61 protein-coding genes (1 of these 61 only partly in view) are annotated in these 55,365 nt (G+C 57.4%); 21 read left to right on the top strand and 40 right to left on the bottom strand.

Going from position 1 to position 55,365, the window contains the following annotated elements; translation table 11 throughout:
* Positions 1–659, top strand: the 3' portion of a protein-coding gene (locus DFP90_RS17670; RefSeq protein WP_181905430.1) for a helix-turn-helix domain-containing protein. Its footprint begins 619 nt before the window's first position; only the last 659 of its 1,278 coding nucleotides appear in the window; its start codon lies off the left edge, out of view; its stop codon occupies positions 657–659.
* A gap of 39 nt (positions 660–698) precedes the next feature.
* Here the strand turns inward: DFP90_RS17670 and DFP90_RS17665 are convergent, their stop codons facing one another.
* Positions 699–2,084: a sensor histidine kinase gene (locus DFP90_RS17665; protein ID WP_115937851.1), complete on the bottom strand. Its 1,386-nt coding sequence runs from the start codon at positions 2,082–2,084 to the stop codon at positions 699–701.
* A complete protein-coding gene (locus DFP90_RS17660; protein WP_115937850.1) occupies positions 2,065–2,724 on the bottom strand; it encodes a response regulator transcription factor in 660 nt (219 codons plus the stop codon). Before DFP90_RS17660 ends, DFP90_RS17665 begins: the two co-directional genes overlap by 20 nt.
* Positions 2,725–2,882: 158 nt before the next feature.
* On the opposite strand from DFP90_RS17660, the gene DFP90_RS17655 reads away from it, so the two are divergent.
* The 3 genes from DFP90_RS17655 (at position 2,883) to DFP90_RS17645 (ending at position 6,714) form a co-directional block, all read left to right on the top strand.
* Positions 2,883–3,698, top strand: coding sequence for a MipA/OmpV family protein (locus DFP90_RS17655; protein WP_115937849.1), 816 nt, complete (start codon positions 2,883–2,885; stop codon positions 3,696–3,698).
* Positions 3,699–3,710: 12 nt separating this feature from the next.
* Positions 3,711–4,964: an alpha/beta fold hydrolase gene (locus DFP90_RS17650; protein ID WP_115937848.1), complete on the top strand. Its 1,254-nt coding sequence runs from the start codon at positions 3,711–3,713 to the stop codon at positions 4,962–4,964.
* Positions 4,965–5,061: 97 nt separating this feature from the next.
* Positions 5,062–6,714: a U32 family peptidase gene (locus tag DFP90_RS17645; protein ID WP_115937847.1), complete on the top strand. Its 1,653-nt coding sequence runs from the start codon at positions 5,062–5,064 to the stop codon at positions 6,712–6,714.
* Between the two features lie 60 nt (positions 6,715–6,774).
* Here DFP90_RS17645 and DFP90_RS17640 read toward each other — a convergent pair whose 3' ends face one another.
* The 5 genes from DFP90_RS17640 to ald all read right to left on the bottom strand — a co-directional run bounded on the left by DFP90_RS17640 (position 6,775) and on the right by ald (position 11,223).
* A complete protein-coding gene (locus DFP90_RS17640) occupies positions 6,775–7,578 on the bottom strand; it encodes a helix-turn-helix transcriptional regulator (RefSeq protein WP_115937846.1) in 804 nt (267 codons plus the stop codon).
* 30 nt (positions 7,579–7,608) lie between these two features.
* Entirely contained in the window at positions 7,609–8,223 is a 615-nt protein-coding gene (locus tag DFP90_RS17635; protein WP_147301050.1) for a LysE family translocator, read from the bottom strand.
* Between the two features lie 96 nt (positions 8,224–8,319).
* Positions 8,320–9,102, bottom strand: coding sequence for a substrate-binding periplasmic protein (locus DFP90_RS17630; RefSeq protein WP_245957114.1), 783 nt, complete (start codon positions 9,100–9,102; stop codon positions 8,320–8,322).
* Between the two features lie 96 nt (positions 9,103–9,198).
* The gene (locus DFP90_RS17625) at positions 9,199–9,939 is read right to left on the bottom strand and encodes a DUF6969 family protein (RefSeq protein ID WP_245957111.1); all 741 of its coding nucleotides are present in this window, start codon (positions 9,937–9,939) and stop codon (positions 9,199–9,201) included.
* 168 nt (positions 9,940–10,107) lie between these two features.
* Positions 10,108–11,223, bottom strand: coding sequence for an alanine dehydrogenase (gene ald / locus DFP90_RS17620; protein WP_115937843.1), 1,116 nt, complete (start codon positions 11,221–11,223; stop codon positions 10,108–10,110).
* Between the two features lie 171 nt (positions 11,224–11,394).
* Between ald and DFP90_RS17615 the strand changes: the two genes are divergently transcribed.
* The 4 genes from DFP90_RS17615 (at position 11,395) to DFP90_RS17600 (ending at position 13,871) form a co-directional block, all read left to right on the top strand.
* Positions 11,395–11,859: an Lrp/AsnC family transcriptional regulator gene (locus DFP90_RS17615; RefSeq protein ID WP_115937842.1), complete on the top strand. Its 465-nt coding sequence runs from the start codon at positions 11,395–11,397 to the stop codon at positions 11,857–11,859.
* A gap of 12 nt (positions 11,860–11,871) precedes the next feature.
* Entirely contained in the window at positions 11,872–12,333 is a 462-nt protein-coding gene (locus DFP90_RS17610) for a hypothetical protein (RefSeq protein ID WP_115937841.1), read from the top strand.
* 107 nt (positions 12,334–12,440) lie between these two features.
* The gene (locus DFP90_RS17605) at positions 12,441–13,649 is read left to right on the top strand and encodes a multidrug effflux MFS transporter (protein WP_115937840.1); all 1,209 of its coding nucleotides are present in this window, start codon (positions 12,441–12,443) and stop codon (positions 13,647–13,649) included.
* Positions 13,650–13,652: 3 nt separating this feature from the next.
* Positions 13,653–13,871, top strand: a complete 219-nt coding sequence (locus DFP90_RS17600) for a DUF6500 family protein (protein WP_115937839.1) — start codon at positions 13,653–13,655, stop codon at positions 13,869–13,871.
* Positions 13,872–13,874: 3 nt separating this feature from the next.
* Here the strand turns inward: DFP90_RS17600 and DFP90_RS17595 are convergent, their stop codons facing one another.
* The 9 genes from DFP90_RS17595 to DFP90_RS17550 all read right to left on the bottom strand — a co-directional run bounded on the left by DFP90_RS17595 (position 13,875) and on the right by DFP90_RS17550 (position 23,143).
* Positions 13,875–15,068: an E22 family MetX-like putative esterase gene (locus DFP90_RS17595; protein ID WP_115937838.1), complete on the bottom strand. Its 1,194-nt coding sequence runs from the start codon at positions 15,066–15,068 to the stop codon at positions 13,875–13,877.
* A gap of 470 nt (positions 15,069–15,538) precedes the next feature.
* A complete protein-coding gene (cobM, locus tag DFP90_RS17585) occupies positions 15,539–16,312 on the bottom strand; it encodes a precorrin-4 C(11)-methyltransferase (protein WP_115937836.1) in 774 nt (257 codons plus the stop codon).
* 12 nt (positions 16,313–16,324) lie between these two features.
* Positions 16,325–18,115, bottom strand: coding sequence for a precorrin-3B C(17)-methyltransferase (gene cobJ, locus DFP90_RS17580; protein WP_115937835.1), 1,791 nt, complete (start codon positions 18,113–18,115; stop codon positions 16,325–16,327).
* Positions 18,112–18,846: a precorrin-2 C(20)-methyltransferase gene (cobI, locus tag DFP90_RS17575; RefSeq protein ID WP_115937834.1), complete on the bottom strand. Its 735-nt coding sequence runs from the start codon at positions 18,844–18,846 to the stop codon at positions 18,112–18,114. The genes cobJ and cobI overlap by 4 nt, the downstream gene beginning before the upstream one ends.
* A 6-nt stretch (positions 18,847–18,852) precedes the next feature.
* Positions 18,853–19,212 carry a hypothetical protein gene (locus tag DFP90_RS17570; protein WP_115937833.1) on the bottom strand — a complete coding sequence of 120 codons (360 nt, stop codon included), beginning with the start codon at positions 19,210–19,212 and terminating at the stop codon, positions 18,853–18,855.
* Between the two features lie 4 nt (positions 19,213–19,216).
* Positions 19,217–20,425, bottom strand: coding sequence for a precorrin-6y C5,15-methyltransferase (decarboxylating) subunit CbiE (cbiE, locus tag DFP90_RS17565; RefSeq protein WP_115937832.1), 1,209 nt, complete (start codon positions 20,423–20,425; stop codon positions 19,217–19,219).
* A complete protein-coding gene (locus DFP90_RS17560; RefSeq protein ID WP_115937831.1) occupies positions 20,422–21,066 on the bottom strand; it encodes a precorrin-8X methylmutase in 645 nt (214 codons plus the stop codon). The genes cbiE and DFP90_RS17560 overlap by 4 nt, the downstream gene beginning before the upstream one ends.
* Positions 21,063–21,962, bottom strand: coding sequence for a cobalamin biosynthesis protein CbiG (locus tag DFP90_RS17555; RefSeq protein ID WP_115937830.1), 900 nt, complete (start codon positions 21,960–21,962; stop codon positions 21,063–21,065). The genes DFP90_RS17560 and DFP90_RS17555 overlap by 4 nt, the downstream gene beginning before the upstream one ends.
* 11 nt (positions 21,963–21,973) lie before the next feature.
* Complete coding sequence (locus DFP90_RS17550; protein ID WP_115937979.1) at positions 21,974–23,143, bottom strand: sirohydrochlorin chelatase; 1,170 nt, start codon at positions 23,141–23,143, stop codon at positions 21,974–21,976.
* Positions 23,144–23,444: 301 nt separating this feature from the next.
* On the opposite strand from DFP90_RS17550, the gene DFP90_RS17545 reads away from it, so the two are divergent.
* Positions 23,445–23,957 carry a PAS domain-containing protein gene (locus DFP90_RS17545; protein WP_115937829.1) on the top strand — a complete coding sequence of 171 codons (513 nt, stop codon included), beginning with the start codon at positions 23,445–23,447 and terminating at the stop codon, positions 23,955–23,957.
* 7 nt (positions 23,958–23,964) lie between these two features.
* On the opposite strand, the gene DFP90_RS17540 is transcribed toward DFP90_RS17545, so the two are convergent.
* From DFP90_RS17540 to cobS, 8 genes are all read right to left on the bottom strand, one after another.
* On the bottom strand, positions 23,965–24,609 hold the full coding sequence (locus tag DFP90_RS17540) for a glutathione S-transferase family protein (RefSeq protein WP_115937828.1): 645 nt from the start codon (positions 24,607–24,609) through the stop codon (positions 23,965–23,967).
* 5 nt (positions 24,610–24,614) lie between these two features.
* Positions 24,615–25,205 carry an ActR/PrrA/RegA family redox response regulator transcription factor gene (locus tag DFP90_RS17535; protein WP_425452185.1) on the bottom strand — a complete coding sequence of 197 codons (591 nt, stop codon included), beginning with the start codon at positions 25,203–25,205 and terminating at the stop codon, positions 24,615–24,617.
* An 18-nt stretch (positions 25,206–25,223) separates the two neighbouring features.
* Entirely contained in the window at positions 25,224–26,492 is a 1,269-nt protein-coding gene (locus DFP90_RS17530) for an ActS/PrrB/RegB family redox-sensitive histidine kinase (RefSeq protein WP_115937975.1), read from the bottom strand.
* 123 nt (positions 26,493–26,615) lie between these two features.
* Positions 26,616–27,677, bottom strand: coding sequence for a cobalamin biosynthesis protein CobW (gene cobW / locus DFP90_RS17525; protein WP_115937827.1), 1,062 nt, complete (start codon positions 27,675–27,677; stop codon positions 26,616–26,618).
* Positions 27,678–27,690: 13 nt separating this feature from the next.
* Positions 27,691–28,230, bottom strand: coding sequence for a bifunctional adenosylcobinamide kinase/adenosylcobinamide-phosphate guanylyltransferase (gene cobU / locus DFP90_RS17520; protein ID WP_115937826.1), 540 nt, complete (start codon positions 28,228–28,230; stop codon positions 27,691–27,693).
* Positions 28,227–28,787, bottom strand: coding sequence for a hypothetical protein (locus DFP90_RS17515; protein WP_115937825.1), 561 nt, complete (start codon positions 28,785–28,787; stop codon positions 28,227–28,229). The genes cobU and DFP90_RS17515 overlap by 4 nt, the downstream gene beginning before the upstream one ends.
* On the bottom strand, positions 28,784–29,419 hold the full coding sequence (locus DFP90_RS17510) for a histidine phosphatase family protein (RefSeq protein ID WP_115937824.1): 636 nt from the start codon (positions 29,417–29,419) through the stop codon (positions 28,784–28,786). Before DFP90_RS17510 ends, DFP90_RS17515 begins: the two co-directional genes overlap by 4 nt.
* Positions 29,416–30,279 carry an adenosylcobinamide-GDP ribazoletransferase gene (gene cobS / locus DFP90_RS17505; RefSeq protein WP_115937823.1) on the bottom strand — a complete coding sequence of 288 codons (864 nt, stop codon included), beginning with the start codon at positions 30,277–30,279 and terminating at the stop codon, positions 29,416–29,418. The genes DFP90_RS17510 and cobS overlap by 4 nt, the downstream gene beginning before the upstream one ends.
* Positions 30,280–30,334: 55 nt before the next feature.
* On the opposite strand from cobS, the gene cobT reads away from it, so the two are divergent.
* The 4 genes from cobT to DFP90_RS17485 all read left to right on the top strand — a co-directional run bounded on the left by cobT (position 30,335) and on the right by DFP90_RS17485 (position 33,813).
* A complete protein-coding gene (cobT, locus tag DFP90_RS17500) occupies positions 30,335–31,357 on the top strand; it encodes a nicotinate-nucleotide--dimethylbenzimidazole phosphoribosyltransferase (RefSeq protein WP_115937822.1) in 1,023 nt (340 codons plus the stop codon).
* Positions 31,358–31,458: 101 nt separating this feature from the next.
* Positions 31,459–32,064: a hypothetical protein gene (locus tag DFP90_RS17495; RefSeq protein WP_115937821.1), complete on the top strand. Its 606-nt coding sequence runs from the start codon at positions 31,459–31,461 to the stop codon at positions 32,062–32,064.
* A gap of 30 nt (positions 32,065–32,094) precedes the next feature.
* The gene (locus DFP90_RS17490; RefSeq protein ID WP_115937820.1) at positions 32,095–32,526 is read left to right on the top strand and encodes a YqaA family protein; all 432 of its coding nucleotides are present in this window, start codon (positions 32,095–32,097) and stop codon (positions 32,524–32,526) included.
* Between the two features lie 138 nt (positions 32,527–32,664).
* Complete coding sequence (locus DFP90_RS17485) at positions 32,665–33,813, top strand: HD domain-containing phosphohydrolase (protein WP_115937819.1); 1,149 nt, start codon at positions 32,665–32,667, stop codon at positions 33,811–33,813.
* Between the two features lie 75 nt (positions 33,814–33,888).
* Here the strand turns inward: DFP90_RS17485 and DFP90_RS17480 are convergent, their stop codons facing one another.
* From DFP90_RS17480 to DFP90_RS17455, 6 genes are all read right to left on the bottom strand, one after another.
* Positions 33,889–35,487 (bottom strand): phosphoenolpyruvate carboxykinase, encoded by a 1,599-nt coding sequence (locus tag DFP90_RS17480; RefSeq protein WP_115937818.1) that lies wholly within the window; start codon positions 35,485–35,487, stop codon positions 33,889–33,891.
* Between the two features lie 371 nt (positions 35,488–35,858).
* Positions 35,859–36,578, bottom strand: coding sequence for a HugZ family pyridoxamine 5'-phosphate oxidase (locus tag DFP90_RS17475; RefSeq protein WP_115937817.1), 720 nt, complete (start codon positions 36,576–36,578; stop codon positions 35,859–35,861).
* A 97-nt stretch (positions 36,579–36,675) separates the two neighbouring features.
* Positions 36,676–37,059: a VOC family protein gene (locus DFP90_RS17470; protein WP_115937816.1), complete on the bottom strand. Its 384-nt coding sequence runs from the start codon at positions 37,057–37,059 to the stop codon at positions 36,676–36,678.
* Between the two features lie 69 nt (positions 37,060–37,128).
* Positions 37,129–38,022 (bottom strand): sigma-70 family RNA polymerase sigma factor, encoded by an 894-nt coding sequence (locus tag DFP90_RS17465; RefSeq protein WP_115937815.1) that lies wholly within the window; start codon positions 38,020–38,022, stop codon positions 37,129–37,131.
* An 8-nt stretch (positions 38,023–38,030) separates the two neighbouring features.
* Positions 38,031–38,474: a carboxymuconolactone decarboxylase family protein gene (locus DFP90_RS17460; protein WP_115937814.1), complete on the bottom strand. Its 444-nt coding sequence runs from the start codon at positions 38,472–38,474 to the stop codon at positions 38,031–38,033.
* Between the two features lie 89 nt (positions 38,475–38,563).
* Positions 38,564–38,983 (bottom strand): DUF1178 family protein, encoded by a 420-nt coding sequence (locus tag DFP90_RS17455; protein WP_115937813.1) that lies wholly within the window; start codon positions 38,981–38,983, stop codon positions 38,564–38,566.
* 137 nt (positions 38,984–39,120) lie between these two features.
* Between DFP90_RS17455 and DFP90_RS23080 the strand changes: the two genes are divergently transcribed.
* On the top strand, positions 39,121–40,113 hold the full coding sequence (locus DFP90_RS23080; protein WP_218044716.1) for a GNAT family N-acetyltransferase: 993 nt from the start codon (positions 39,121–39,123) through the stop codon (positions 40,111–40,113).
* A 19-nt stretch (positions 40,114–40,132) separates the two neighbouring features.
* Here DFP90_RS23080 and DFP90_RS17440 read toward each other — a convergent pair whose 3' ends face one another.
* The 3 genes from DFP90_RS17440 to DFP90_RS17430 form a co-directional block, all read right to left on the bottom strand.
* Entirely contained in the window at positions 40,133–40,969 is an 837-nt protein-coding gene (locus DFP90_RS17440) for a carbon-nitrogen hydrolase family protein (protein WP_115937812.1), read from the bottom strand.
* The gene (grxC, locus tag DFP90_RS17435; protein ID WP_342767810.1) at positions 40,966–41,232 is read right to left on the bottom strand and encodes a glutaredoxin 3; all 267 of its coding nucleotides are present in this window, start codon (positions 41,230–41,232) and stop codon (positions 40,966–40,968) included. The genes DFP90_RS17440 and grxC overlap by 4 nt, the downstream gene beginning before the upstream one ends.
* 133 nt (positions 41,233–41,365) lie before the next feature.
* On the bottom strand, positions 41,366–42,133 hold the full coding sequence (locus DFP90_RS17430; protein WP_115937811.1) for a ComF family protein: 768 nt from the start codon (positions 42,131–42,133) through the stop codon (positions 41,366–41,368).
* A 94-nt stretch (positions 42,134–42,227) separates the two neighbouring features.
* Between DFP90_RS17430 and DFP90_RS17425 the strand changes: the two genes are divergently transcribed.
* Positions 42,228–43,154 carry a methyltransferase domain-containing protein gene (locus tag DFP90_RS17425; RefSeq protein ID WP_115937810.1) on the top strand — a complete coding sequence of 309 codons (927 nt, stop codon included), beginning with the start codon at positions 42,228–42,230 and terminating at the stop codon, positions 43,152–43,154.
* A 9-nt stretch (positions 43,155–43,163) separates the two neighbouring features.
* Complete coding sequence (locus tag DFP90_RS17420; RefSeq protein WP_115937809.1) at positions 43,164–43,967, top strand: hypothetical protein; 804 nt, start codon at positions 43,164–43,166, stop codon at positions 43,965–43,967.
* A gap of 8 nt (positions 43,968–43,975) precedes the next feature.
* Here DFP90_RS17420 and mutT read toward each other — a convergent pair whose 3' ends face one another.
* The 5 genes from mutT to DFP90_RS17390 form a co-directional block, all read right to left on the bottom strand.
* Positions 43,976–44,443 carry an 8-oxo-dGTP diphosphatase MutT gene (mutT, locus tag DFP90_RS17415; RefSeq protein ID WP_181905429.1) on the bottom strand — a complete coding sequence of 156 codons (468 nt, stop codon included), beginning with the start codon at positions 44,441–44,443 and terminating at the stop codon, positions 43,976–43,978.
* Positions 44,444–44,449: 6 nt separating this feature from the next.
* On the bottom strand, positions 44,450–45,679 hold the full coding sequence (gene argJ / locus DFP90_RS17410) for a bifunctional glutamate N-acetyltransferase/amino-acid acetyltransferase ArgJ (protein ID WP_115937808.1): 1,230 nt from the start codon (positions 45,677–45,679) through the stop codon (positions 44,450–44,452).
* Between the two features lie 41 nt (positions 45,680–45,720).
* Positions 45,721–46,602, bottom strand: coding sequence for a peptidylprolyl isomerase (locus DFP90_RS17405; RefSeq protein ID WP_147301047.1), 882 nt, complete (start codon positions 46,600–46,602; stop codon positions 45,721–45,723).
* A 122-nt stretch (positions 46,603–46,724) separates the two neighbouring features.
* Positions 46,725–47,615, bottom strand: a complete 891-nt coding sequence (locus DFP90_RS17395; RefSeq protein WP_115937805.1) for a LysR family transcriptional regulator — start codon at positions 47,613–47,615, stop codon at positions 46,725–46,727.
* 69 nt (positions 47,616–47,684) lie between these two features.
* Complete coding sequence (locus DFP90_RS17390; protein ID WP_245957110.1) at positions 47,685–48,689, bottom strand: mitochondrial fission ELM1 family protein; 1,005 nt, start codon at positions 48,687–48,689, stop codon at positions 47,685–47,687.
* Between the two features lie 212 nt (positions 48,690–48,901).
* Here DFP90_RS17390 and DFP90_RS17385 point away from each other — a divergent pair, with 212 nt between their 5' ends.
* Positions 48,902–49,420 (top strand): Lrp/AsnC family transcriptional regulator, encoded by a 519-nt coding sequence (locus DFP90_RS17385; protein WP_115937804.1) that lies wholly within the window; start codon positions 48,902–48,904, stop codon positions 49,418–49,420.
* A gap of 74 nt (positions 49,421–49,494) precedes the next feature.
* Here the strand turns inward: DFP90_RS17385 and DFP90_RS17380 are convergent, their stop codons facing one another.
* Entirely contained in the window at positions 49,495–50,208 is a 714-nt protein-coding gene (locus DFP90_RS17380) for a substrate-binding periplasmic protein (RefSeq protein ID WP_181905428.1), read from the bottom strand.
* Positions 50,209–50,406: 198 nt separating this feature from the next.
* Positions 50,407–50,946 (bottom strand): cysteine hydrolase family protein, encoded by a 540-nt coding sequence (locus DFP90_RS17375; protein ID WP_115937802.1) that lies wholly within the window; start codon positions 50,944–50,946, stop codon positions 50,407–50,409.
* Between the two features lie 106 nt (positions 50,947–51,052).
* Between DFP90_RS17375 and DFP90_RS17370 the strand changes: the two genes are divergently transcribed.
* The 4 genes from DFP90_RS17370 (at position 51,053) to DFP90_RS17355 (ending at position 55,042) form a co-directional block, all read left to right on the top strand.
* Positions 51,053–52,126 (top strand): patatin-like phospholipase family protein, encoded by a 1,074-nt coding sequence (locus DFP90_RS17370; protein WP_115937801.1) that lies wholly within the window; start codon positions 51,053–51,055, stop codon positions 52,124–52,126.
* Positions 52,127–52,197: 71 nt separating this feature from the next.
* A complete protein-coding gene (locus tag DFP90_RS17365; RefSeq protein ID WP_115937800.1) occupies positions 52,198–53,154 on the top strand; it encodes a tetratricopeptide repeat protein in 957 nt (318 codons plus the stop codon).
* Positions 53,155–53,198: 44 nt separating this feature from the next.
* Positions 53,199–54,131 (top strand): hypothetical protein, encoded by a 933-nt coding sequence (locus DFP90_RS22950; protein ID WP_181905427.1) that lies wholly within the window; start codon positions 53,199–53,201, stop codon positions 54,129–54,131.
* A 236-nt stretch (positions 54,132–54,367) separates the two neighbouring features.
* On the top strand, positions 54,368–55,042 hold the full coding sequence (locus DFP90_RS17355) for a PEP-CTERM sorting domain-containing protein (RefSeq protein ID WP_115937799.1): 675 nt from the start codon (positions 54,368–54,370) through the stop codon (positions 55,040–55,042).
* The last annotated feature ends 323 nt before the right edge of the window (positions 55,043–55,365 follow it).

Here is a 55,365-nt window from a genome sequence, read left to right as displayed (position 1 = left end):
CGGTACTGGATCTGGTGGAATGCTATATTGCCAATAAGAATGGTGAATACCGTGTCGAGCATTATCAACGCCTGGTCTTGCGTGCGCAGGATCCGAAAGGCCCCTTGATCACGGTCATGGTGGATGGGATTAAATTTCCGGCCCAGCGGCCACCCAGCCATACAAGGATTATTCACCATAATATGGCTGAGATGGAGGAGGTGGATCGGAGCGGATTATTCGCCCGGGCCCTGGCTGCATGGCGGAAAAGCCCTATCCTCTCCCGGGAGGGGCTCGATGCCTTCATGGATTATGGCATGGTCCTGCGTCCCCTGATGCCGACGGAGAGTTTGGTCATGGCCCATATCGGTGCCCGCCATGCCAGTGTTTCTATCTTTGGAGACCCATGGCGCAGGGCCAAAATCGGTGCGGTCTTTGTGCCGGGAGGGATTGGTTCGGACTATAACCGGGTCACCTTCGGTCCGTTCAAAGAGGTATTGGAATTCGGCGAGCCAAAGCTGTATCAGGTTGAAACGAGGCGCAGGGATTTGGAAGGGCGGGATCAAATCTTTCAATATGCGGCCCTGCTGCTCCGGGTCTATTTCGAGGATGGGGCACCCGCACTCTTGCAGGTGGCTTTGGATTATGCTGGCCCGGAACAGCGGATGGGAGCCGCCTGACCTTACCGGAGGGAACGTGGCGGGCGGTTCCCACCTTGATCAATGAGGACCGGGTATGTCCAGTTCAAGGGATAGTCCGCCTAAAGTGGGTTTTGAAATGCGGGTCAAAGTGAAACCTAATTTCTCGCAAAGTTCAAAGACGATGGCCAGACCCAGACCGGCCCCCTGACGGTCGGTGCGGCCCAGCCGTTGAAACCGGTCGCCGGCCCGTTCAAACTCCTCCGGGGTTAATCCTGGCCCATTGTCGTGAACGTCAATTTTCAGCCTGCCATTGTCAGCCTGTCTCACACTGACAGCGACCAGGCCTTGTTCGGAGGAATATTTGATGGCGTTTTCCAGCAGATTCCGGAGTATCACCCGCAAAAGATCCTGTTGGCAGCGCGTGAACAGATTGTCCGGTGCATCCAGGGAAAGCTCGACTTGGCGCTTTTCCGCAATCGGCACCAAATCAGCCATCAATTCCTGCAGATGAACCGCAAGGTCGAACCGGGTCTCCGGCATATGGCCGAGATTGGCGCTTTGCGAGCGGGAAAGGTCCAAAAGTTGATGGACCAGCCTGTCTGCACGATCAATGGCGATCATGACATTGCCGATGGCCTGGCTTTCGGTCGGGTGTTCCGGATCAGGATCAATCTGTTCGACCTGGGCACGGATCGCGGTCAACGGCGTTCGCAATTCATGGGCTGCGTTGGAAATAAACTCACGCTCCTGGTCCATAACCTGCTTGAGGCGGCCCATGAAACCGTTCAGTGCCATCGCGATGGGTTTCATCTCAATGGGGGTGGCTTCCGTCCCGAGCGGGGTCAGGTCGCGGCCATCCCGCTGTTCGACATTTTTTGCAAAGGAATCCAGCGGTTCAAGGCCGGATCGAATCCCCATTCGAACGGCGCTCAGGACAAAAAACATGGCGATGGTCAATAGCCCGATTGCGAGGCCGGCGATTTCCACAGAAGCAAAAAATGCTTCTGCCTTGCTGACACCGACGATGACTTCTGTCCGGGTGGCCCGGTCCTCTAAGCCAAATAGGTCATACGTTTCCGAACCGATTCGGGCAGTGCCGTCCAAGGGCAGGGTTATGTCCAGACGCAATCCCCCGGCCAGGGAAGAATAGATTGGATGGCCGTCACGTCTGATCACGATCAGAAATTCTTCCAGTTCCAATTTATCGGACAGAACGTCATCCAGAGTCGGCTGCTGGACCACACGGTCCGGCATGACGGAGGCAAAAGCCAGAACCATCTGGGCGGTCCTGACCGCGCGCCGGTCCAAAGATTCCTGATATTCAACCGGTGCGAATATGAGGATAAGCATGGCGGTGATAAGCCAGATGGCAGCCATCGACCAGGCAAGCTTTTTAAAGAGATGCGCTTTTATGGACGGTGGGGGATCACCAGCGTTGGTGGCTTCATTCCTTGGGAAGAACATAGCCGACACCCCGGATGGTTTGGATCAGATCAGCACCAAGCTTGCGTCGGATCTGGGAGATAAAAACCTCAAGCGTGTTGCTCTCCGCTTCGCCGTCCCAGCCGTAAAGATGATCTTCCAAAGTGCGCCGGGTGAGAACCCGCCCCTGGTTTTCCAGCAAAAGCCGCAGCAGACCGAAAACCTTGGGCGTCAGCGGGATGTCACGGTCGCTCTTGGATACGGTGAGCGCCGCCGGATCGATGACCAGGTCGCGATAGGTCAACCGGTGACTTTGTTTGGTTTCGCGGCGCCGGGCCAGGGCCCTGCAGCGCGCCATCAATTCTTCCATGGCAAAAGGTTTGACCAGATAATCGTCGGCCCCGAGATCCAGGCCGCGCACGCGGTTATCCATCTCATAGCGGGCGGTCAGGATCAGGATGGGCAGAAAATGGCCACGGCCCCGGATTTCTTGAAGAATATCCATACCGTCTTTTCCGGGCAGTCCCAGATCCAGGATCATCATGTCAAAACCATCGATTTCCGGCAGTTCCGAAGCATCGGCCCCGTCGGTGATCCAGTCAACGGTATCTCCGGCTCGGGAAAAACTGCCCCGGATGGCGTCGCCAATCAGGGGGTCATCTTCAACTAGTAATATTCGCATAACATCCGCTTCACTTATTTCCTGGCATCATTCAGAGGGAACGAACCTGAATAAAACCTGAATCGAGCCCTTCAACCGGTTCAGGTTTTATTCAGGCAGGCCGCTTAAAACCGTCTCCGACAAACGTGAATTTCAAAACACAATAAGGTTTGAAGACAATGAAGAAAACCAATCTGTTCTCACCGTTGATCATTGCCGGGATGGCCACTGCTGCAGCGGCAGCTTTCGTTCCTCATTCGGCCATTGCGGAGGATCAAGGCACAGAGGAATGGTCCTTTGAAACCGGATTGGCGGCTATGTATGCACCGGACTATGAAGGATCCGATGATTACGAAATCGCCCCGGTGCCTTTGTTGGAAATCTCCTGGAATGACCGGATCACACTGACGACCTATGGCGGTCCGGGGCTGTATGCAAAGGCCTATGGCACGGAGGATTTCCGGGTGGATCTCGGCATCCGCTATGAAGGTGGGCGCGAGGCAAGCGACAATGATGCCTTGGGCGGTCTTGGTAACATGGATGTCGGGGCGGTCGCCGTGGGGGCTGTCAGCTATGAAATGGGGCCGATGGAGATTGGCCTGGAACTTGCGCATGACCTGGGTGGAGATCGCAAAGGCACGGCTGCGACCCTGGAAGCGGAATATGCCATGCCGGTATTCAACGGCCAGGCCCGATTGACCATCGCACCACATCTGACCTGGGTCAACGAAGACTACATGGACAATTCCTTCGGCATCACCGCCAGCCAGGCGGCGAGCTCCACCCTGGGGCTGGCCCAATATGATCCGGCGGCGGGTTTGCGTGATGTCGGGCTCACGCTGGGTGTGGGGTATCCGGTGACTGATAACGTTCTGGCTCTGGCCCGGGTGGATTATAGCCGGTTGATGAGTGAGGCTGCCGACAGCCCGCTGGTCAAAGATCAGGGATCCGCCAATCAGATGAGTGCGATTTTCGGCCTGGTTTACAAGTGGTGACGGGAGAACAAGATGCTGAATTCAAAGACAACAGCGCTCCGAACCGGGGCGGCGTTTCTATGCATGTTGGTGATTACCGCCTGTATGGTCATTGAGGGCGACAGGCACCATTTTGAAACGGAAGAAGAAGAAAACGAAAACTGGTATCACAATATTTCACGGGACAGCTGGGCCTGGCAGGGCGCGGACCCGGAAGTGATAGAACGGGTGCTGGCCAGGATTGCCAGTTCCAAAAATGCCCGGCGCGATCCGAACCTGTTGGACAGTGTGAAGGATTATGGTCCCGGTCATTGGGTCTTTGAATGGGAAACGGCCGGTGATCAGGTCCTGGATTTTGCAAGGAAGGCAGAACAGACGGGCGAAACGGCACGTGCGCGGAAGCTCTTTTTCGAAGCGTCAAGCTATTACACGACCGCTTCCTATCCGCATTTGAAAAATGATGCGTTGGCGATGAGGGCGCTCAACAAGGCCAGGCTGTCTTATCAGGCCGGAGGGCGCTTGCTTGAGGTGCCGCTGCAAACGGTTCGGATCCGCCATGGACAGCATGCTTTCAATGCCTATCTGCATCTGCCGAAGGGGCCGGGGCCGCATCCGCTGGTCGTGCAATCCATGGGATCGGATGTTGTCAAGGAACAGGCCTTGGGTGTTTTCAGCCGCCATCTGGCACCGCGCGGCATTGCCATGCTATCCATTGATATGCCAGGCATTGGTGAAAGCGGTGCCTTCCCGTTGACGGCCAGCAGCGACATTCTCCATGTGGCGGCGGTCAGGGCGATGCGCCGTCACCCGTCCGTGGATGGCGATCGTATCGCCGTTATGGGGGCGAGTTTTGGCGGCCATCCGGCGGCAAGAATTCTATTCCGCAAAGAATTGTCACTGGCTGGCAGCGTTTCAATTTGCGGACCCCTGGACAGCGCTTTCCTGATGGAAGAGGACGATTACGCGAAACTACCGGAAATGACCCTGGATGCGGTTAAGGATCGGTTGGGATTTTCCAAAGAAGTGGCCTGGGAGCAATTCAGTGAGCGGTTCAGATCTTTTTCCCTGGCACAACAGGGGATATATGGTCAGTCGGCGGAGACGCCCCTGCTGGTTGTGACCACCCATGCGGACCCGGTTGCGCCGTTGAGTGATCTGAAACCATTGGTCCAGGCCGCCCGCAACAGCCATACGGTTATTTTGTATGAGCAGGGCCATTGTCCGGACAAGGATGTGCGCTACGCGGTCGCGGCAGACTGGCTGACCGATCTGTTTTCCAGGCTATAGGTTTTCCAGAGGGTATGGAAATGGCGGAATACTTGTATTTCTGCGGTTTTCGCCTTATGTAAGGCGCGCTTTTCCCAGATGAGGTATAATCAGGGCCATGACCGTGCCAACCCGACGTTCCGAATTACTGATGCCTGCAGGCTCTCTGCAGAAACTCAAGGTCGCCATCCTTTATGGCGCCGATGCGGTCTATATGGGCACACCGGACATGTCCCTTCGCACCAAATCCGATCTGACATTGGAAGATGTGGTTGAGGGAATTGAATTTGCCCATGCCCATGGCAAGCGGGTTTATCTTACCCTCAATCTCTTTTCCCATAACAAGGATATCGACAAGCTGCCGCAATATGTCGAGACCGTGCGCAAGGTCAAACCCGACGGTTTGATCGTGGCCGATCCCGGTGTCTTCATGTTTGTCAAGGAACATGCCCCGGAATTGGAACTGCATGTTTCCACACAGGCCAATGTCTGTTCCTGGCAGTCGGTTAAATTTTGGCAGGATCTGGGGGCGAAACTGGTGGTGCTGGCCCGTGAGGTCTCTTTTGCCGAGCTGGCTGAAATCCGGGAAAAATGCCCGGATATCAAATTGGAGGCCTTTGTGCATGGCTCCATGTGCATGACCTATTCCGGGCGGTGCATGCTCTCAAACTTCATGGTTGAGCGCGGCGCGAACCAGGGGGCCTGCGCCAACAGCTGCCGCTGGAAATACAAGGTCCATATCAAGCTGAAAGATGGCACCGTCAAAGAACTGAACCTGACGGAAGAGAATATGGACCTGTTTGAGTTTTTCCTGGAGGAAGAGCATCGCGGTGGCGAGCTGATGCCGATCCAGGAGGATGACCGCGGCACCTATATCCTCAATTCCAAGGATTTGTGCATCATGCCGAAACTGGAGGATTATCTCTCCATCGGTGTCGACAGCCTGAAGGTTGAGGGGCGCGGCAAAAGCCCGTTTTATGCCGGCATTGTAGCCCGTGCCTATCGCATGGCGATTGATGATTGGTACAAAGACCCGGAAAACTGGGATCCTCAGGATTATATGGATGAATTGGCCAAAGTGCCGAACCGGGGCTATACCTTTGCGTTCCACGAAGGGCGCCTGACCAATCATGCCCACAATTTCGACGAAGGCGGCAATGTGGCGGAATATGAGTTCGCTGGCATTGTTGAAGAGGCGGATGACGCGGGTTTCACCGTTGATGTGAAAGCAAAACTGGAAGCGGGCGACGTTCTGGAAATTGTCTCTCCCCACAGGCGTGAACCGATCCTGATCCGGCTCTATGATTTTGACGAGGTTGGTGTGGATGAACCGGTCACCGTGGTTCAGCCGGGCAAAAAGCCGAAGATCCGTATCGCCTGGTCTTTGTTTGACCAGGAAGAGCTGGCAAGCCTCAGGAATGAAATTCCGCCCTATACCATCCTGCGCAAAGAAAAGCCGCTGACCGAAGTGCAGCGCAACCGCATGAAGCTGGACAAGGAAGCCCAGCGGATCGAACTGGGGAAAGGGTCTGATCTTTCTTACGACAAAAAGACCAAGGCACTGCAGGGGGCATTGGCGGACAATAATGCGGACCGCACATTCCGCACGCCGCGTGTCGGCACCGAAGGTTGCTGTGGCAAAGGCTGCAATGGTTGCCTGATGTTCTGGAATGATCCGATTTATGAAAAAGCCCGCAGCCTGCTGGCCAGCAAGAAGCAGGGACAGCTATTGCAAAAGACCGAAGTGAAAGAGGTTACGGCGGCGGAGTGATCAAGGCCTCTCCGGGTGGATGCCCGGATCACGCCCGGGGTGGCGGGGTTATTTGCGGTTTTACCTGAAGAACCCCTGATACTGTCGGGGGGTTACCGCCAGTCTCTGCTTGAAAGAACGCTGGAAATGCGCCTGGTCGGCAAAGCCCAGCCCATGTGCGGTTTCGGCCAGTCGCGCTCCCCGGACCAGCATCTTTTTTGCCTGTTTGATCCTAAGGTCCAGCTGATAGCCATGCGGGGTGAGCCCGTAATGTTTCTTGAACGCCCGCACCAGGTGATAGCGGCTGAGGCCCGTGGCGATGGCCAGATCGTCCAATGACACATTCTCTTCCAGCCGATCCTGCAACAGTTCGGCGGCAAGGGACAGTTTGGCAGCAGCAGAACGCCACCGGGGCTCCTCCGGCTGGTCTTTCATCAAGGAACCGAAAACCGTGTCCAGTTTTTCCAACAGCAGACATTCTGCGGCAAAAGCGTCTGTCTCATAGGCCAGTCCGTCAAAAAGATGCTGGAAATCCCGACTGATGCCGGGCAATTGGCTGGCGCTTTCCCGGAAGGGGAGGTAATCCAGGCCGTGCATGTCAAACCGGCTGTCCTGCCATTCCCCAATCCATTGGGCATCGATGAACAGCATCCGATAGGACCAATGGTCGCCGATCGGGTTGCAGGAATGGGCGTCACCCGGATTGATCGTCACCAATGTGCCGTCGCCGATTGTTTGGCTTTCGCCCATATTCTGATAGAGGGCGCGGCCTTTCAGCATGCCGAAGGAAAATTCGTCATGGCTGTGGGGTTGGAAACAGGCATGGGATTCCTTGGCTTCCCGCAATTCCACAAAGGGAAGCGCCGGGCATTTCCAGAAATTCATAGTGCCGGTTACTGCCAAAATGATTGGGCCTCATCCCTGAAAAAACATCATAATCACACAGGCTGCAAGAAGGCCCGCCATAATAAGGTTGAAGAATTTAGCCCGTTTGGGCCGGGCAAGGAAAGCCTGTAATAGACTGCCCAGACCAGCCCAGGTGCCGATTGACCCGACACAGATGGTAAATGCCAGCCCGCAATATAGCATAAGAGAAAGAAAGGGCTGCGGGCTGCCCGCCAGAAACAGACCAGCCCCGGAAAGGGCAGCCAGCCAAGCCTTGGGATTTAGACCCTGGGCCAGAAACCCGTTGAGGAAACCCTGTGTTAGCTCTGGCGGTGTCGGCTTGTCGTCCGACGGCAAAGCCTCTACCGGCGCACTGGCAATGCGCCAGGCCAGATAAAGCAGAAAGGCCCCACCGGCCAGTTGCATGGCCTGGGCGATCTTTGGATTGCCGGATAGAAAACCGCTTAATCCCGTTCCGGCCAACAGGCAGATTAGGCAATAGGAAGCGGAAGCCCCGAAAACATGTGGCAGGGCGCGCCGAAAACCATGTGCGGCCCCGGTGCTGGTGGCGATGATATTGACCGGTCCCGGTGTGATGGCGGCGACCAGCAAAAAAGCGGACATGGGTAGGATGACTGATAGCAACGGCGCTCTCCTGGTAAAACAGGGGCGACTGTAGGGCGATTGCACCGTGAAATATTGAATGAAATTGCTCTTTTGCCCGTTTAAGGCCAAAGATCATCAGCGGATGATATATTTCTGTTCCAGCTTGGCGATTGTGCCATCCTTCATCATACGGCCGATCTCTTTGTTGAAGTCCTCCACCAGGCCCGCGCATTCCGTATGGCCACTGAACAGGAAATGCACGCCGTTTGAGGTGACTGCCCAGGGCAGGTCGACAATTTCGCCCTGATAACCGCTGCTTTGGATATCTTCCAATCCGTCAAACCGGCCAAGAACCGCATAATCGGCGACATCGGAGGCGAGCATGCGCATGATCTTGTTCCGGTCCCGGGAAGGCACATGTTTGAAGAGCAGGTTTTCCTTGGCGAATGAATCGAAACTCTCGCCATAAGAGCCGCCCTGTGGCCGCAGGCCGACTCGGCCCACCAAGTCCTCCAGGCGCTGTAGGGGAAACTCGCGCCCTTTGCGGACAAAAATTGCAACCTCATCTTGCAGCACGGGTTTGGAATAGAGGAAGCGGTTGGCCCGGTCCTGGGTCCAATAGACCCCCATGATGACGTCCAGCTCGCCTTGTTCCATCTGCAGGAACAGGCTTTTCCAGCTGACTTGTGGTTGGGGTATGATCTGAATATCAAGTTGGCTGCCGATCTCGACGGCCAGGTCGGGCAGGATGCCGGACAGGTTGTTGGTGTTTTCCTCCCGTATCATGACCGGAAACCAGTCATTGGTGCCATTCACCCGCAATTCTCGGCATTCAGCAAGCGCTGTCCCCGTGATCAAAAGGGGCGCGAACACGCCCAAAAGCGTTGGCAGTAAGCATAGAGAATATTTGTTCAACACCAACTCACCGTTTCTCCCAGTTTCCCGAAGAACACTATAAAACGCATCTCTTAACAGCGGATTAAACCGTGAGGTCACAATCGATTGTGACAGCCGTCATGCCAAGGCGGCGCGGACCAGCCGGATCTGCTCCTCAACCGAGATCGGCTGCTCGGAGGTAACCTCCAACGCCCGGTCCTCGAACACATCCCGGTCGGGATGGTCGCGGGTCCAGATGGCAATGGTCTGATCGCGCATCCGGATCAGGTTTTCGATCTGAGGCCGGAACAGGCGGACCATGTCGGTGATCCAGATATTGACCGGCCAGCTGGGCCGGGCCAGATCCATCTCGAAATGATCCAGCATGGCAATCACATCCCCGGCCCGATACCAGTTTTCCGCCGTGACCCATCGGTTGGTGGTGAACAGGCCAACAGGAAAGCCGTATTTATCCATGGAGATGGCGATCAGATGGCTGATGTTGTCATCGCGTTTATCCATGTAATCCGCTTGGGATTGTTCGGATGGCTGGAATTCGGTGCTCATCCCCGCCTCGCGCAGGAATAGGTGAAAATGACCATGCTCGTCCGGGCGGTGGGAATGGTAATAATACTGGCTATGACTTTCTGGATCATAGGCGTCCCCCTTGGGGTAATGATCCATCTCATAAAAGGTGCCCTGGCCTTTCAGCACCTCGGAAACCACATTGTCATTGCCCTTTTTCAGCACGCGGTAGCTTTCCAGGATCCGCTCTCCCGCAGCCAGCATTTTCTCCAGCTCTTCCTGGGTCGAGCGGGCCAATAGCTGGTTGCTGGCGGCACAGACGGCTTTATGGGGCGGCGGCGGGGCGGGCTGCATGCGGTATTCTCCTGTCTTCCAAACGGGTAGAGGCTATCACAGCTCAGTTAATGGAGCGCAAATAAAGCATCACAAAAAAAAGCGGGGCGGTGAAAGAACACCGCCCCAGCAAGGGGAAGGAACGAGGGAATCGTTCCATCAGAGAATTGGGTGAAGCTCGAGAGCTTCTTAGCCGATGAAGCTTTTCGGATCGGCAAATTCTTTGCCCAGGGCCTCGGAGACCGCCTCGTAGGTGATCTGGCCAGCATGGACGTTGAGCCCGTTCAGCAGATGCGCATCATCGGCACATGCCTGTTTCCAGCCTTTGTCGGCCAGCGCCAGGGTGAAGGGCAGGGTTGCGTTATTGAGCGCGAAGGTGGAGGTCCGTGCCACCGCACCCGGCATGTTGGCCACACAGTAATGGACGATATCGTCCACCACATAGGTCGGTTCTGCATGGGTGGTTGCCTTGGAGGTCTCGAAACAGCCGCCCTGGTCGATGGCGACGTCAACCAGAACCGCGCCCGGTTTCATCTGGGAAAGCTGGGCTTTCTTGATCAGTTTCGGCGCAGCCGCACCCGGCACCAGAACCGCACCCACAACCAGATCGGCCTGCAGGACCAGCTCTTCGGTTGCATCAATGGTGGCATACTGGGTTTTCAAGCGCGGGCCGAAAACATCATCGATATAGGCGAGACGCGGCAGGGACCGGTCCAGAACGGTGACATCCGCGCCCAGGCCGATCGCCATGCGGGCCGCGTTCAAGCCGACAACACCGCCGCCGATGACAACAACCTTGCCAGGGGCAACGCCCGGAACGCCGCCAAGCAAAGTGCCCAGGCCGCCATTGGCTTTCTGCAGGGCAACTGCGCCCACCTGGATGGACATGCGGCCGGCAACTTCGGACATCGGCGCCAACAGCGGCAGACCGCCCTTGGCATCGGTGATGGTTTCGTAAGCAATCGCGGTGCAACCGCTTTCCTGCAGCAGTTCGGTCTGGGTCGGATCGGGCGCCAGATGCAGGTAGGTGAACAGCAGCTGGCCTTCGCGCAGCATTTTGCATTCAACCGGCTGCGGCTCTTTTACTTTCACGATCATTTCGGCGCTGGCGAAGATTTCTTCGGCGGTCTGGGCGATGGTGGCGCCGACCTTGATATAATCCTCATCCGTGCAGCCGATGCCGATGCCGGCATTGGTTTCGACAACCACCTTATGGCCGCGTGCAACCACTTCGCGCACGCTGGTCGGGGTCATGCCGACACGAAATTCGTTGTTCTTGATTTCCTTGGGTACACCGATAAACATCTTTTCTCTCCCGAATGGCCGCAGGGGTTTTGTCGCCTCACTGCGGTCCAGTTATTCCCAAGCCTGACTCTATTGGATGGCGCGCCGAATGTGCTTGCTATTTTTGGGTGATTTGGCGACAAATTTCGCATAAAATCGTCAAAATAAGAGAAATCTTCGAAGGATATTGCGTTGATTGAGCTAGATGAGGTGGATCGTAAGATCCTGAGCCTGTTGCAGCAGGATGGCCGCATGTCCAATGCGGAGCTGGCGGAGAAGATCAATCTATCGGCCAGCGCCTGCCTGCGCCGGGTACGGCGGCTGGAGGATGACGGGGTTATCGACCGCTATGCCATGATCCTGAATCCCAAGGCGATCGGGCGGACCTCCAATATTTTTGTTGAGATCACGCTGAAATCACAGTCGGAGGAAAGCCTGAACGAATTTGAGGCGGCGGTGGCCAAATGCCCCGGTGTCATGAGCTGCCATCTGATGTCGGGTGACTATGATTACATGATCCGCATTGCCGTCAGCGGGGCCACGGAATATGAACATATCCATAAAAGCTATCTGGCGCGCTTGCCTTATGTGGACCGGATCCGGTCCAACTTCGCGCTCCGCACCGTCTGTAACCGCACCACCTTCAAATTCGCCTGAGAGACTGCCCTGATGAATAAACTGCTGATGACCGTTATTGCGTCCCTGTTGCTGGCCACCGCTGCCCAGGCCGATGACGCGGCCCAGGCCCGCACCTTTTTTGAGGGGTTCGCCGCCAAGGTGAATGACTATGACCAGGGGGTGGCCGACCTTTATTCTGAGGAGGCTAAAATCATCACCCTGCGCACCGACGCCGAAGGCGGCCCGCATCGGGTCAGCCATCATGCCTTGAAATGGAAACGCATTATGGTGCTCGCCATGCAGCTGGGAAAAATCCGCCAGGATAAGACCGATTTCACCATCACCGATGTGATCGATGAAGGCGACGGCACCTACAAGATCAAGGCGGAACGCACGTCCCACCTACTCTGTTACACCGACAGGGGCTATTTCCAGCGGGTGAAGCGGCAGGTGGACGGAACTTTCCTGATCGTCCAGGAATATCTGGAGACACAGGAAAAGAGTGATTGCTGATCAGGCTTTTACGCGAGGTGGACAAGAACGGAGAGGCAAAGGCTTGCAAGCCCCCGTCGCCTGCGCCAATTTGTTGAAAACACAACCATCAACAAGGCTGCACATCCATGACCATCCGCCCGGAAAGCCTGGCGATCACGATCCTGCTGACCATGCTGACCGCATTGGGGCCGATCTCGACTGATTTATACCTGCCCTCCCTGCCGTCGATCCAGGCGGCCTTCCTGACCGATGTGCCAACCGTTCAACTGACCTTGTCGGTCTATCTGATCGCCTTTGCGGTCTGCCAACTGGTCTATGGACCGCTGTCGGACCGGTTTGGGCGCCGACGGGTGCTGATCTTAGGGGTTGGCATTTATGCGGCGGCCTCGGTGGCTTGCGTCTTTGCGCAATCCGTTGAGCAGCTGGTGGCGGCCCGGCTGTTTCAGGCGCTGGGTGGCTGTTCCGGTGTGGTGGTGGCGCGGGCGGTGGTGCGCGATGTTTATGGCGCGACCCGGGCGGCGAAGCTGCTCTCCTACATGGGGACGGCCATGGCGCTGGCCCCGGCTTTGGGGCCGATTTTGGGCGGGTATCTGACCGTGGCCTTTGGCTGGCAGGCAAATTTTGTTGTGTTGAGCATTTTTGGCGGGGCCTGCCTGATGGGGCTTATCTTCCTGCTGCCGGAAACCCATCACGACACTGATCCGACCGCCTTCAACCCGCCGCAGATGCTGCGCAATTTCAAGAGCCTCTTGGGCCATGGCGGCTATCGCGGTTATCTGTTTACCTCCGCATTTAGCTATTCCGGTCTGTTTGCCTTCATTTCCGGCTCTTCTTTTGTCTTCATCAAGGTGCTTGGTCTGACCGCGGATCAATATGGCTATTGTTTTGCGGCCATCGTGCTGGGCTATATGGCCGGCACCCAAATCGGGGGGCGCTCGGTCACCCGCTTTGGCATCAAGGCCATGGTGCAATGGGGCGCGGTGATTTCCGCGGTGGCGGGGCTGGCCATGGCGGCTTTTGCCATTATGGGTGTCAGTTCCGTGGCGGCGGTTCTGGCGCCCATGATCCTCTATATGGTCGGCATGGGGCTGGTGCTGCCCAACTCGGCGGCGGGCAGCATCGGGCCGTTCCCGAAAATGGCGGGCGCGGCCTCCAGCCTGCTGGGCTTTTGCCAATATTCCATTGCGGCGGCCATCGGCTATGCGGTCGGCCATGCCTTCAACGACAGCCAGATCCCCATGGCCCTGGCCATCGCCTTCATGGGGTTGGCGAGCTTCCTTTGTTATTTCCTGATGATCCGCGGTGTCAGCGAACCGGCGGAAGAGGCGGTGTAAGAGATGCGCGACAGTTTGAGACAGAAAATCATCGAGGTCTGCAATACCAAGATTGCGGCCAAGGGCGAAGGGGTGGGCGTTTCCTTCTATGCCTTTTTCAAGAACCGCAATGACGACCCGGATCTGTTGATGGAAGCCGCCACATGGTGGATCCGGACCCACCAGCTTGATCATTTCGAAAAAGCCGTGAAGATCCGGGATATGGTGCAGGCCGGTCAGTAAGCGTTATTCCAGCCAGGCGCGAATCTTCTCTTCCGCCTGGGGCAGGAAGACCACGCCGTTGATATGGCCCAAGGGGCCGGTGATCACCTGCAGATCCACCTCATTGCCCTGGTTTTTGAGGGTTTCGGCCAATTTCATGGATTCTTCTGGCGGGAAGATCAGGTCGCCTTCGGCGGGCAGGAACAGGAATTTGGCCTTGATCTTGTCCAGGTCCGCCCGGATGTCATAGGTTTGGCAGGCGCGTACCAGATACAGGAAATGGTTGGCATCCGCGATGGCCGCCCGGGACTGGCCACGTTCATTCAGCATCTTTTCCACGGAATAGAGCGCTTTCAGATTCAACGCCGGGTCTTGTGTTTGGTCGGCCCATTGATTGTCATGTTTGGCGACCCAGCCGGCCTGGAAGGCATCCATGGTGACCGATTGCAGGGCCACGCCCAGGCCCGCCTTGGGCAGGTCCTTGCCATAATAATCCCCGCCATTCCAGTTGGCATCCAGCTTGATCGGGTCGGCCCAGGTTTTCAGCATGCCAATCAGATAGGGCGTGCCGGAGGCGCCCGGCGAGATCACCGGCATGGCGCGCGGCACCATCTCGGGATATTTCGCGGCCCAAACCAATGTCTGCAAGGATCCCATGGAGGCACCTGCCACCCCATGCAGCTTCTTGATGCCAAGGCTGTCCAGCAGTGCTTTTTGCACATGGACAAAATCCTCAATGGTGACCACCGGGAAAGTGAGGCCATATGGCTTGCCGGTGTCGGGATTGATGCTGGCCGGGCCGGTGGTGGTGACCTGGGGATTATGAACACCCAGATTGACCAGGGTATCGGCACTGATCACGAAATATTTGTCCGTATCAATGGCCTTGCCCGGACCGATGATATTGTCCCAATAACCCGCCGCCTTATCATCCGGCGCATATTTGCCGGCCGCGTGGGAATTGCCGGAAAAATAATGGGCGATCAAAATCGCATTGGATTTATCCTGATTCAGGTTGCCATAAGATTCCCATCCTACTTTGACATCCCTGATCACGGCACCGCCCACCGTCTGGTAGCTTTCCATCTGGAAAACCTTCTTTTCGGTCAAAAGTGGCGGGGTCTCATCGGCTCTGGCAAAGGAGATGGTTGAAATGAAAATGGCTAAGATAAACAGATACAGCCGGGCAATGCCCGGAAACCGTTGTCCGGTGCGCATGGATCTACTTCCCCTGTTTCAATGGATTTCGGATCATTATCCGGGAAAATCTAAAGAAAGATACCCGTATAAATGGGTATATGGCGCTGTTGGCGCGGCCAGGATCCAATTTATTCCCAAAAATATTGATTTTGTGACGGCGATCACTTCGGACAGCCAACCGGTTTGTTATTCATAATCACATAAACACCCTGGATATGGGATCAGGAGCGAGGAATAGACCCATGGTTGGCAGCGTCAGGAATATCTCAATCGGCATGGCAGGCGGTATTCTGCTGGGTCTTTCGATGATTTTCATGGAAGCAGCCTTCGGTCTTCTTCTCTGACGGAACCACACGTCGGATCGACTGCAAGCCTCAAACACCCCGCCCAAGAATTTTGCGCATTATTTGTCCGGGCCCCTGAACGACAAGGGGGCCCGTTTTTTATGGGCCCCCTCATACATAGCATTCAACTGTTCTCGATAGGGTTTAGTCTATCGATCCGTCCGCGGCTGGCCGCAGCACGTGGGTATGGTCGGCATGGTATAGATGGCTGTCGGCAAAGTTATCTTGGCTGAGCACGCGCCCGACCAGAATCAGGGCGGTCCGCGTGATGCCCAGTGGTTTCACCTTGTCGCGGATATCGGCCAATGTGCCATGGACGAACTGCTGGTCCGGCCAAGTGACCCGGTAACCGACTACCACCGGGCAATCCTCGCCATAATGGGGTTTCAATTCCTTGATCACCTTGGCCAGGTTGTTGATGGAGAGATGGATCGCCAAGGTCGCGCCGGTTTTGGCGAAGTTTTCCAACGTTTCCCCTTCCGGCATGGATGAGGCGCGTACGGCTGTACGTGTCAGCACGATCGACTGGGAAACACCGGCCAGTGTCAGTTCGGATTCCAGCTCTGCCGCCATGCCCGCATAGGCGGAGACACCGGGTGTCACGTTGAACGGGATATCCAGTTCTTTCAGACGACGGATCTGTTCGGCGATCGCGCCATAAAGGCAGGGATCGCCGGAATGAACCCGGGCAACATCCTGCCCTTTGGCATGGGCGGCCTTGATCTCTTCCATGATCTCATCAAGATGCATGGGCGCGGTATCGATCACGCGGGCGCCTTCTGGTGCTGCTTTGACGATTTCTTCCGGGACGAGGGATCCGGCATAAAGACAGACCGGGCTTTCCTGGATCAGTTTCAAACCGCGCACGGTGATCAGATCGGCGGCACCGGGGCCGGCACCAATAAAATATACAGTCATCGGTCAGGCTCCTCAGTCTTCCATTTTCTTGGCATAGCCACGCGGGGTGTAAACGATATTGCGCCCGCCGCGCTCAACAAAGCGGGTTTCGGAATTGCCGATCATTACCAATGTCAGCATGTCCACTTCTTCCGGATCGAAATCGGCCAGGGTGACCACCTTGATGGTCTCATCCACGCGGCCCAGATTCCGGGCGATCAGGACCGGGGTTGTTTCCGGGCGGTGGTTCAACAGGATGGTTCGCGCTTCGCCCAAAAGCGTGCGGCGGCGCAGGCTTTGCGGGTTATAGAACGAAATCACGAAATCCCCCTGGCCGGCCGCTTCCAGGCGTTTCAGGATATGGTCGCGCGGGGTCAGCAGGTCAGACAGGCTGATGGTACAGAAATCATGGTTGATCGGCGCGCCGATGCGGGCGGCCGCTGCCTGGAAGGCGGAAATGCCGGGCACAACCGTCACCTCAACCCCGTTCCAGGCACGGTCATCCTTGCGGTCGATCAGTTCGAACACCAGGGTTGCCAGGGCATAAATGCCGGGGTCGCCAGAACAGACCAGCGCCACGTCGCGGCCCTCGGCCGCCAGTTCCAGTGCGCGCCGGGCGCGCGCCTCTTCCTCACCCAGTTCGGAATTATGGGTTGGCTTGCCAGCGATCAGGTCGGCGCAAAGATCCAGATAAAGCTGGTAGCCGACAATCTCGTCCGCTGCTTTCAACGCCGCGACGCTTTCTGCTGTGCGCCATTCGAGGTTTCCGGGGCCGATGCCAACCACAAACAGTTTGCCCCGTGACCGGCCTTTGCCAGTCAGGTCGACCAGGGGCGCACGCGCAATCGCCACTGTATGTTTCGGGTCTTTCTGTTTCGGCAGGATCAATTCGCCCTCTGGCCCGGCCAGCGCCAGGGCGGATCCTTCCGCCACGCCATGACAGCCGGTTTCGGCAAAGACCACGTCGGACGGATTGGCCAGGCGCGGGGTCTCCGCTTCCAATGTTGCGGCCTCGAACAGGCGGAAAGGTTTATTGAGATCCGCTGCCAGATGATGCATGGCCGGTTCATCGCCCTTGATGTCGATTGAACCGATGGCGGCAACGGACTGGGCGGAAAGGCCCTGATCATAAAGGGCGGCTTTGACCATCCCGGTCAAATCACCGGCAGGCGCACCGCGCTCGCAGCCAACTCCGATGGTCAATACCGGCGGGTGGATCACAAGGGTCTTTTCATCGGTACAATCGGCCTGGTCGGTGATCAGCACGGTAAACTCACCCTCATCGGCGAATTTGTCCGCAGGCGGCCAGCTCTCGTCACCTGCTTCGATCACCAGCTTCACCGGTTCGCCTGCCAGCATGGCGGCGGTGACCGGTTTCATCATGTCCGGGTTTTCCAGAACCCAGCCAACGGGCGGCTCATCCAGCGAGAAGCCGTGGCACAGGTCGCTTGCGGTGGTGACGGCGGCCAACGTCTCCAGCTTGCCCGCCAGCTCACGGGTCAGGGCGTTGGCACCCCGATGCCCGCCCAGCAGCGGGATCACGGCGGATTTGTCTTCCGGCACGGACAGGACCGGGGATTCATCCCGTTTGTCGCCCAAAACCGGGGCGAGTGCCCGGATCAGGATTGCGGAGGCGCAAACCCCAATGATGGTGGTCTTTTCCGCAAACAGGGTGCGGATATGATCCATGGTATTGTCAAAGGTGACGTCCGCATCGGGCAGGCGTTTGGCCAGGCCATGGACAGAAGCGTTTTCCAGATGGCCCGCGATCTCTTTTGCGGTTTCAAATGCTGACTGGGTCAGTGCGATGACGGCAATGGTCATTTCCAGGCTTCGCCTCTCTTATGGACAAGGATCATGGAGAAATACGGGGCTTTTTCCAGATCAACTTCACTTAAACTGGAGACCACCTGGTTTTCCATGGTGGCATGGCTGATATAGCGGGCCTCATTCATCAAATCCAAACGCTCGATGACGCGCCGGATCTTGGGCAGATGGCGGCCGACCTTGATGATGGCCGCGCTTTCCACTTGCGTTAGCCTGCGTTCGAGCAGGTCTTCTTCAATGGGGCCGGGCATGACGGTCATCACGTCATTGCGGCTGGCCAACGGCGATCCGATAGCGGCGGCGGTTGCCATCAGGGAGGAGACACCGGGCACGACCTGGACCGGATAATCTTCGGCGATGCGGCCAAACAGATACATGAAGGACCCGTAAAAGAAGGGGTCGCCCTCGCACAGAACCGCGACGTCATGGCCCTTGTCCAATTCAGCGGCAATCTCGACCGCGGCGGTATCATAGACCTGCTGGGCCGGGAAACGGGCCACTTCCATGGGCATGCGGATCGGGATTTCCTTGTGATGACCGTCCAGATGATCGGCGGCGATGGTGCGCGCCATGGATTCACCCTCCAATGGCGCGGGCCAGGCCAGAACCGGCACGTCACGAATGACCCGCAATGCCTTCAGGGTGATCAATTCCGGGTCGCCAGGGCCGACACCGACGCCATAGAGCGTGCCTTTAGTGGTCGTTCCTTGTTCTTCGGCGATACTCATAGCCGCTTAATCCTCGTCTTCATCGTAATAATCGTCATCATCCCCATCCTCTTCATCTTCCAACAGGGTGATAACGCGGTTTTTCAAATCATCCAGTTTTGCAGGCGGCAGTTTAATGCCGGTTAGCGCCGCGTGATGTTCCAGCAGCACCAGATCTTCCAGGACCTGGCCCAGGCAGGCGACAATATCGGTGGCTGGGGCCAGCGCCGCGTTGGCCAGGGTCGCGGGCAGCCGGGCCGCGATCTCTGCCGTGGCCGGGTTCAGCGGATGACTGTTCTGGCTGACCGATTCAACCGCGATCTGACTGAGGGCAAAGACGTCTTTCCAGAGTTTGGAATCCTGATACTGGTCGCAGAGGTTGGCCACGGATTTATCCTTTGAAGGCGATGAGATGGGTCACGGCCATGAGAGGTTTCCACCCTTTGAGCGGTCCAACGGCCTGTTCGCGGGATACCGCAATCCGGCTCATCTGGCCACCCCATTTTTCGCGCGATTCCAGCAGTTTTGCCTCCCCTTCCAGGGTGACCGCATTGGCGGCCAGGCGTCCGCCAGCCGATAACGCCTTCCAACAGCTTTCAAACATGTCATTTGCGGTCAGGCCACCGCCGATGAAAATGGCATCTGGCCGGGGCAGGTCTTTCAGCACCTTGGGTGCTTCGCCTTCTATGATTTTTAGGAGTGGTACCCCAAGCCGATCCGCATTTTCGCGAATCATTGCGATACGAGCGGGGTTTTTTTCGATTGTAATTGCCCGACCACCGGCGCGCATCCATTCAATCGCGACCGACCCGCAGCCGCCGCCCACATCCCAGAGCAGCTGGCCCGGCTGTGGCGCCAGGGAAGCCAGAGTGGCGGCGCGCACTTCACGTTTGGTCAACTGGCCATCATGGGCAAAGGCATCGTCCGGCAGGCCCGCCAAGCGACTGAGCGGCCTGTTTTCCGGATCGGCCAGGCAGATGATGGCGATGGTGTTGAGATCGGCCCCTCTCGGATGGCTCCAGTCGCGGGCGATGCCGGAAATATGCTTTTCCTTCGTGCCGTCCAGATGTTCCAGGACTGTAATCTGGCTGTCACCATAGCCCATCGCGGTTAAATGGCGTGCCAGAATCTCAGCCGTGCCGCCGTCTTCCGCCAGGATCAGCAGCCGGGCACCGGGCCGTATATGCAGGTTGACCATGGCAAGCGGCCTGCCATGCAAGGTCAAACAATCTACATCGGCGGCCTGAAGGGGCCAGCCGAGCCGGGCGGCGGCCAGGGAAAAGGCACCAATGGCCGGCAGGACGGTCAGCGGTTCATGCCCAAAAGCTTTGCCCAGGGTGACGCCGATCCCGAAACTCATCGGATCGCCGGTGGCCAGAACCACGACCGGCTTGCCTTCCAGTGCCCGGATATCGTCGATGGTGTCGGTCAGCGGGGATTTCCAGGTCATGCGTGTGGCCCCGTGGCTGTCCGGCAGCATGGCCAGATGACGTTCCCCGCCAATCACCACTTCGGCCGCATCAATCAGGGCCCGTCCTTGTGGTGAAACACCGGACAGGCCGTCTTCTCCGATGCCGATGACAGAGAGCCATTTCTTCATTCTTCATTTCCCCCGGCCAGCGCATTGACGGCGGCAGCCGCCATGGCGCTGCCACCAAGGCGACTGTGCAATGTGATATAGGGAACCCCTAGTTCCGCCGCATGGTCGGCCAGGGCGCGCTTGGATTCTGCTGCTCCGATGAAACCCACGGGGAAACCCAAGATCACTGCCGGCTTTGGCCAGCCCTCACTGATCCGTTCCATCAGGTGGAAAAGTGCAGTCGGCGCATTGCCGACGGCGACCACTGCGCCCTCGACCCAGGGCTGCCACAGCTCAACCGCGGCGGCGGATCGCGTGGTGTCCAACCGTTGTGCCATGCCGGGTACCCCATCCATCCGCAGAGTGCAGATCACTTCATTCTTGTTCGGTAGTTTCGTGCGAATAATACCATGTACGACCATTTGGGCATCGGTCAGGACCGGCTTGCCGGATTGAAGCGCCTCCATCCCGGCTTCAGCGGCGCCGTCCGACCAGTCAATCAATTCGACAATCTCCGGGTTAGCGGCGGCATGAACCACGCGGATCGCCAGCGCATGCAGGCTCTCCGGCAGGCGGGTCAGATCTGTTTCCTGGCGGATCTGTTTGAAGGAGGCTTCATAGATCGCCATAGGATCACGGATATAGTCAAATTTCAGGCTCATGGCCTCTTTTCTCCCGTCACGCCTAAGATCCAGGCTTCTTCAGCCTCGACCTTTTGTTTTTCTTCTTCTGTCAGGGCCGGATCTGCTTCAAACAGCGTTCCTAGCCGGTCTACTTCATCCAGGTCGGCATAATGTCGCGCCAGTGCCACCACCTGTCCCGCATCTTTCGGTTTGCCGGGGATCTCTTCCGGTTTCACCAGTGACGGATAGGCTTCCGCCAATATAACCTGTGCTTCGGCCTGGTCCGACAATCCAGTCTCAAACGGCCAGATCGCCGTGGCAAAGGCAATCCTGGGGTCAGTGCGCAATTGCCAGACCCTTGGAATACCGGTCAGAGCCTGGCTGCCCACGGCCCCATTATAGGCCAGTTTCCAGCAGGGCTGGGTGGTGCGGATCCGGTGTTCCACCAACCGTCGTTCCGCCAGGTCGCCGGGGCCATGGGGACGGCGGCCTTTATATTTTAGGAACGGCCGGTGCCGTCTCTCGGTGCTGCCCCAGAAAGGGAAAGCCTCGCCGCTGATCCGCTCATTCAACCGTTCGGCCAGGTCGAACCGGTTGTTATGATTGTCAGGGCCATCAACCAGACCGTCATCCAGCTCCGACCAGATCTTGCGCCAGAGAAGGCCGGTATGCCCCAGGCTGGTTACGGTTCCGGTGGGATAGCCGAAAGGAAAATCGAACCCCGCCAAGACCCGCTTCCCTTGTGCCACTCTCTCGCCCAGAAGATCCGCAAGCTGCCTGGTCGCGGCATCCCTGGTGCTTGGATTTTCCAGGCAGGTCTGCACCAGGCGGCCGTCCTTTCGGGCCAGTTCCGTGAACCAGATGCTGTCTTTGCCTTTCTTTGGGCTGTTGGCAGCACTCCAGTCCACGGTGAGATAGCAGTCAAAGGCCGGCATGGCCGCTTGCCTTACCCTTTATAGCCGTTTTTCAGGGTCACCGGTCCCAGTGGGTGATCCGCATGGGGATAGGGGTGATGATGATGGTCGTGATCATGCCCATGCCCATGCCCATGCCCATGCCCATGATCGTGGCTATGGCCGTGATCGTGGCTATGGCCGTGATCGTGGCTGTGTCCATGGTCGTGATGATGGTGATGTCCGTGACTGTGGGAATGGTCATGATCGTGGGAGTGATCATGGGAGTGGCCTTCTTTGTCATTCAGCCCTTCCACATGATGGTGGTGGCTTTCCTGCGGCAGGCCGACCTCGTCTTCAAAGCCCAGCACCTGTGCGCGGTATTTGCACATCTGGCAGTTCATCACATTCGCGCCTTCCAGGATCTCCCAAACGCGCTCGGCGAAGGTCTCCATCACCATGGGATGGTCGTTCAGGTAACCAACCTTAATGAATTCCACATCCGGATGGCGCGCCGCCACGGTATCAACCGCGTCATAGATCCGGTCGACCAGGATGCCGGTGAACAGGAAATAGGGGAAAACCAGAATGCGCTTGTAACCAAGCTTCACATAATGTTCCAGGCCCGGCTCCACCAGCGGGAAAGTGACGCCGGAATAGCAGGTTTCGGCCCAGCCGAAGCCTTTGCCTTCCCACAGCATGCGGGTCACTTTGCAGACATTGGAATTGGCATCCGGGTCGCTGGCCCCGCGACCGACAACTGCCAGCAGAGTCTCATGGCGCGAGATGCTGTCATCGCAAGTCTCCAGCGCCTCATCCACCCGGCCGCCAGCAGCCTGCAGCATTTTGAGGTCAACGGCCAGCTCGCGGCCATATTTGATTTCAACGCCCGGATTTTGCGCCGCGTAGGTATTCAGAACGGATGGGATGTCATTTTTGGCATGGCCGGCGGCAAACAGCATGCCGGGCACCGCCAAAATAAACTCACAGCCCTCTGCGCGCAGATTATCCAGGCCCGTGCGGATAATCGGGGTGGCAAATTCCAGGAAACCGTAATCCACCGGCAGGTGCTGCCAGCGCTGTTTCAACTGTTCGCTGACCTGTTTGAACTGGTTGACCGCGTCTTCGCTGCGGCTGCCGTGGCCGCAGACCATGATGCCGATCTTGCGGCCGTCTGCGGTATGGGTCGGAATGTGGAAAGGATCCTGATGGATGTCAGACATATTTGCCCCGTTCTGATTATGGGTTCTCATGAATTACGGTTTCAATTGGACCGGATTTTTTCCGGCCCTTGAGTCTATTTGCCCCGGCCCAGGGTGCGAATGGCCAAGGAACTATCACCCTTTGCCGCCTCTGTCAGCAATATATCCGCCGCATCCTGTCCGAAAAACGGCTTGGTTGCAAAGCCACACCAGAAAGGTATCTTATACGGGTAGAGCTTGTCCGCATGATTCAACTGGCTTTATCCGGTCCAGTTCGGTTAATGTCCCGCCGGGGCAGGTTACTGGGTGAGGGTTCACGACAGTGACTGAAGCAGGTATTGAACATAGAGAACTGCCGTATCGGGAAGAGGATTTGGATCTCAAATCCCTGAGCCCGCTTGTGCGCTGGGCCTATGATTATTGGAAAGGCAAGATCCGCGACGGGCGTTTGCCTGGCCGGGCCGATCTGGATCCGCTTGAGATGAAACCGATCCTGCCCAATATCGTTTTATTGTCTGTGCGTGCGGAGCCACTGGATTTCTATTACCGTCTGATCGGGACTGAAATCGACCGGCATTCCCAGAAATACAATACCGGTAAATGGATGAGCGAAATTCCCGAACGCCGGGAACCCAGCAAAGTCTGGTCCAACTGCAGATTGGTTGCGGAAACCGGCCAACCCAGTTGTCGCTCGATTCCCTATGTCGGTCCGCATCGCGATTTTCTGGCCACCTGTCAGATCAACCTGCCGCTGGCCAGTGACGGGCAAAGGGTCGATATGCTGATGATCGTTGTGGATTATATCGAAGCCCACCGCCAGCGGGCGAGGCGTTGAAACCTATTCAGACATCTTGGGTGAAATCTGTCTGGGCAACGGATTTCCGGGATTGCATCAATTGGATCCAGTTTTGCAGCTCTGGGTATGATGCCAATATATTTTTCCCTTCCGGAGCCTTTGCCAGATAGGCCAGCACAGGATAGGCGTGGAAATCTGCGAGAGAGGGGGCATATGTTCCGGCCAGGAACGATTTTCCGTTTTTTATTTTTGTCAGCTGCGCCAGGCATTTATGGGCTTGCTGGATGGCCGGTGTGATTTTCTCGAGATCCGGCGTTTCCCGCTCCATTTGCTCAACATAGATATCCCATACCAAGGTGCGGTAGGCATATGAATCGATGATCGCAATAACCTGATCCATACGGCTGGCGCGCTTGTGGTCGGTCGGGGTTAAACTGGGATCTTCGGTCAATCGGTCCAGATACCGGGTGATGGCGCCGGTTTCAAATAATTTGAAACCGTCATGATCAATGGCCGGAATGCGGTTGAATGGGTGAATTTCGGCATATCCGGCGGGTATCTTCTCTGGCGAAAAGATATCCACCGAAACCTGTTGATAAGAGAGCCCTTTTTCCAGGAGCACCATTTCCACGATCCGGGAATACACACTGTATCCGGCACCGTAAAATAGTATCTCTCCGGTCTGGGGCATGACGGTCAGTCTTCCCGCGGCGCGTGTTTGTTCAGGATGCGCTGCAGGGTCCTGCGGTGCATTTTCAAGCGCCTGGCGGTTTCGGAGACATTATGATCGCATTGCTCGAACACCCGCTGGATATGTTCCCAGCGGACCCGGTCGGCGCTCATGGGATTTTCCGGCGGTGGCGGCAGGGTGTTGTCCTTGGTCAGAAGAGCGGCTTCAATCTGGTCCGCGTCGGCGGGCTTGGACAGATAATCGATGGCACCGGCCTTGATGGCAGAGACGGCGCTGGCGATATTGCCATATCCGGTCAGCATGATAATGCGGATGTCGGGCCGGGATTCGATCAGGGCTTCGACCACTTCCAGCCCGCTGCCATCCTCCAGGCGCAAATCCAAGACAGCAAAGGCAGGCGCGCGTTCGGACAAGGTCTCGAGGGCTTCCCCCACGCTGCCGACGCCGGTCACGTCAAATCCGCGTTTTTCCATGGCCCGGACCAGACGGTTCCTGAGCGGCATGTCATCATCCATGATCAGCAGGGACCGGTCGCTTGCCGGTCTGGAGGGAAAATCGGTCATCTCATCACTTTCTGCATTGGGTCCATCAAGCATTTTCTTGTTTCTTATCGGTTATTTAGTGTCGAAGACATCGCGTTTCCAGCGAATCATCACCTGCGCACCGCCGGCCTGCATGCCGTTACCGGCAACCAGGTTGCGAAACAGCACACGTGCGCCAACCCGTTCCAGCAGGGTCTTGGCAATGAAAATTCCAAGGCCCATATGATTGCCGGTACTGGTCCGGGTTGAAATATAGGGTTCCCCGATACTGTCCAGCACCTGGCGTGGAAATCCGGGGCCGTCATCCCGGATGGTGATGCGCACCTCATCTTCATTCCAAAAAAGCTGCAGGCTCACAGTGTTTTTTGCGAATTGGCCAGCATTCTGGATCACATTGCCAAGTCCCTGGACCAATTCCGGCTTGCGGGTGAATTCCGGCTCCCCGCCCTGGTTATCAGCTTCGATCGCGAGATCTGCTGTGACGCCGTCTGGCAGATAGGTGTCCAGGATTTCCTGGGCGAGATCGGTTAGCAACACCTGTTCATAAGGCGCGCCGCCTTTGGTTTCCGGCCGCTGGCGCAGGGAGGCCAGGATCTCGCGACAGCGGTCGGACTGGCTGATCAGCAGTTCGATATCCTCGGCCAGCGGGCTGTCCTCCGGCACATCATTGGACAATTCCTTGGCGACGACCGCAATGGTGGCCAGGGGGGATCCCAGCTCATGGGCAGCGGCGGCGGCCAGCCCGCCCAGGTCGGACATGCGCTGCTGTCGGGTGAGGGCGGATTCCGCTTCGGCCAGCGCCTTGGCGGTGCGCCGGGATTCCTCCATCAGGGACCAGAGATAAATGGTGGTGAAAACAATGGCGACGGAAACCGCGGTCCAGATCCCGATCACGTAGATCATCGGTATTTCCAGGGGCGTTCCAGACCATGGCAGAGGGCGGTGCTGGAATGCCAGGAAAGAGACCGCCAGCAGGGCAACCACGCTCAAACCGATCGTGGCTTTTTTCGAGAGCATGGTTGCGGAAACCGTGACTGGCACCAGGATCAACAGGGAGAACGGGTTCTGCAATCCCCCGGTCAGATAGATCAGGGCGGTCAGCTGGGCAATATCAAAAACCAGGATCCGGGTCACGTGGTAGCCGGTCAGCCGGGTCCGGCCCATCCCGATCACCAGGTTGGATAGGACCAGCATGCCAATCACGCCCAGGCATTCAAAAACCGGCAGCTCAAATCCCAGCAGATAACTGGTGGCCAGAACCGCCGCCGACTGGCCGGCGGCTGCGATCCATCGCAACAGCACCAGGGTCTGGGGACGAATGCCGGTGGAATTCTGGGGCATGGGGCCGGACTCACTTGAAAATCTGAACTGATCCAAAGTGATATATCCGGCCAGGGGCGGCTGCAAATCAAAACGGCCCGCCGGGGGGCGGGCCGATTGACGCACCTTTAAGTGGCCTTATGGTCAGGCGGTGATCGCCTGTTCAATAGCGGCCCGATCCAGACCCTTGCGGCCGATGACCACCAATTGCGACCGTTTGGCTTCGCCGTCTTTCCAGGCGCGGTCGAAATAGCGGTTGAAACGCGGGCCCACCCCCTGGATCACTTCGCGGCGATCCGCATTGGGCCGCAGCAGGAAACCTTTGACCCGCAGCACATCATGGGCCTTGACCACATTGATCAGCTTTTCTTCCAGTGCGTCGGCATCCTCTACCAGGTTCAGATGCACGGTGAAGCTATCAAATTCATCATGATTATGGTCGTCATGGTCGTGATCATGATCATCATCGTCATCATGATGGTGGTCATGATGGGACGGGCGCGCGTCCAGATCGTCTTCCGCAGCCGCTTCCAGGCCCAGCAGGATCGCCGGGTCTACAGCGGCGTTGGAGGCATGCAGGAAACGGACCCCGTCACGCAGGCTCTTGGCCAGTTCACTTTCGATTTCGCGTATCTCATCACCGTCCAACAGATCTGCTTTGTTCAGAACAACCATGTCGGCACAGAGCAGCTGGTCCTCGAACACTTCTTCCAGCGGGTTTTCATGGTCGAGATTTTCATCCGCCTCGCGCTGGGCCTGGACCGCGTCTTCATCATCGGCAAAGCGGCCTTCTTTCACCGCTTTCGAATCGACCACGGTGATCACGCCGTCAACCGTCACCTGGGCGCGCACTTCCGGCCAGTTGAAGGCCTTGACCAGCGGCTTGGGCAGGGCCAGGCCCGAGGTTTCGATCAGGATATGGTCCGGCTTGTCTTCCCGGTCCAGGATACCTTCGATGGCGGGCAGGAAATCATCGGCCACTGTGCAGCAGATGCAGCCATTGGCCAATTCCACAATATCATCTTCGGTGCAGCCTTCGATGCCGCAGCCCAGCAGCATTTCCCGGTCGATGCCCAGATCGCCAAATTCATTGATCAGGAATGCCAGCTTTTTGCCATTGGCATTCTCGATCATATGGCGGATCAGGCTGGTTTTACCGGCACCCAGGAAGCCGGTGATGACGGTGGCTGGAATTTTCTTTGCCATTGGCGGGAAACCCTTATTCGGTAACGTTGTTGTCTTTGAGGATGACAGGAAGTCCTGAAGCGACCAATACCGCTTTGTCCGCCGCTTTGGCAACCGCCTGATTGACCCATCCGGCTTCATCGCGAAACCGGCGCGCCAGTGCGTTTTCAGGCACGATCCCCATGCCCACTTCATTGGATACCAGCACAACCGGACCTTTCGCGCCCTCAATGGCGGCGACCAGGGCTATTCTCTGCGCGTCAATATTGCGTTCCGCCAGCAGGATATTGGTCAGCCACAAGGTCAGGCAATCCACCAGCAGGATGGTCTCCGGATTGCTGAGTTCCAGGATCTTTTCGGGCAGGTCCATGGGCGCTTCGGCCGTTTGCCAGTCCGGGCCGCGCTCGCTCTGATGGCGCTGGATACGGTCCGCCATCTCCGCATCCCAGGCCTGGGCGGTGGCAATATAGATTTTTGCCAGCCCCGCAGTGGCGGCGATTTCTTCCACCATCTTTTGCGCATAGCCGGTTTTGCCCGAGCGTGCGCCGCCACAGACATAGATGATTCCGGTCATTTGCCTTTGCTCACATAGCGGAATTTCAGGCCAAGCCTGCGGATGATTTCCTGTTCTTTCAACGATCCGGCCAGGCTTTCCGGCTCTGCCGCGGATGAGCCTTTGGCGACCAGATTGAACACCAGAACCCCGTCTGATTCGATAGAGAATGGATCGATCGTTAGGCGGTTGCCATCGATCTGGATCTTATGGTTCTCAAGAGGGGCGGTCTTGACCGCATCATTGTAACTGGCGCTGATCACGTCCGTGCCTTCGGCAAAGGTGATGGTGACCGGCCCGTTGAAATCACCTTCTGAAACCTTATTGCGGCCTTTGTTGAGAAAGGCCAGCCGGATTAGATGCACATCTTCGCCATGGGGCGGCAGATCGCCGGTGAAGGTGGCGACAAAGTCGCCATTGTCGCTTTCCCGGGGTTCGCTGACATAATCATAGGCCAGATCCCATTCCAGCTTGACCAGCTGCGGATTCTTGCGAAGCCGCCGCATCATCACCAGGAACATGATCAGCAGCAGGGCGCCGATGATCAGATCACTGCTCAAGAATTCGCCGAAATTCATGATTGATCCCCCTTGCTGCGCGGCAGCCAGTTGATGAAACCCACCCGCCAGTGATGCTGGCCCTCATGATCGATGTGATCCAGCCTGGTGACCGAGCAATTATCGATCGAAAAAGCCAACACCCGTTCCGGATCCAGCCCAAGCGCGAAGCTAATAGCGGCGCGGATTGTCCCGCCATGGGTAACGGCGATGATGTCCCGGCCCGCATGGCTGGCGGTGAGTTTGGTAATGGCGGGAACGGTCCTGGCGATCAGGTCGGTAAAGCTCTCGCCGTTGGGCGCGCGCTCATAGGCCGGTGCCAGCCAGTATCGATGGGCTATGCCGTCGCGGATTTTGTCGAAATCCTCATAGCTGACGCCCTGCCAGTCGCCAAAGGATTGTTCCTTGAAATCGGGTTCGATCAGGGACTCACTGAAATCAAGACCTTGGACAGCGATTGCCTCGGCCGTCTGGGCGGTGCGCTGCAAGGGAGTGCGCACCAATGCGGCACCGACGGGCAACATACCGGCCAGCGCCTGGAAGGTCGCCTGATCGGAACAATCGCAGGGCAGGTCCATTTGGCCATAAATGGTGCCGTTATGTTCGGTGACGGGGGCGTGGCGCACCCACCACCATCGGGTTACTGTCGTCATGAAAACACCTTAGGCAGATTTAGTCCGGTAAGGGACCAATGATAAGCCGAGGCCAGGGCGAGGAACAAGGCGATCTCGGTGATCTGCTGTGCGGCCCCCAGCGTGTCGCCGTTATAGCCACCCATCTTGCGACGGACCAGTGCCATGAACAGCCAGCCTGCCAGCAGGCTGGATCCGCAAACCGCCAGAATCAATATTGGCTCCAGTAAAAGATGCAGGATCCAGATGGCCATCCCCAGTCCCAGGACCAAGGCGATCAGGGTAACCTTGCTGTTGGGGCGTCCGGCACGCGCGGCCAAACCCGGTTTGCCGGCCAGCGGCATAACATTCATGCACCAGACCACCTGGGCGCGGGAAAGCGCATGGGCGGCGACCATGGCCAGCAGAACCAGTTTCGGATCAAAGAGGAAGACAAGGGCGGAGGCACGCAGGCCGACATTGATCATCAGCGCCAGCGCCCCATAGCCGCCGATATTGGAATCGCGCATGATTTCCAGCCGCCGCGCCGGTTCATGCCCGCCCCATAGCCCGTCGAATGCGTCGGAAAAGCCGTCTTCATGCAGGGCTCCAGTCACAATCGCGGTTGCGGCGATGGCCAACAGGGCCGCGATCCAGCCGCTGGGCAACAGAAGAAGCGCGCCCCAATATATCAAGCCACCCAACAGGCCGACCAGGGTACCGATCAAGGGAAAGCACCAGGCCGCACGGGCCAGGGGCCGGTTGCGCCAGGGGGCGGTTGGCAGGCGGGTCAGGAACATCAGGCCGATATTCAGATCGGTGAGCGGGGCAAAGCCCGTCACTTCCGGCACTGATTCCGGGGGGATGGCCCCCTTGCTGGTATTTTCACTTTCGCTTGTCATGGTGCCACGTTATATCCCTTGCGGGGATGACACCACTAGATAAAGGCCGACGTGCATGAGCGAAAATCCGTCAAAAGCCACATTTGCAGAATTGCGGGAACTGATTTCACATTTTCCGGGTGCCAATGAAACTGCGCGCAATTTTGCCCGCGAGCGCGAAGGGCAGCTGACCAAGCCGCCTGGCGCTTTGGGCCGCCTGGAGGAAGTTTCCGAATGGTTTGCCAGCTGGCAGGGCAAGGACCGGCCGGAAATCAAGCGGCCGCGCGTGGCGGTTTTTGCCGGTAACCATGGTGTCGCGGCCCAGGGCGTTTCCGCCTTTCCGCAGGAAGTGACCGTTCAGATGGTGGCCAATTTCCAGCATGGCGGCGCTGCCGTGAACCAGTTGTGCAAGGCTCATGACGCGGAATTGCGCGTTTATGAAATGGCGCTGGAAAACCCGACCGAGGATTTCACGCAAGCTCCGGCCATGACGGAAGAAGAATGTGCAACCGCGGTTTCCTACGGCATGATGGCGGTGGAAGACGGCCTGGACTGCCTGTGTGTGGGTGAGATGGGCATCGCCAATTCCACCAGCGGCGCGGCGCTGGCCCATGCGCTGTTCGGCGGCGAGGCCCGCGACTGGGTTGGTCCCGGCACCGGCGTACAGGGCGAGGCCTTTGAAAACAAGGTCCGTGTGGTCGGTGAGGCGGTGGCGCTGCATCAGGCTGCGATGACCGATCCGTTGGAAGTGCTGCGCCATCTGGGCGGTTTCGAGCTGGCGGCCATCGTCGGCGCGGTGATCGCGGCCCGTATTGCCCGCGTACCGGTGATTTTGGATGGCTATGCGACCACGGCGGCGGCGTCCGTCCTCTTTAAGATGGACCCGCATGCGCTTGATCACTGCATTGTCGGCCATCTTTCGGCGGAGCCTTCGCATATTCACTTGCTGGAAGCGATCGGCAAACAGCCTTTGGTCAATCTGAACATGCGCCTGGGCGAGGCCAGTGGGGCGGCGGTGGCTTTGGGCATCGTGAAGTCGGCGCTGGCCTGCCATAACGGCATGGCGACCTTTGCCGAGGCCGGTGTCAGCGGCGCCTGATCCCGGGGCGGATGATCTGCGTATCACAAGATGAACCGCTGTGATCCGGAAAGGGTTCAGCGGTTCTTTTCTTTTCAAATCACCCTGATAGACTGCCAGACATGAGAAAAATTATCGCCCTTCTTGCTGTTGTCATCCTGCCGCTGGTTCTGGCCAGCTGCTATATGCCGACCAAATATGATCTCAAGATCCAGATTCTCAAGGATGGGCGCTATGCCTATGAATATGAGGGAGATCTCATTCATCTGCGCTTCCTGCAGAAACTGGGCACAAAGGAAGTGGCCCAGGGCAGTGCGGAGGAACAGAAACAGGCAGAGATCTATATCGCGGATCTCAAGCGCGACCGGGGATTTAGCGAGATCAACTATGTGGGCGAGGCGCGCTTCCGGGTGAAATACCGCCACCAGGGCAATATCAACGAACGCAAGAGTTACAGTTTCGTACGCCGCAACGGCTGGTTCATGCGCATCCTGCGCAATCAGCCCGGCGTGGTGGAGCTGCAGGGCAATAAGCTGCCAAAGAATTATCGTGATGAACTGATCGCCACCGGTTTTGACAGCTGGGGCAAAATCCGGGTCTGGAGCGATGCCAATGTGGAATTTCACAATGCCGGCTATGTTCAGGAAGGCAACCCGACCATGTATGAATGGATCATCCGTTCCATGGCGGAGCCGACACCGAAAATGGTGATCGGGATCGATCCTTAAACACCGCAGAAATTCAAAGGAAACTGGCTGATGCTGGCCTATGGCAGCATGTTTTTGAGCGCCTTTCTGGCGGCGACCATTCTGCCGGTTTATTCGGAGGCGGTGTTAATCGGGTTTCTCACCGAAGACACGCTTAATCCCTGGATATTGTTGGTGGTGGCCTCGATCGGCAATACATTGGGCAGCGTTGTCAATTGGGCGCTTGGCCTTTGGTGTCTGCATTTCCAGGACCGCCGGTGGTTTCCGGTCAGCCAGAGAGCACTGGTAAAGGCGCAGGACCGGTTTCAGCGCTGGGGGCTTTGGTCGCTGCTGCTGTCCTGGGCGCCTTTTATCGGGGATCCGTTGACCTTTGCCGCCGGCATCATGCGTGTTCGATTTATCATCTTCCTACCGCTGGTGCTGTTGGCAAAAACAGGACGCTATCTATTTATCCTTCTGATTGCGTTGAAAATAATCGCATAGCCTTGGGGTTGTTTTTGCGCACGTTTTAGTGAACAATCATCGCTTGTTCGTTGCTCCGAACGCTTTCCTTTGCCAAGATGATCCGGTTACGAAGCGGTCAGGCTTCGGGACTGAGATGGTCACGGGGGAGTAACGGGGTTGAGTGCGGGTTGGGATAAACTGGTTGCTGACAAAGTGGCCTCAATCAAGGCTGTGGAGAAGAACAGCATTCTGCTGGCGGCGGCCAATCCAAAATTATTTTCCGAAATCATGCCGGGGCTGACCCGGTATGTGGATGTGACGTTTGCCGAAGAGGGCTGGACCGCGCTGGAGATGGCCAAGACCGGCAATTACATCGCAGCCATCATCGATGAGGACCTGCCGGGTCTGAGCGGTTTCGATGTGGCGCGCCGCTTGAAGCGGGAGCCGGATGAAAAAGGCTATACCCTGCCGGTGATGCTGGTCGCCCGGCGTGCGGAAGATCATGACGCGGTGGAACGGATCAAGGCCTATTGCGACGGCTATATGCTGGCCCCGTTTGAGGCAAGCCCCTTCCTGACCAGGTTTTGGGAAGTATGCGATGTCTATATGGAACGGGCCTGGGATGATCTGAATTACATCCAGTCCAGCGTGTTGAAAGTCGCCAAGAAAAACCTGATCAAGCTGTTCGATTCAGCCGCAATCCATGGCGCGGTGGATCCCAAATTATCGTCGGAATGCTCGGTGGCTCTGGTCAAGGCGGCGCGTTCTCAGGATCTCAATGGCGTTTTGACCATGCTGAAGAATCATCACAGCTATTCCTTCTGCCATGCGCTGAAGGTTTCCGCCCTGATGGCCCTGTTCGGGGAACAGGTCGGCCTGAAGGATGGTGACTTGGCGTTGTTGGCGCAGGGCGGCTTGGTCCATGATGTGGGCAAGGCGGTGACCGCTGTGCATCTCCTGGATAAGCCAACGGTGCTGGATGAAGATGAATGGGAGATCATGCGGCAACATGTGGAACATTCCGGCCGCATTCTGCGGGCCAGCGGCGAGGTGCCCCGGGAAGTGATCCATATCGCCGAGCGCCATCATGAAAAAATCGATGGCACCGGCTATCCTTATGGGCTGAAAGGCGCACAGATGGATGATCCCAGCCTGATTGCCATGATGATGGATATCTATTCTGCCCTGACCGACAAACGGTCTTACAAAAAAGCGTTCAGTAAGCAGAAATCCATGGAGATCATGGCCTCCATGGCGGGCCATCATATCGAACCGGGCTTCTTCGAGCGGTTCCGCGAAATGGTGCTCGACGGGGTGATTGATTGAGGCTGGTTCTCTTCGAAATAAAAAGAGCGCCCCTGATTGCTCAGGGGCGCTGTTAGTCACACAGCCGGGCGCGGATCACGCGGCTGCGTAAATGCCTGATTTCTTCACGTCTTCGGAAACGTGGCTTTCAAACTGTTTGAAATTTTGCTCAAACCGGCCGCGCAAGTCACGGGCGACCTGGTCATAGGCACCGGTATCTTCCCAGGTGGTTTTCGGCTGCAGTACCTCTGCCGGCACATCCGGACAGGTTTCCGGGATGAACAGGCCGAAATTCTCATCCCTGACCTTGGCGATGGAGGAAAGCTTGCCCTCCAGGGCCGCGCGCACCATGGCGCGGGTATGATGAATGCTCATCCGTTTGCCGGTGCCATAGGCGCCGCCGGACCAGCCGGTATTGACCAGCCAGCATTTGGCACCGGTCTTGGCCATTTTCTCGCCCAGCATCTTGGCATAGACGCCGGGGTGGCGCGGCATGAAGGGCGCGCCGAAACAGGTGGAGAAGGTGGCCTGCGGCTCGGTCACGCCGCGCTCGGTGCCGGCAACGCGGGCGGTGTAACCGCTCAGGAAATGATACATGGCCTGTTCCGGGGTCAACTCGGAAATCGGCGGCAGGACGCCAAAAGCGTCCGCGGTCAGCATCACGATGTTTTCCGGCTGGCCGCCCTGGCCGGTCGGTTCCACATTGGGGATGAAATCGATCGGATAAGAGGCACGGGTATTTTCCGCCAGGCTGTTATCGGCAAAATCGATCTCGCGGGTGAAGGGATCAAACACCGTGTTTTCCAGGATCGTGCCGAACCGCCGTGTAGTGGCGTAAATCTCCGGCTCCATCTCCGGGCTCAGGTTGATCACCTTGGCATAACAGCCGCCCTCGAAATTGAAGACGCCATCGTCGGACCAGCCATGCTCGTCATCGCCGATCAGGGTGCGGGTGCCGTCGGCGGAAAGGGTGGTCTTGCCGGTGCCGGACAGGCCGAAGAAGATCGCGGTGTCGCCCTTGGCGCCAATGTTTGCTGAGCAATGCATCGGCAGCACGCCTTGTTCCGGCAACAGATAGTTCAACACGCCGAAGATGGATTTCTTGATCTCGCCGGCATAGCGGGTGCCGCCGATCAGAACCATGCGCTTGGCAAAGTTTACGGTGACAAACACTTCTGAATTGGTGCCGTCGCGGGCCGGGTCGGCCTGCAGCAGGGGCGCGTGCAAAATGGTGAAGTCCGGTTCAAAATCGGCCAGGTTTTCCTGGGCCGGGCGAATGAACATATTGCGCGCAAACAGGCTGTGCCACGGGCTGTCGGATACCACGCGCACCTTGATGCGGTATTTCTCCGATGCGCCGGCATAAAGATCCTGCACATAAAGTTTGCGATTCTGGTAATAGCTGGTCATCTGGCGGTGCAGATTGTCGAACACTTCTTCCGTGGTCGATTTGTTGACCTGGCCCCACCAGATATTGTCGCGGCTGGAGGATTCGTCGACGATGAATTTGTCGTTGGGGGAGCGGCCGGTGAATTTGCCGGTTTCAACCGTCAATGCGCCGCCCTTGGTGATGGTGCCGAGGCCCTGGCGGACCGTCTCTTCGTAAAGCGCCTCTGCGCCCAGGTTCCAGAGAGCATCCCCCTCGTTGAAGACGCCGTGATTCTGAAGACCGTAAGTGCTGCCCTGGGAAGCCAAGGTTTCCTCCTGATGTGATTTTGACCCTATTCTAACGGGTAGGAAAGTTCCCACTCAATGATAACTACCCGTTCGGAAGTGCCTCTTGTATATCCGGGTAGGCGTCGAGAATCGAGTCGTAATTTGCGCTAAATTTGTCGCGGTAGCGATGATTCGAGGGCGAATTCAGCCCTTTGGCCGGGGCATTAGGGCAACTGTTTCACATGCACCTATTTCCCGGCTGCCGGAGAGGCCCATTCCACAACGGGTTGGGCTGATGTATAGACAAGCAGAGGCGACCATAACGGGCATCTTAGCCGTCAGGCACTCTTTCCACCCGGTCATGACTGTCATGACGGGTGCATAATATTCATGATGGTTGCGAAGCTGCGTCAGTCGTCATTTCGTGCAAGATTTGTCAAACGGACCAGCTCATCACGGGCTTCCTTCGCGTTATGCACTTTTTTGTCAAAACCTACCCGCGCTGTCTCGCCGCCGCGACGCAGGTCACAGCCGTCGGGATCGATCCCGGTCATGCGCCAGCCAACCCCGTCCAGGCCCAATAGGCGATTGGCATAAAGCCCGATGGCGTCGCTGTGATCGGCATTCATATGGTTGATGATGCCTTCTTCCGCGCGGTTGAGCGCGTCTGCACCGTCTTCCGGAAACACGACCTTGTCGCCCTCTACCCAATGAATCTGGCCGAACCCGGCAACCATATGAACCCAGCTCACCTCCATCCGGTAGAGATGAAAATCCTTGAAGCCGCGATAGACTTCCGCAGAGGGGTGGCGGCGGCAATAGCGGTCCAGCAGCATCGGATCATCACTGCGTTTGAACCGGCCCTGCACGGTAATACGGCTGCCGGTCAGCGGATTGTCCAATCCACCGGTGCCATCAAACAAAAGGGATGCGCGGCCATCGGCTTTCAAATTCTTGGTATGCTCGGCCAGATCGCTCAAAAACAGCAGCGGTGCCGCCTCCAGGTCACAGGCCGCCAGCACCAATGAGGCATAGGGCTGTTCCGGGTCTCCGGCCATGCGGGTGGCAAGCGTTGCACGGTCGAGGGCGCGGATGAGGGAGCGGCATTCAAGGGCGGTGGTTTTTGTCATGTCAATCTCTAAGCAGGAAGCTGGTCGGGGCAGCCGATGTGATTTCGTTTGCTCGATCTTAGTGCGCGGCGTCAGCCGTGACATCCCTGAATATCTGTCAGGATGTGGGCTCGATCAAATCCCAACAGGTGCCCCAGGGGTCGGAAAAGACCGCGACCGTGCCATAGGGTTCTTTGCGCGGTTTTTCCCGGAAGGCGACTCCGGCCTTGAGAAAATCGGCATGGGTTTGCGCGAAATCATCGGTTTGCAGGAAAAAGCCGACCCCGCCGCCGGTCTGTCTGCCAAGGGCTGCCTGTTGTTCCGGTTTGGTGGTTTTGGTCAGTACGAGGGCGGTTTCTGCACCTTTCGGTGCGACCCGGATCCAGCGTTTGCCGGGGCCAATCTGGGTATCTTCCAGCAGGTCAAAGCCCAGTTTATCCACATAAAATGCAATGCCTTCATCATAGTCGGGCACCAGCAGGGCGACGGTGGCGATTTTCATATTTGAACTCCAAGGCCGAGGACTTAGCCTATTTCCATTAAGCCGCCCGCCCGCACAGGACAAGCCCGATCAATGTGTGGCGAGGGAAAGATGGCGGGTCTTGTCCGGATTGCGGGTCACATAGACCGTCTGGATTTTGCCGTCCTGTATCTCCAGGGCGGTCGTCTGCACCAGCCCGTCCTCTTCCAAATTGAGAATGCCCGGCATCTGGTTGATTTTAAGGAACCGGTATTGGCCGGGGATTTGATAGCCGCGTTTCCGGGCCAGATTGGTCAGCAGGCGGATGACTTTTTCCGAACCATAGATCGGGTTGATTGCCGCGCCGGTTTTGCCGCCGCCGTCGGAAATCAGGATCGCGTCGGGCGCCAACAGTGCACCCAGCCGGTCAGCATCGCCTTTGCGGGCGGCTTCAAAAAAGGCCTGTGTAATGCGCTGGCCTTCTTCTTCCGGCACGTCAAACCGGGGCCGGTTGTCCCGCAGATGCTTTCTCGCCCTGACCGCCAGCTGCCGGCAGGTGGAGGGCGTGCGTTGCAGGATCTTGCTCACCTCTTCAAAGGAATGATCGAATACATCATGCAGGATGAAGGCGGTCCGCTCCAGCGGGGACAAACGTTCCATGGCATAGAGCAGGGCGAAGGAAACATCCTTTTCCATCGGCTCGGGATCAGGCTGCAGGTCCGTGATCAGCGGTTCCGGCAGCCATTCCCCGACATAGTTCTCCCGCCTGACCCGGGCGGATTTCAGATGATCCAGGCTCAGCCGGCTAACCACCCGCACCAGAAAGGCTTCCGGGTCGCGGATTTCAGACGGGTCCAGGGCCTGCCAGCGCAGGTAACAATCCTGGACCATATCCTCTGCATCGCCGACTGATCCCAGCATCTGATAGGCTACCGCAAACAGTTTTGCGCGCAGGCGCTCGAAAACCTGTTCGGGATGCTCAGCTACGGGTCGCGGTTCCGTCATGATGTTCCTCAGTCGGTCGGATGCAACGCACGAAAGCCAACGGCAATCCGGTTCCATGCATTGATGTTGGTGATAACCAGCGTCACTTTGACCTGCTCTTCCGGAGAGAACAAGGCCTGAAACTGTTCATAAACCGCATCCGGGGCATGACCATCGGGCAGCAGGGTGAGCGCCTCGCACCAGGCAAGAGCCGCGCGCTCCCGGTCGGTGTAAAGCGGGCTTTCCCGCCAGGCATCCAGCAGATAAAGCCGGTTTTCCGTCTCGCCGTTGGCCCTGGCGTCGGTTGCGTGCATATGCAGACAATAGGCGCATCCATTGATCTGGGATGCGCGCATTTTCAAGAGCTCAACCAGGCTGTGTTCCAAGCCGCTTGAGGCGAGGAATTTCTCCATCGCCATCATCGGTTCAAAGGCTGAGGGGAGGGTGCTGAACGGATCCAGTCTCGGTTGCATGATTTTTCATCCTTGGTTTAATCGAAAAACCAAGGACGGTTTTGAAACCGGATGTGTGACATGAGGGAGCAAAAAAATTTATCCCCGGATCAGTTTTTGGCTTTTTCATCCAGCCAGGGCATCGGCGTGAAATCCACCCCTTCCTCGATCAGTTCCTTGGCTTCATCGGCGGTTGCCTGGCCGTAGATGCCTCGGGCTTCGGTCTCGCCATAATGGATCTTGCGGGCCTCTTCGGCGAATTTGTCGCCGACATTGTCACAATTCTCTTCGACGGTTTTCCGCATCTCGGCGATCATCTGATGCGCGCGGACGGCCATTTCACTCTGGGCCTTGGCCTGGCTGCGGCTGGTGGAAATATTGGGCGCGCTTAACGCCTTGCTTACCTTGTTGGTGCCGCAAAGCGGGCACTCAAGCAATTGTTGCTCTGCCTGTTTGGCGAAGGCGGCGCTATCCTTGAACCAGCCTTCAAACTCATGCTCATGTTCACATTTCAAATTGAACGAAATCATCAAAAGACCTGCAACGAAACGATAATCAGCCTTTCAAAAGACCAAAATGGGTCCTATTTTTTCCGACCCTGCCCATTGATTTGGCGATTTCTTATCCAAAAGACAAGCATTTGTCACGAAAATCAGGTATCCGGCCCATGTCCATGCAAGTAAATCCCGAACCGTTGCCCTTCATTCGCCGTTGGGTTGAGGCGCTGGATGTGCATTATATGGCAGGCGGAGTCCTGGATCTGGCCTGCGGCAGCGGCCGCCATGGCCGGGCCTTCCTGGAAAAAGGCTGGCCGGTAACCTTCCTGGACAGGGATATCACCGGCGTGATGGACCTGGCCGGCGCGCCCGGCGCAACCGTGATGGCGGCCGATCTGGAAACCGATGGCCCCTGGCCCCTGGCCGGGCAGCGATTTGATCTGCTGGTGGTGACAAATTACCTGTATAGGGCGCGGTTTGCGGATATCTTTGAGCTGGTCGCCCCCGGCGGCATGCTGCTCTATGAGACTTTCATGGCGGGCAACGAAGCCTATGGCCGCCCCACCAATCCTGATTTCCTGCTGCAAAGCGGCGAGCTAAAAGACCGGCTGCCCATCGATTTTGAGATCCTGCAATTTGAGGAAGGCCTCACCGGCGACCCGGCGGACGCGGTCAAACAGCGGATCGCCGCCCGGCGCCGACCAGCGGTTTTTGAACGGTCCAAAGATGGCTATACGGTCAGCGATGATCCCGCCCGGCTGGATGTTGCCGTGATGCATGGCTATCTGGCGTCATCCTATTGGTATCGGGGGCTGGCGGAAGCAACGGCTGCCAGGGCGGCCAAACACTCGTTGTCTTTCGGTCTTTATGATCCCAACGGGGCGCAGATCGGGTTTGCTCGAATGGTGACCGACCGCACCACTTTTGCCTATCTGGCCGACGTTTTTATCCTGGAGCAGGCCCAGGGGCAGGGGCTTGGCACCTTCCTGATGGAGGCGTTGATGACCCATCCGGATTTGCAGGGGTTAAAACGCCATATGTTGGTCACCCGGGACGCCCACGGGCTTTATGAAAAATTCGGCTTTGTCGCAGTTGAGCCGGAGGATGCACCGCGCATCATGGTGAAAGAGGATATGGAATTTCACCTGAAGCGCCGGGACTGAATGCGGCCGTTAGCGGGGTCTATTTTTCTTCCAGTGTGAAGGGCCGACCGTTGGACAGGGATGGCACCATGCCGCGTACCTTGTCGACTTCGCCCAGGTCCAATTCCGTAATCACGATGCCGGGGGTTTCACCGCCATCGGCGATCACTTCGCCCCAGGGTGCGACCACCAGGGAATGGCCATAGGTTTCCCGGCCATCTTCATGATCGCCGCATTGCGCTGCTGCCGCCACAAAACAGGTGGTTTCAATGGCGCGTGCGGTCAAAAGGGTATGCCAATGGGCCTGGCCGGTCTTGCGGGTGAAGGCGGCCGGGTTGAGGATGATCCGGGCACCGTTTTCAGCCAGGGTTCGGTGCAGATGGGGAAAGCGCAGGTCATAACAGATCGCCAGGCCGATTTTGCCCCAGGGGCTGTCCACCAGGACCGCCTTTTCACCGGGACGGAACAATTTGCTCTCGCGATAGCTCTCGCCGCCGTCCAGATCCACGTCAAACATGTGGATCTTGTCATAGCGCGCGCGGATCTCGCCCTTGTCATCAATCATGAAGGCCCGATTGGCCATGCGGTCTTCATCTTCCAGCCGTAAAGCCAGGGAACCCACATGGATCCAAACGCCAAGTTCCTTTGCCAGGGCGCGGTAAAGGGCCAGGCAGGGATCATCCGCCTCGGTCCGTGCCTCCTGCATCGAGCGGCCTTTTCGGATATCCACCAGATTGACCACTTCGGGTAAGGAAATCAGCTGCGCGCCCTTGGCCGCCGCCTCACGGATCATCGGTTCGCTCAAGGCCGCATTCCGTTCCACACTGGTGGTGGAGGTGGGCTGGATCAGGCCGATGGTGAGGCGGGCATTTGTCATGCGGCATCTCCCAGCAGCTGGTCCAGCTTGCCGGTGCGTTCCAGCGCCATCAGATCATCACAGCCGCCAATATGGTTATCATTGATGAAAATCTGCGGGACCGTTGTGCGGCCGTTGGCCCGCTGCACCATCTCCGCCTTGCGCTGGCCTTCCGCCCAGATGTCATATTCCGTATAGGCGATACCTTTGGAATCCAGCAGTTTCTTTGCCTGGTGGCAAAAACCGCACATCGGGCGGGCATATACTTCAACAAGGGCCATCATTCATACCTTTCACATCCGGCCCGGACAGGGCGCTGTCGATCTGAGGCGTCGCCGCGTCCGGTTCTCATTGCGCCTGATATAGGGAAGTATGCGCAAAAATGCCAGCCCTGCCGTTCTTCACAGTTTTGTGGGATTAATGGCGCGGCCGCAGAGCACGCGCCAGGGCGATTAGGGATACACGGGCCGCACCGGCCTGTTTCAAGGCATTTGCAATTTCCTCCGCTGTGGCACCGGTGGTCAAAACATCATCAACCAGCAGGATATGCTTTCCTTGTATTTTCTGTTGCGCGCGCGTGGGGATGGAAAAGGCCCGGGCGACATTGCGGCGGCGCTGGCCCGGTGTCAGATGGCCCTGGGACGGCGTGGCCCGGTGGCGCCGCACCAAACGCTGTTCAAGGGGCAGGCCGGTCAATTGGGAAAGGGGTCTGGCCAGGAGGGCCGATTGATTAAACCGCCGTTGCAACAGCCGCCAGCGATGCAGCGGCACCGGTGCGACCAGGTCCGGGGGCGTGTCCAGGCTTTGCAGTGGGCGTAATAGCCACTGTGCCAGGGATGGGGCCAGATCAGTTCGGTCGCCATGCTTGTAGGCCAGGATAATCCTTCGGCTGGTGTCATCATAAAGCACTGCCGCGCGCGCCTGGTCAAAGGTGGGCCGCCGATCAAGGCAGCTGTTACACAGATTGTCTCCGGCCTCGCCGATTTCAAACGGGTAGCCACAGCAATGGCACAATGGGGCGCCTATGAAGGTCATTTGGTTCCAGCAGTTGGTGCAAAGGGCGTTTTTGTCGGAGAGTATTTCTTCGCAGGCGATGCAGCGGTGCGGCAGGATCAGGTTGACGGCCTGCCCAATCAGTTTTCGCGGCCATTGAAACGGATCTCTGTTTTTCTGCAGGCTTGTCATCGTCCACCCCTTTCCGACAGAAGATTAGGGTACCGGGCCTACAGCTTCAATTAAGTCGTTGCCATCTGAGCAAAGAGCGCCTATCTCCCCTGTCATGAGTGATACGCAATTGATCTTTGACCGGGCGCTGTTGAAAAAGCGCCGGGACCGGGCCGCGCGCAGTGGCGACGGGTGCGATTTCCTGTTCCGGGAAGGGGCGGTCCGCCTTGCCGACCGGCTTTTGGATATCCAGCGTGGTTTTCCGCTGGCCCTTGATCTGGGCAGCCATGGCGGCTGTATCGCGGAGGAGGTTGCCGATCTGCCGTCGGTCGGGCATGTGATCCAGTCGGATATTGCGGAAGGCTATGCCAGGCAGGCAAAGGCCCATGGCCCTGCCCTGGTCGCGGATGAAGAATGGCTGCCGATCCGGCCGGAAAGCCTGGATCTGGTGATCAGCAATCTCTCGCTTCATTGGGTCAATGATCTGCCCGGTGCCTTCATTCAGGTCAACCATGCCTTAAAAGCTGACGGCCTGTTCATCGGGGCGCTGCTGGGCGGGGATACCCTGTATGAGTTGCGGGAATGCCTGATGCAGGCGGAGATTGATATCTCCGGCGGGGTCAGCCCGCGCATCTCGCCTTTCGCCGAGATCCGGGATGTGGGCTCGCTGATGCAGCGTGCCGGATTTGCATTGCCCGTGATCGACAGCGAGACCGTTACCGTGCGCTATGAGAATATGTTCCGCCTGCTTTCGGATCTGCGCGGCATGGGGGAAACCAACATGCTGATCCAGCAGGCGCGCGGCATCCCGCGCCGGGCCATTTTCATGCGTGCAGCGGAATTGTATCAGGAACGGTTCCAAGGCGAGGACGGCCGCATTCCGGCCACCTTCCAGATGATTTTCCTGCATGGTTGGGCCCCGCATGATTCCCAGCAGAAACCCATGCGTCCCGGCAGCGCCAAGACCCGGCTGGCGGATGCGCTGGAAACGGATGAAGTGAGCGTTCCGGACAAGACCGGAAACAGGGCAACGGAAGGCTGAGGCAGGAAAATGAACCAATCTGACGATCACCAAAATCCGCAACTTGCCATGACCGCATGCGTGGCCCTGTCCTGGCAGCATTTTTGGTCGGAGTTTCGCGACTTCCGGTCCCTGGTTTTTCTGCCGGCGGTGGTGCCGGCGCTGATTGCGGCGGTGCTGCAGGCGGTGAACCCCGGATTTGTCCTCGGTTATAATCCGGAACATCAAACCTTGGTCATCGGCCCGGGGCTGTTGCTCGTCTTCCTGATCAAGGTTGCTCTGTTCGTTATGTTTTCTGTGGCATGGCACCGCAAGCTGCTTCTGCCGGATGAGAGCCCGACGGTTTGGGAGGCCCTGAAATGGCGCCCGGAAAAGAGCGCATATCTTTTCAAGAGCCTGGCGATCCTGATGCTGGCATTTGCTTTCAGCGTGATCCTGTCCGGTGTATTGGCCACCATTATCGGCGGCGGAGCGGGACAGTTGTTCGGCATGGCCGCGGGCTATGGTGTTGCCTTATATATCTACGCAAGGCTGGCGCCGTGGCAGATCGGCAGCACGATCGGTGATACCACGCCCCTGGCGGAGGTGATCCGGACCGGCAAGGATAAAGCCTGGTCCTTTGCCGGCCTTGCCTTCATTTCCCATATTTTCCTGCTGGGCCTGCCTGTGGCGGCCAACTATCTGTTGGGCATGATCTTTGCGGATGCCATGATCCTGGAAAGCCCGGTCTTGTTTCTTCTGTCGTCACTGATCGGGAACTTCATGGAATTTGCCGGGCTGGCGTTGGCTGTTGGCATGCTGTCGTTTGGATACCGGTCCTGGTCCCGCGCCTGACAGGGGTGTCAGAGCAGATCCCGCAGCATCGCGATCAAAGGGATATCGGCGGGCGGCATTGGATAATCGCCCAGGCGCACCGGCCGGGCCCAGGCCAGTTTCTGGCCTTCTTTCGGGTGCGGGGTGCCTTTCCAGGTGCGGCAGGCATAAAGCGGCATCAGCAGATGGAAATCATCATAACTGTGGCTGGCAAAGGTTAATGGCGCCAGGCAGCTTTCCCGCGTGTCGATATCCAGCTCTTCTTTCAATTCCCGGATGAGCGCTGCTTCCGGGGTTTCGCCGGGGTCGACCTTGCCGCCGGGAAATTCCCACAGGCCGGCCATGGATTTCCCTTCCGGCCGCTGGGCGATCAACACCCGCCCATCGGCATCAATCAGGGCGACCGCCACCACCAGCAGCGTGGGCTTAGGCTGGTCGGTTTGGGCATCGCGTTCTCCGGCCTGCCAGCAACCGGATTCTGACATAATCTCTGCCATCGGGTTTTAACTCCGGTAATCGGCGTTGATATCGATATAGCCGTGGGTCAGATCACAGGTCCAGACCCGCGCCTTGCCATTTGCGATGCCGACATCGACCGCGATGTTGATTTCCATGCCCTTGAGATGGGCGGTGACAGGTGCCTCGTCATAACTGGACACCCCTTCGCCATCCTTGGCGATGGTGACGCCGCCGATGGAAACGGACAGTTTGTCCCGGTCAGCGCGCTCACCCGCCTTGCCAACCGCCATGACCACACGGCCCCAATTGGCGTCCTCACCGGCAATCGCGGTTTTCACCAGCGGTGAATTGGCGATCGACAGGGCAATCACCTTTGCTGCCCGGTCGTTTTCCGCGCCGCTCACATCGATGGTGATGAATTTGCTGGCCCCTTCTCCATCCTTGGCAACCAGTTGCGCCAATTCGATCAGCAGGCTTTCCAGATCGGCATAGAAGGTATCCAGTGCCGGGGCGTCGGCTTTGGTCGGGGCGATATTGCCGGCTTTGCCGGTTGCCGCCAGGATCAGGGTGTCGCTGGTGGAGGTATCACCATCCACCGTCATGCAGTTGAAACTGCGGTCGACCGCCTTTTTCAGCAGACTGCGCAAAATCGGGGCCGGAATATTGGCGTCGGTGAACAGGAAGGACAGCATGGTGGCCATGTCGGGCGCGATCATGCCGGATCCTTTGGCTATGCCGCCGATCCTGACCGGAATATCCCCGATGCGGGTGTCCCGGAAGGCCGCCTTCGGGAAAGTGTCGGTGGTCATGATGGTCTTGGCGGCCAGATCCCAGTTATCCGCCTTCAGGCTTTTGGTCAGGTCGGGCATGGCGGCCTCGACTTTTTCGACAGGCAACTGCTCACCGATCACACCGGTGGAGGCAATGAGAACTTCCTCCATGGCGCATCCCACCGCCGCTGCGGCCGAGGCGACCATTTTTTCCGTGGTCACAACCCCGTTGGAGCCGGTGAAGGCGTTGGAATTGCCGGAATTGACCAGGATCGCCCGAGCGGTGCCACCGGGCAGGACCTTGCGGCACCAGTCAACCGGTGCGGACCGGGTCAGGGACCGGGTCAGAACACCCGCCACCTGGCTGTCTTCCGCCAGTTCGGCCAGGAACAGATCGGTCCTGTCCTTGTATTTTATGCCCGCGGCGACGGCACCAAGGCGCACGCCTGCGATCTCCGGGATATGGGGCAGGGATTCCGGGGCGAAAGGAGAGGGTTTCAGCATGATCTGTTGCTCCGAAGGTAAGAAGCAGGAGGTTTCAGGGATTATTGAACGCCAAGCAACTCGGGAAGGACCTGGGCCGGAGGATTAATCGATTTCCCATCCAGGTCGAACCGTTCGATTTTGGCATTATCCACGATGGATTGTTTCACATCACCGGCCATGGCCTGGCCGACAGCCTGGGCCAGGCGGGGTTTGATCTGGTCAAAGCTGGGCGGATCGATGACGCGCTTTTCTTCGACCAGGATCACATGCCAGCCATATTGCGTTTTCACCGGATCGATCGAATAGGTGTTGGGCTCCAGGGCAAAGGCGATATCCTCAAACTCCTTGACCATCTTGCCGCGGGCGAAAAAGCCAAGATCGCCGCCCTGGGCACTGCTGGGGCCCTGGGAACGGGTTTTCGCCAGTTCGGCAAAAGGCTGACCTTGGCCAACCAGATTAATAATCTCACGAGCTTCCGCTTCGCTATTGACCAGGATGTGGCGCGCGCGGACTTCTTCCTGCGGCGGATTGGCGGCGACGAATTTGTCATATTCCGCCAGCAGCAACTCATTGGTTAGGCGCTTTTCGATCTCGCGGTTGAGATAGACATTATGGATGGTCCGGTCCTCAAAAGCCTTCATCCGTGCCTGGACTTCCGGATCGGCTGCCAGGTTTGCCTCGCGGCCCTTTTTCACGATCAGGACCTGCTGGATCAGCAATTCCAAAACATGAGGATAGAGGGTTTCCATGCCCTGCTGGCGCACGCGCGGCGGCAGGCTGGAATAGGCGATGGTGAAATCCTGGCGTGTGATTTTCTCCCCTTCCACCACGGCGATCACCTGGTCGCCGGACGGATCCTGGGCGGCAAGTGGCTGAACGGCCAGCAGGGCTAAGCCAGCCAGCAGACCGACGGTAATTTTACGGAAGGTGGAAATGGTCATGTCTAAGCCTGTTCGAGAAAAAATTAACGGTCGCCAAAAGACCACAGCTTGGCCGTGCGGACAAGGATCTAATGCGCTTGATGGGGCTATGAAATGACCGGGTCGGAAAATGTCCGGTCCGGTCAGAAATCGGATTCGGCCACTTTACGCAGCAGGAAGTCGCGGAAAACCGTAATCCGTTTGGAATTGCGCATTTCTTCCGGATAAACGAAATAGGCGTGATGCTGGGGGCCTTCCAACTCGGGCAGGATATGCACCAGGTTGCTTTCTTCCGGGATCATGAATTCCGCCATGGCTGCAATGCCAAGGCCACTGCGGCAGGCGCGGTAAATGCCATAGATGTTATTCACTTGCAGAACCGGATGGCGCGGATTGTCGGACCGTTCCCCCTCATGCAGCAGCCAGTTGATGGTGCGCACGGGATGGGGGCTGTCTTCGCCAAAGATGATCAGGCGATGGTCATCAAGGTCCTCAACCGTTTGTGGGAAGCCGCGCTCTGCTAAATACTCCTTGGACGCATAAACCCGGCTGTGGACTGTCATCAACGGGCGCTGGATCAGGTCGGGCTGGGTGGGGGGCGTCATGCGAATGGCCACATCGGCCTCGCGCATGCCCAGATCCAGCTCCTGGTCGGAAAGCACAAGACTCACCTCCACCTCGGGATAAAGCTCGATAAACTCCTTGATGCAGGAGGTCAGCCAGGTGGATCCGAAAGCGATGGTGGTGGTGACTTTCAAGGGACCGCTGGGGCGATCCTTGGATTCGGACAGCCGCGCTTGAACCATGGTCAGCTTATGGAAAACATCCTTCACGGTGCGCAACAGGGTTTCACCCTGTTCGGTGAGGATCAGGCCACGTGCATGCCGATGGAAAAGCGGTGTCTGCACGCTATCTTCCAGCGCGCTGATCTGGCGGCTGATGGCGGATTGGCTGAGATTCAGCTTTTCCCCGGCATGGGTGAAGCTGCCCGCCTCCGCGACCGCATGAAAAATCCGCAATTTGTCCCAATCCATAGGCATGACAATACTCATAAAAATCCAATAAGACTCAAAATACTAACGGGATTCGCAAGCGCCGTGAAGCTAATCCCGCGCCCCCCTTTGACGCAGGGCATCAATCACGGCTTCGGCAACCCGGTCGGTTTCCCGCAATGGGGTATAATCCCATTGTTCCAACCGGCCGCGAAACGGCCTTGTCACCCCGGCTTCTTCCATATCCTGATGGAAAAGATCAAACTTTGTTTTACCGTTCGATGGCAAATGGATGACCATGACCGGTTTGCCGGTGGCGCAGGCTTCCGAGACCATATTGACTGAATCCCCGGTCACGATGATGGCATCCGCTGCGCCCAGATAGGCAAAATAGGGATTGTCGCCGCTGCCATTCCAGAATTCGCCGGGAATGTCCGCCAGGGCGGCGCGCAGGGCTTTTTCCGATTCCGGCCGGGTGCGCCGGGAGGCGGTGATCAAAAGCTTAGCAGCCTCCGCCCGTGCCATCTCCGCCAACTGGCGGCCGATCTCGGCGGCCCGTAATGGCGGCAGCTGATGGGTTTTGCTATCACCGCCGATGGCGACAGCGATAACCGGTTTGGCCAGGGACTGAACCGGTCGGGCAAATGACTGAGCCGCGGCTGCCACCCGTTCCGCCGTCACCCGGCCAAGAGCCCCATGGGTCTGGATCACATTCGGGCCGGTCAATTGGTCATGCACCGGGGCGGCAATCATATCGAAATGACGGCATGGGACACGTGGATGCTGGACATGGACAGCAAAGGTACGACCCTTGGATCGGCGGCGAATCTCAATGGCGGGGCCAACCGCATGGCGGCCGCAGGAAATCACCAGATCGGGCCAGGGCGGGGTCAGTGATGCGCCAGCCGGATCCAGTCCCAGGATGCCGGGCGGCCAGAATACCGGCGGCAGCTGGCGCCAGGGTGCTTTCAGGCGAATAATCTTCTCTTCGATGTCGAATGCCCCGGCCCCCGCCTTCGGCGCCACTCGTGCCACGGCTTCGGCCAGGCCAAGCGCGCCTGCCACCATGCCGGCACGGCCGTCTGTAATGACCCAACATCTTTTGTTTTCAGTCACTGTTTTTATGTCCCGGGGGTGTGGCGTCACTGGCCCACAGATTTTCAGGTGTGTGGGGGCTGGTCAACCAGGAATGGATAGGCTATATGCCCCGAAATTTCCCGGAAAACAAGGCGGAGGCTTGGTTTTTACGGGGAAATACCGTTATAATTTTCTTGCTTTTCCGTGGAATATTGTTTTATTTCCCCCTCGCTAATTAGAAGGGAAGACCCATGCGCCGTACAAAATTGGATAAAATCGATCGTCAGATCCTGGCCGATCTGCAAGATGATGGCCGGATGACCAACGTGGAGCTGGCCAAAAGGGCCGGGATTTCCGCCCCTCCCTGTCTGCGCCGGGTGCGGGCGCTGGAGGAAAATGGTTTTATCCGGGGTTATCATGCCGATGTGAATGCCGAAATGCTGGGCTATGGCGTGACCGTCTTTGCCTTTGTCGGTCTGGTGAGCCAGGCGGAAGCCGATCTGAAAGCGTTTGAAAGCCAGGTTTCAGGCTGGCCGCTGGTACGGGAATGCAACATGCTGCAGGGGGAAACCGATTTTCTGTTGAAAATCGTGGCAAAAGACCTGGACAGTTATAATCGGTTCCTGACCCAGGAACTGACGGCGGCCAATAATGTCTCCCATGTCAAATCCGCGATCGGGATCCGCAACTCCAAGCGCAGCTTCGGCGTGCCGATTGATGTGGAGGAAGGCGATGACGAATATGGTTCTGAAGAGGCCATGGATATCTGATTTTACCAAACATGGTCTGTATTATGGGCGGGGCATTCATGCTCCGCTTTTTTTGTGCCTCACTTAGGATCATATCATTTGGAAACTGGCTTGGATGACTGTTCACTGGGTAATGCGACCAGATGATCTAGGGTGCCATCAGCACGGAGCGCGATCAGTGCCCGGTTGAAATCCGCGATGATCTTGATGGCGTCTGGTTGGTTCTTGGCGATGATCAGATGGGCGCTTTGTTTGCTGACCGGCGGCTCGATCATGGTGAGTTGCTGCGGTGCGGCCCCAAAATGGTGGCTGGCAATTGACTGGCCCAGGATTCGGTCGGACAGCACATAATCGGTCCGGTTACGCAAAAGCTGTTTGAAGCAGGCATCCATGTCCGATGGTTTGATAAGGATTAAGGTTCCTTTGATCACTCTGTCTTCGATGACGGAAGGAACCTCATAGCCGACCGGCAGACACAGGCGTTCACCCCTCAGGGTATCCGGCCATTGACTTGCGTTTGGATGACGGCGCTCGAACAAAATGCGCTCATATTGGAAGATCGGATCGGAAAAATGGAAATCAACCAGCCGGTCCCGGGATTTCACATAAGGATATGTGGCCAGATATTGTCCGGCCTTGGTTTCCTCGTAACCCCGTTTCCAGGGCCGGTATTCGAGGGCAACCTCCTGGTTCATCCAGGCAAAAGCCGCAATGACAATTGCGCTGGCCAAGCCGCCTTCAGGCAGTTCTGCACCGGTATAGGGCGGGAAATCGTCACCGGTTGTCAGGCGCAGAGGTTCGGCCTTCACCGCGTGCATCACCTCCAGGCAGAATGAGATTATGACTAGACATTTGAGAGCCGGCAGCCGGTTCCATATCATCTTGCTCACTCCGCCGGTCAAGGTTGATCGGCAAATGATAGCACAGTAATGGTTTTGCGCCTAAAGCGGCACATCCCGTTGGTGTGCCGCCTCGGCTTTTGTGTGGCGGGCCGGGTGAGAAGGCAGTTAGCCGGTGAATTGGAGATCTGCGGCGGCGATGCCTTTGATTGGCACCGAAAAGGATTGGATCACGGTCAGGGTCGCATTGTGATGCGCGCGAATTTCTGTTGCCGCGGCATGGGGTTTATCATGGGTGGTGTGGCCATCAGTTACCAGCTTGATCGCATAACCGAGACCTGCGGCGCGTCTTGTGGTGGTGTCGACACAAAATTCGCTGGCATATCCGCAGATCACCAGCTGTTTGATGCCGAGCGCCTGTAACTGGTCATGGAGATCTGTCTTGAGGAAGGAATCCGGTGTGGTTTTGCGGATGAACCGATCCCCATCTTCGACGGCCAGTTTTTCGGGCAATCTCCATCCGGGGCTGCCGTAGGCAACCGGGCTGTCTGGCGCTTCATGTTGAATAAAAAACACCGGCAACTCCGCCTTTCGGGCCTTTCCGGTGATAAGATTGATCCGATTGATCACGGCATCGATATCGTCCGGACGGGGTTCCGGGTCGGTCAGGGCGCATTGGATATCAATGACCAATATGGCAGTTTTCATTGAAAAATAGTCTCCTGCAGCGGGGAGGTTAACCTGTTTTGATTGTTTGAAATTCTCTCGTCCCGGTTTACCATGCCGGGGGTTCAATCCACTTCACGGGGATCATATGGCAAATCGCAAACCGGTCAATCTTGCATTGCAGGGAGGCGGAGCCCATGGCGCCTTCACCTGGGGGGTGCTGGATTGCCTGCTGGCAGACGGGCGCATTGCGATCGAAGCGATCAGCGGCACATCGGCTGGGGCTATGAATGCGGTTGTTCTGGCGGATGGCCTGATGAAGGGGGGCGAGGATGCCGCCAGGAAGGCACTGCATGATTTTTGGAAAGCGATCAGCGATGCCGGGCGGATGAACCCGATCCAACGCGGCCCCCTGGATGTCTGGCTGGGTCATTGGGGGATGGAAAACAGCCCGGCCTATCTCTTTTTCGATCTTATAAATCGCTTGGCCTCGCCCTATGATCTCAACCCCCATAATCTCAATCCTTTGCGCGAGATATTGGAGAGCCGGGTGGATTTTGACGCCGTCCGCGCCTGCGATAAGGTGAGGGTGATGGTGTCGGCCACCAATGTGGAAACCGGGCGGGTAAAAATTTTCCGTCACGGCAATCTGACCGTGGAAAAAATCATGGCTTCGGCCTGTTTGCCGTTTTTGTTTCAGGCGGTTGAGATTGACGGCGTGCCCTATTGGGATGGTGGTTATATGGGCAACCCCGTCCTGTTTCCATTCTATTCCACATGCGAAAGCAGTGACATTGTGATCGTCCAGATCAATCCCATGACCCGGCCCGGCACGCCGAAAAGCGCCCGTGAAATTCTCGACCGGGTGAATGAAATCACCTTCAATGGAAGCCTGATGAAGGAATTGCGGGCCATTGAATTTGTCCAGCGCCTTTTGGATGAGGGGCGCCTGGATGAACGGCGTTATCGTCGGCTTCAGATGCATATGATTGAAGCGGAAGAAGAGATCCTGCCGCTTGGGGCGTCCAGCAAGATGAATACGGAATGGCGCTTTTTCAAACATCTGTTCCGGATGGGGCACGCCGCGGCGGAGCGATGGCTGGATGCGCATTTTGATAAGATCGGGCAGCAATCCAGTGTCGATCTCCGAAGCATTTTTCAAGGTGGTTATGCGGAAGCTGCCTCGGATGGATGCGGGGAAAACACCTCGAAATTTGCATAAAAAGCTAATTGATAATTCTCTAATAAACTGAGGATTTGTTGTATCATGCAGGCGCCTGATAGGAGGATGATTTGAATTTACGCGATATCACGCTGTTTTTGCTGGCCGCACTGATGCTGGTCGGCTGCAGCGATGTGAAAGGCAATTATTACCTCAAAGCCGGTGAATACCGGGATGGTATTGCCGCCCTGGAACCCATGTATCGGGAAAATCCTGCTGATGCCCGGGCGGCCTATTTCCTGGGCCGAATGCATCTGGCGCTCTCTGAGAGCGGTAAGGCATTGCCCTATATGGAAAAGGCGGTGCAACTGAAAGGGGATAGTGCCGATTATCGCTTCTGGCTGGGCATTGCTTATTGGGGGCAGAAAAAGCCGGATCTGGAGCGGGCATCCTATTTAAGGGCGCTGGAATTGGAGCCTGATCATCTGCCATCCAGCCTGTATCTTGGGCATAACTATTTCGACAGCAAGCAATGGGCCCTGGCGCTGGAGAGATATGATCATGTTCTCTCTCTTTATGATTGGAACAGATCTGCGCTTTATAACCGGGCCCGGACCCTGGTCCAGCTGAATAAGGATAAAGAGGCCGTTGAGGCGCTTGAGACCTTTTTGGAACGCTATTCTTATGGGGCCTATGCCATCCGGGCGACCAGTGCACTGAATGCGCTGGGCGACTATCGCTATCGGAATTTCCTGATCGGCAACCGGAATCTGCCGCTTAAGTCGGTGGAGTTTCGCCGTGGCGCGGCAGAACCGGTTGATGAAGGATTCCAGGCGCTCCCAATTCTTGCCACAGTTTTGAGCGATAACGCGTCCCTAAAACTTCATCTGGTTGTTCACGTGGCGGGCGACCGGGCGCTGGCCCGGCAACGCGTGATTGCGGTGCGTGACTATATTCTTGGTGAAGAACCGGATATTGGTGCGGATCGGCTGTTGCTGAGCTGGTTCGCGGAACCGGAGATGATTGAAAGCGCCAATGGCAATATCACACTGAATGAATCGGTACGTTTCATAACGGCAGTTGAATAAGGGGGTGAAGGCAACCCTCCCTATCGTTGAAAGAGAGTGAGAGTATGATGACAGGACAGGAATTTGAGACGAAACTGAAGCTTGCGATGGCCGCAGCAGCCGTTTTTACCTTCCTGGGTGGGGCACCGGCCATGGCCCAGACCGCGGATGACGGCACAGGAACATCGGAAACAGGTGATGACGGGGCCGCAGGCACCGGTGACACCGGCGATGTCGGCGATGCGGGTGATGGTACTGGTGATGGCACCGGTGACGGCGATGAACCTGCCTTCGAAAATGCAGCCCAGGCGACCCGTGCGGAAAACCTGGCCGCTGCCGCGGCTGATGCTGCTGCGGCGGAAAACGAAGCGGCGCTAGCGGAAGCGGAAGCGGATGCGGATGCTGCCGCGGAATCGGTCGCAGACGCTGAAGCCGCGTTGGAGGCTGCTTTGGCGTCGGAAGATCCGGAAGCCATCGCCCTGGCCGAAGCTGCCCTTGCTGAGGCAGAAGCCGCATTGGCGGAAGCAGAGGCCAATGTGGATTCGGTCCTTGCCGATGCGGCCTCTGTTGATGTTGGCGCGATTGCCGATATGCGCTCTGCCGGCATGGGATGGGGGGAGATTGCCCATGAATTGGGTGTGCACCCGTCTGTTTTGGGGCTGGGCCGCACCAAAAAGGCAATGGCGAGCGCTTCGCTCGATACCGGTAATGGCAAAGGCAAGAGCACAGGCCGGGATATGAAATCTGGCGCGGCAAGCTCAAATGGCAATGGCGGCTCCAACGGCAAGGCCCTGGGGCTGAGCAAATCCGCCAGCAGCTCGGCGGCCGGCAACGGCAATAGCGGCGGCAACGGCAATAGCGGCGGCAACGGCAATAGCGGCGGCAATGGCAATAGCGGCGGTAATGGCGGCGGTAATGGCGGCGGTAACGGCGGCGGCAACGGCGGCGGTAACGGCGGCGGCAATGGTGGCGGCAATGGCGGCGGGAAGAAAAGCTGATCACCGTCAGCTGGCATAATTGTTCAACGGGGCGGGAGGTTTTCTTCCGCCCCAATTTTTCGGGGCAACCGTGAAGGGGCCGCAGGTTTCTCCTCAGACCTGACGGTATTTTTTACAACTACAGATTTATTAGTTACCTCTTTAACGCGAAAATTCGCAGGATTGTGCGGGTTTCGTCAAAGGGCATAAAGATTGCTAACAATGGCCCTAAATCAGAAAAACTGCCGGGGGCTGAAGTGTTCAAAAAAATCATGAAACGCCTTGCTGTTGCCGCGCTGCCGGCTTTGGCCGGGTTTGTGCCGGGTTGGGGAAGCGGGGCGGAGGCTACCCTGGTCATGGGAAGTTTCGAAGGACGCCTGGATCAGGTTGACGCCAGGCTGGCGTCGGATTTCGCCATGGGCGACCATTTTTCGGGCCATTTCATTTACGATACGGATGCCTTGCCCAATCGGGTCGGTCAGATCACCACCTATCGCCAGGATATCATCCGCTCTTTTGAATTCACCATCAATGGCCGGGATTTCCAAAATCCGGTCCTGAATAATTCCATGCGTGTGCTGGATGATCTGAACGGCAGCCAGGACCAGTTGCGGATCAAATCCTCCTTCGCCGGGGCGGAGACTCTCGCCGGTTTCCTGCTGGATTTTGTCTCCATCGGCCTGCTGGATTTTGACCATCAGGCGCTGGCTGATGATCTGCCGCCGCAAAGCCTGCCGGCCGTGGAGGATTTTGAGGGCCGCGATTTCCAGCTTCATGTGGTGAACCCGGCTAACGACCCCTTTGACCGCATCCACCTGTCCGGCGAGCTGGACCGATTGAATCTGGAAGTGGTCCTGGTGCCGGAGCCGCCATTGGTCTTGCTGCTGGGGCTGGGCCTCATTGCCATCGGCTGGCGCCGCCGCCGGTCTTGAGCCTCATTGAGAAATAAAAAACGGGGCCGTTTGGCCCCATTCTTTTTATTGCCTGTTGAAACAAAAATGAGGTTTTCGCTCGAAATTAAACTAAAAGTGGTATGATGGTTAAGCGCAATTAACTAGGGGATAAATATGGCAGATCGGATTGAGAGGTGAACTAGTCCCCATTTGTTGGACAGATCCAGCCGCAGTTTAAGCTACAAACATGCTCTCTGATCGGTTCTCCATGATTACTGACTATGCTGCCCTGTCTGCCGCTTGGAGGACCGGGCGATAGCCCGGGCCGGAGAGCGGCAGGCATCCGTGATAAACTTCCCTTG

It is taken from the genome of Aestuariispira insulae (assembly GCF_003385955.1).
In the GTDB taxonomy this organism is placed as follows: Bacteria; Pseudomonadota; Alphaproteobacteria; order UBA8366; family Aestuariispiraceae; genus Aestuariispira; species Aestuariispira insulae.
This window is presented reverse-complemented; position numbering and strand designations above follow the sequence as displayed.

Excerpts from the sequence above, each read along its gene's own strand:
- cobJ (WP_115937835.1), bottom strand. The coding sequence starts at position 18,115 with ATGACCATTGCCGTCATCGCACTGACCCAGTCAGCATTTGAAACCGCA.
- DFP90_RS17460 (WP_115937814.1), bottom strand. The coding sequence starts at position 38,474 with ATGCAACCGAGACTGGATCCGTTCAGCACCCTCCCCTCAGCCTTTGAA.
- DFP90_RS17655 (WP_115937849.1), top strand. The coding sequence starts at position 2,883 with ATGAAGAAAACCAATCTGTTCTCACCGTTGATCATTGCCGGGATGGCC.
- DFP90_RS17420 (WP_115937809.1), top strand. The coding sequence starts at position 43,164 with ATGAACCAATCTGACGATCACCAAAATCCGCAACTTGCCATGACCGCA.
- cobT (WP_115937822.1), top strand. The coding sequence starts at position 30,335 with ATGAGCGAAAATCCGTCAAAAGCCACATTTGCAGAATTGCGGGAACTG.
- DFP90_RS17470 (WP_115937816.1), bottom strand. The coding sequence starts at position 37,059 with ATGAAAATCGCCACCGTCGCCCTGCTGGTGCCCGACTATGATGAAGGC.
- DFP90_RS17425 (WP_115937810.1), top strand. The coding sequence starts at position 42,228 with ATGAGTGATACGCAATTGATCTTTGACCGGGCGCTGTTGAAAAAGCGC.
- DFP90_RS17610 (WP_115937841.1), top strand. The coding sequence starts at position 11,872 with ATGAATAAACTGCTGATGACCGTTATTGCGTCCCTGTTGCTGGCCACC.
- cobI (WP_115937834.1), bottom strand. The coding sequence starts at position 18,846 with ATGAGTATCGCCGAAGAACAAGGAACGACCACTAAAGGCACGCTCTAT.
- DFP90_RS23080 (WP_218044716.1), top strand. The coding sequence starts at position 39,121 with ATGTCCATGCAAGTAAATCCCGAACCGTTGCCCTTCATTCGCCGTTGG.
- DFP90_RS17430 (WP_115937811.1), bottom strand. The coding sequence starts at position 42,133 with ATGACAAGCCTGCAGAAAAACAGAGATCCGTTTCAATGGCCGCGAAAA.
- mutT (WP_181905429.1), bottom strand. The coding sequence starts at position 44,443 with ATGGCAGAGATTATGTCAGAATCCGGTTGCTGGCAGGCCGGAGAACGC.
- cbiE (WP_115937832.1), bottom strand. The coding sequence starts at position 20,425 with ATGAAGAAATGGCTCTCTGTCATCGGCATCGGAGAAGACGGCCTGTCC.
- cobS (WP_115937823.1), bottom strand. The coding sequence starts at position 30,279 with ATGACAAGCGAAAGTGAAAATACCAGCAAGGGGGCCATCCCCCCGGAA.
- grxC (WP_342767810.1), bottom strand. The coding sequence starts at position 41,232 with ATGATGGCCCTTGTTGAAGTATATGCCCGCCCGATGTGCGGTTTTTGC.
- DFP90_RS17665 (WP_115937851.1), bottom strand. The coding sequence starts at position 2,084 with ATGTTCTTCCCAAGGAATGAAGCCACCAACGCTGGTGATCCCCCACCG.
- DFP90_RS17650 (WP_115937848.1), top strand. The coding sequence starts at position 3,711 with ATGCTGAATTCAAAGACAACAGCGCTCCGAACCGGGGCGGCGTTTCTA.
- DFP90_RS17560 (WP_115937831.1), bottom strand. The coding sequence starts at position 21,066 with ATGAGCCTGAAATTTGACTATATCCGTGATCCTATGGCGATCTATGAA.
- DFP90_RS17625 (WP_245957111.1), bottom strand. The coding sequence starts at position 9,939 with ATGCAGCCCGCCCCGCCGCCGCCCCATAAAGCCGTCTGTGCCGCCAGC.
- DFP90_RS17605 (WP_115937840.1), top strand. The coding sequence starts at position 12,441 with ATGACCATCCGCCCGGAAAGCCTGGCGATCACGATCCTGCTGACCATG.
- DFP90_RS22950 (WP_181905427.1), top strand. The coding sequence starts at position 53,199 with ATGATGACAGGACAGGAATTTGAGACGAAACTGAAGCTTGCGATGGCC.
- DFP90_RS17540 (WP_115937828.1), bottom strand. The coding sequence starts at position 24,609 with ATGCCCCAGACCGGAGAGATACTATTTTACGGTGCCGGATACAGTGTG.
- cobM (WP_115937836.1), bottom strand. The coding sequence starts at position 16,312 with ATGACTGTATATTTTATTGGTGCCGGCCCCGGTGCCGCCGATCTGATC.
- DFP90_RS17495 (WP_115937821.1), top strand. The coding sequence starts at position 31,459 with ATGAGAAAAATTATCGCCCTTCTTGCTGTTGTCATCCTGCCGCTGGTT.
- DFP90_RS17550 (WP_115937979.1), bottom strand. The coding sequence starts at position 23,143 with ATGTCTGACATCCATCAGGATCCTTTCCACATTCCGACCCATACCGCA.
- DFP90_RS17370 (WP_115937801.1), top strand. The coding sequence starts at position 51,053 with ATGGCAAATCGCAAACCGGTCAATCTTGCATTGCAGGGAGGCGGAGCC.
- DFP90_RS17375 (WP_115937802.1), bottom strand. The coding sequence starts at position 50,946 with ATGAAAACTGCCATATTGGTCATTGATATCCAATGCGCCCTGACCGAC.
- DFP90_RS17395 (WP_115937805.1), bottom strand. The coding sequence starts at position 47,615 with ATGGATTGGGACAAATTGCGGATTTTTCATGCGGTCGCGGAGGCGGGC.
- DFP90_RS17595 (WP_115937838.1), bottom strand. The coding sequence starts at position 15,068 with ATGCGCACCGGACAACGGTTTCCGGGCATTGCCCGGCTGTATCTGTTT.
- DFP90_RS17600 (WP_115937839.1), top strand. The coding sequence starts at position 13,653 with ATGCGCGACAGTTTGAGACAGAAAATCATCGAGGTCTGCAATACCAAG.
- DFP90_RS17490 (WP_115937820.1), top strand. The coding sequence starts at position 32,095 with ATGCTGGCCTATGGCAGCATGTTTTTGAGCGCCTTTCTGGCGGCGACC.
- DFP90_RS17475 (WP_115937817.1), bottom strand. The coding sequence starts at position 36,578 with ATGACAAAAACCACCGCCCTTGAATGCCGCTCCCTCATCCGCGCCCTC.
- cobW (WP_115937827.1), bottom strand. The coding sequence starts at position 27,677 with ATGGCAAAGAAAATTCCAGCCACCGTCATCACCGGCTTCCTGGGTGCC.
- DFP90_RS17640 (WP_115937846.1), bottom strand. The coding sequence starts at position 7,578 with ATGAATTTCTGGAAATGCCCGGCGCTTCCCTTTGTGGAATTGCGGGAA.
- DFP90_RS17555 (WP_115937830.1), bottom strand. The coding sequence starts at position 21,962 with ATGCCGGCCTTTGACTGCTATCTCACCGTGGACTGGAGTGCTGCCAAC.
- DFP90_RS17465 (WP_115937815.1), bottom strand. The coding sequence starts at position 38,022 with ATGACGGAACCGCGACCCGTAGCTGAGCATCCCGAACAGGTTTTCGAG.
- DFP90_RS17405 (WP_147301047.1), bottom strand. The coding sequence starts at position 46,602 with ATGACCATTTCCACCTTCCGTAAAATTACCGTCGGTCTGCTGGCTGGC.
- argJ (WP_115937808.1), bottom strand. The coding sequence starts at position 45,679 with ATGCTGAAACCCTCTCCTTTCGCCCCGGAATCCCTGCCCCATATCCCG.
- DFP90_RS17535 (WP_425452185.1), bottom strand. The coding sequence starts at position 25,205 with ATGCTTGATGGACCCAATGCAGAAAGTGATGAGATGACCGATTTTCCC.
- DFP90_RS17645 (WP_115937847.1), top strand. The coding sequence starts at position 5,062 with ATGACCGTGCCAACCCGACGTTCCGAATTACTGATGCCTGCAGGCTCT.
- DFP90_RS17660 (WP_115937850.1), bottom strand. The coding sequence starts at position 2,724 with ATGCGAATATTACTAGTTGAAGATGACCCCCTGATTGGCGACGCCATC.
- DFP90_RS17515 (WP_115937825.1), bottom strand. The coding sequence starts at position 28,787 with ATGAATTTCGGCGAATTCTTGAGCAGTGATCTGATCATCGGCGCCCTG.
- DFP90_RS17530 (WP_115937975.1), bottom strand. The coding sequence starts at position 26,492 with ATGCCCCAGAATTCCACCGGCATTCGTCCCCAGACCCTGGTGCTGTTG.
- DFP90_RS17440 (WP_115937812.1), bottom strand. The coding sequence starts at position 40,969 with ATGACAAATGCCCGCCTCACCATCGGCCTGATCCAGCCCACCTCCACC.
- ald (WP_115937843.1), bottom strand. The coding sequence starts at position 11,223 with ATGTTTATCGGTGTACCCAAGGAAATCAAGAACAACGAATTTCGTGTC.
- cobU (WP_115937826.1), bottom strand. The coding sequence starts at position 28,230 with ATGACCGGAATCATCTATGTCTGTGGCGGCGCACGCTCGGGCAAAACC.
- DFP90_RS17510 (WP_115937824.1), bottom strand. The coding sequence starts at position 29,419 with ATGACGACAGTAACCCGATGGTGGTGGGTGCGCCACGCCCCCGTCACC.
- DFP90_RS17455 (WP_115937813.1), bottom strand. The coding sequence starts at position 38,983 with ATGATTTCGTTCAATTTGAAATGTGAACATGAGCATGAGTTTGAAGGC.
- DFP90_RS17385 (WP_115937804.1), top strand. The coding sequence starts at position 48,902 with ATGCGCCGTACAAAATTGGATAAAATCGATCGTCAGATCCTGGCCGAT.